Source organism: Algoriphagus persicinus (assembly GCF_035156415.1).
In the GTDB taxonomy this organism is placed as follows: domain Bacteria; phylum Bacteroidota; class Bacteroidia; order Cytophagales; family Cyclobacteriaceae; genus Algoriphagus; species Algoriphagus persicinus.
This window is the reverse complement of record NZ_JAYEEY010000001.1, coordinates 230,685-288,355: the sequence shown is the minus strand read 5'-3', so window position 1 is coordinate 288,355 and position 57,671 is coordinate 230,685. Positions and strand designations below refer to the sequence as shown.

Below are 57,671 nucleotides of genomic sequence, written 5' to 3'. Positions count from 1 at the left end.
GTATGTAGTCCCTGTCTTCTTCCTCCGGCAATGAATAGTTCCCCTGCCTGATTCATTGCACTCGCGTACGATTGCAAACTCGGTAAAGCAGCTTTTGCTCCATAGTTTTGCTCCACAAATTCAATGGTAAAAGGTAAAGCATTTGCTACTTCATTCGAGTCCAACGCTGCTTTCGACATTAAGACATCTGAATTGGCTTTATCCTCAGTTTTCTCAGAAGTAGCACAGCTAGAAAAAGTAATTGTGCTAATCCCTACAGCTATAAATAATACTAGATTTGATCTTTTCATGAGGTTGGAGGAGTAATAGGGTTGTCTTGCATATTCTTTACATAATATAAAACCGTCATGGTTCGCTCTGGAGACATATCTCTCGTCACAGGCATATACCTAGGGTCAGTGACCTCTCTACTCATGAAAAAAGGAATCGCTCCTGCATCAATCCCAAGTGGACCTGGAGGAGCCTGATATAAACCAAAAGGAGGGTTTAGTGCAAAAGTCTGAAAAGAATTATAATCGATCAGGTTGATCTTCTCTGTCATTCCCGGAAACAGCTTCACATAACCCGTGAATATCTCCTGGATTTCCGGCCAAGTAGGATTTTCATTGATTGGGTAAGCAGACCAAACCAGACAAGAGATCATGGCACTTTGGGAAATAGGCTCAGATACCAACTGATCCGGATCTGTGACGTTGATAAAATACAATTGACCGTCTAGCTGTGGAGTCCGTGAGCCTGGATCGGAGAGCACATTGATAATCACGGTGGCAAATCCATTCGCATCAGTCGGTGAAATAGCAGCTTCAATAGCTCCATCTGCTTGTGGAGTATTTCCTGGATTACTCGGTGGAACTGTAGCCCCAGGAGTATTGCCATGCACACTCACCACATCCACCTGTAATTGCTTCCCAACCAAAGGTTCCTGAAGCCTACTTACATAGACTCTCGTCGAAGATGTGGTACCTGGGAAACCTGACATACGGATTGGCCGAACCTCCACTTCTATATTCGTTTGCAAAATATTCTCTTGGAAAACCACTTGTGGGCCTATATCTGTTCTTGACATCGTAAAGCTAAGTGAACCAGCAAGAGCCTGAGTCAACAGTGCATCCGTCAACGGCATTTCAACAATATGAGAATAGAGATTATAGCAAAACTCAGAATAATCTACTCCGCCAAGGGACACCTTGGAATTATCCGCCAGCATAATATAAGCAGTCAAATTCCCCAAATCTACCGGAGATCCTCCAGCATTTTGCCGACAAATGCCATTTGCAAGATCTAGGATAAGAAGTTTTCGGGTTTGATCGATGACAAAAGGACAGGTGTTAAACATCGGCCAATTCCAAGGATCACTTTTGTCCTGAGTTCTACCAGCCAACATTCTAGCTCCTGGATTATATCGAGGTTCTGAGCCAATCACTGGCCCTAATGACCCTGTAATTCTACCGGTTTGGTAATTTACATCCTCAGGCACATTGCGATAACCATCGACTACAAACCGCATAGAGATCAGGTAATTTCCGTCTTCAAGAGTTGTGCGACTTTTTAGCAAAGCTAGAACAGGCGAAACAGAATCATCTGGCCAAGTAGCTTGCGGCACTCGAATGACAGACTGATAAACTCCACAGGCATTCATATCTCCACCAAAGCTATCCATCATATAGTCTGAGTCTTGCCAGCCGCGAGTCGCTAAAACTGCCACCCACCATAGTTGATTCAACACAGCTGAATCGACCAATCCGGTAAGACTCACACCATCAGAAATAGGGATACTGACCTGCATACCGTAAATGGTAGGCACACCTTGCTGATAAACATCGATATCGGCAATTTTCGCCGAAGAAGGCTTGTCTGTAGTGATAAAAGGAAGGTTTACCAGTGGATCAGATACTTCACCACTTGCTCCAATAGTGGAGACTAGAGAGCATTCCTGTAGCTGAAAGCGATGCAACCCATTCGGATTTTGCCAGGGAGATGGAACGGTATTTTCTACTTCATAATGGGTAGGGTCATTATTGACGGTGGATGGATCTGTAAAAAATCTACCGTAAAAATTGATCCTGGGATAGGATAAGTAACTCATAAAATTGGGCTTAAAATGAATATTAAATTTTATCACTCAACTGACCCAACCACTCAAAAAGTACGGGTCAAATTTTACTCTCTACAAAATACATTTCCACAAGCCCCTTGTTCTTAACTTCAATTTTTCCACGTGGGGAACAAGCGAACTTATCCTTGATCAACTCATAGGAAAAACCACTGATATTGACTTTGCCTGCCTGACCAGCTGTTTCCATTCTGGAGGCAATATTCACCGTGTCACCCCAGATATCATAAGCGAATTTCTTTAAACCAACTATTCCGGCTATCACAGGTCCGGTATGAATTCCAATCCGCATACTTATCGCGGGTTTTCCATCAGCAATTTTAAATTGTGCATGTGCATTAATAAAGTCGTTAATCTCAAAAGCTGCCAAAATGATATTTGCAGCATCAAATTCCTTCTGTAGATTCAATCCGCCAGCGCACATGTAACTATCTCCCACAGTCTTGATCTTTTCCACACCGTACTTATCCACAATCCTGTCAAACTCACAATAGAAGTAGTTCAATTCTGCCACCAGCTCCTCAGCAGAAAGCTTCTCGCATAGTCCCGAGAAATTTACAATGTCCGTAAACATGACGCTGACATTATTAAAGTGTCTCGCTTTGGAAGCTCCATGGTTTTTCAATTCATAGGCTATCTCAGGTGGCAGAATATTCAACAGCAAATGATCTGATTTTTCCTTTTCCTCATTGAGTTGCTTTGTTCGCAAATGGATTTTATCCTCCATGTTTTGATAGAGAAGGGCATTTTCAAGAGAAATGGCCATTTGACTGGAAAGAATATTGATCAGATTCAATCGCTCAGTAGTGAATGCTCCTTCTATCAGGCTATTTTCCAGATAGATGATTCCTGTGACTTCATTTTGCTTCATCAGCGGTACACACATGATAGACTTTAGCTTGTCATGCTGTATATAAGTATCCTTTGCAAAGCGTGGATCTTGCATAGCATTGTCCAGAATGACGTTTTGATTGTTTTTGACCACATAGTAAACGACTTCCTTTGCAATGGAGTCAAAGCCTTTTAAAGGAAGGTTTTCAAAAAGTTTCGGTTCAGGGTATTTGGTACATGATTCTGATTGCACAGTGAACCCATCCTCATTTCTCAGTAACAATACCATGCGCTGAGCTCCTGCATTTTCGATGATGATTCTCATCAAGATTGTCAGTAGATCTTTCAGTCGGATTTCCTTAGAAATTGCCTCAGACGATTTCATCACCGATTTTAAATCCAAATCCTGATTAGAAAACTTCTGCGTGGTACTTTTATCATCAGCTCGCTGACCAAATCTGAATTCTTTCTGCGAAAAATTACTTAAACTTCGCTTAGACGCCATCAAGTCAGCAATACCTTTTGCTCCCAACAAATCATAGCTATACTCCGCATCGCTCAAATGAATCGCTGCTATTTTCTTCTTATCCCCAATGAGATGGAGTTCAAATAATCTTCGGTTGGCCAAAGCCTGAATCTGGAGATATTCGTAATTTTCTGCTGCTTCCACCGCACGATAATAATGTTTTTGGGAGCCATCTATTGAGCCATTCACCTTCTCAAGCTCTCCTGCCAGCAGCTCATATTTATGTTCAAAATTACTGGGGCTATGGCGAGAATACTTTTTAAACTTATCCACAATTCCGCTCAAAGTCCGCTTCCATTTGAACCTATCCCTAGCTCGTGCAGAAGGCAGCAGTGCTGCCAGAATAAGCCCTTTGTAGAAATAATGCTCAGCTGTATGAAGCATTCCTGGGGAATCCTTCAAATACTGGTCAGAGATCAGAGACACTTTGTAAGCCGCTTCGTATTCCTCCCATAGATAGAGCGATTGCATCTTATTGATGTAATAAAAATGGGCAAAATGCCGGGAATTAAATCCTCCCAACTGTTGGATATATTGCTCTTCGTCAAAACTTTGATCGGAGAAAGAAAGGCTACTTACCGTCTGACCTTTGAGGTTTTTAATGGCTTGATTTACAGCAGCCATCGTAAGAATAGCCTCTTCCAGTTGAATTCTATTGAGAAAATCCAAATAGGCTGCGCTTGAATCCAAAATTGAATCAAATTGGACCCCTCGCATAAAATGACTTTGAATCATCGCGCAGCTCGCACAGCTCGCATGAAAGAGATCCCCAACTTCCAATCCACATTCGTAGGCATTTTGCCAATAAGTTTCCATTTCCAGCGCGGGCTTTCTCCAGGGAATAGCAAAATAGCCAGTCACAAAATTAGCTTCAGCCCTTGCCCCATAGCTGTGGTATTTTTCTACCAGTGCCAAAGTCAGCTGTCCGATTTTATACCCGGTAGTTCTAAAACCAAGTATCCCACTGTGAAAAACAGGCCCAAAACCCAAAAACCCAATAAACCCACCGTCTGTGTTTCCATGCTTTAGACAAAGATTCACCATGATGGCACATACTAAAACACAAAGCTCTGGACGAATCTGAAAAGCAGATTGTCCTGCCGCTGCCATCAACAAAATCGCCGTTTTGAGCTTTTCATCCTGCATTTCCGGCAGATTAATCAGGTCATCCACGTCGCGATTGCCAAGCAAGCTTTTATATTTCACAAATTCAATCGCCAAACTCGGAGGAGAAAAACTTGATGGAATTTTCACTCCCAATTCTGCCGTAACCTCTCTACAAGCTTTATATGCAGCTTCGAAATTTCGAATATTATTTAAGAACTGGATTTTTCGAATGGTGACTCTTGCCTTGTCAATTACATCATCGGTATAGCTTAAGGCTTTATCGAAAAACTCCTCTACCACTTCGTTATTTCCGACAAGATGCTCCGATTCTGCACGCTGCAAATTCAGATCACTAAGCATTTTCTTAGGTACAGTGAGGTTCTTTCCCTCTACCAACTCCATCGCGGTTCTAATATAAATCAACCCAGATTCATAGGCATTTGCATATTTGGAGCGGACACTAGCGGCAATATTCATCGAAACAACCTTTTTAAGAATTGCCTCATCGCTAATCAGACTTTGTGCAAAATTATAATGGTCTGTGACGGTATAGATGTGATCTGATTTCTCTATGTTACCGAGCTTAGCTGTGATACTCTTGGCGATAGCATATCGAACCTCTTTTTTCTCTTGATCTGGAAGCATTCCAAGTGCAGCCTGTTGGATTTTGTCATGCTGAAATCCATAATCATCATCACCGGACCGCTCTTTGGTTTTGATGTTTTCTATGATGCACAGCTTCTCGGCAAGCTTTAGCTGCATGTCCAGTTCCTCTTCACTGATATCGATTAATCCACTAAGAATCTCTATGGAGAACGTGTTACCTATACAAGAAGCATATTTAAGTGTCACTTGAACCTCAGCAGGAAGTCTGAAAAACAATTCAGCCATCAAGTCGATGACATTATCGCTGATTTTTACACGATATGCTTTTTCTGCACTATAGGTCCAGTGCTGAGTATTTTGAGATAAGTTTATTGCCCCGCTTTCATAAAGTGTGAGTAGGCACTGTCGGATAAAAAATGGGTTCCCAAGCGTTTTTCTGAAGATAATTTGAGCCAGTTCAGCACTTTTTCCTACAGAAATAGACAAGGAATCTGAGACTATTTCGGCCACCGAGTTCTGATCAAGAGGCTTTAAATCTATCAGACTGGTTGTTACATCATGGGACTTTAGCCTATCCAGCATCAACATCAAGGGATGAGATGGAGAAACCTCATTTTCGCGATAAGCGCAGATAATCAGCAGGTGTTTCAGACTTTGATCCTGAAGAGTGGTCTCCAGCCATCGCCTGGTCGTCGTATCCAGCCATTGCAAATCATCCAAGAATATGCACATCGGATGATCCTGGCTGGCAAATGAGCGGATGAAATTATTAAAAACCTGATTAAACCGATTTTTGGATTCGGTCATGGGTAAGCTTAGAACCTCAGGCTGAGAGCCTATCAAATGCTCCAAATCAGGCATGATATCGATGAGCAGCTGACCTGAATTCCCCACTGCTTTTATTACGTTGTTTTTCCAGTAGGTTCGTTGCTCTTCACCTCGAATCAAAATCTGATCAATCAGATCATTTAACGCCAATAAAAGAGAACTCAAAGGAGGATTCTTCTTGTATTGCTCAAATTTACCCGAAATGAAAAATCCTCCTGCTAGGTCTATATATTTTTGAAACTCACGTACAAAGCTTGATTTTCCTACACCCGAATACCCACTCACAAGGGCCAATTCAGCTTTCTGGTTTTTCGCCCGCTTGAAAATCTCATGCATTTGCGCCAAATCATCATCTCTTCCATAGATTTTTGAAGAGATCTGAAACTGATCCAAATGATCCTGAGTACCAAGTTTGAAATCAGAAACCTCATTGATATCCAAAAGTCTATCCAAACACTGTTGCAAATCATTCAATAATCCTGAACAGCCCTGGTATCTTTCCTCAGTATTCTTCTTCAATAGTTTGAGAATCAACTTTTCCAAAACCTCCGGAATATCATCACGGAATTTGCGAGGGGATTCTGGCAAAAGTGCCAAATGCGCATGCATCAACTCCACAGGATCAGTAGGCTTAAAAACAGGACGCCCAGTGATCATTTCATACAATACTGCTCCAATAGAATATAGATCCGTCCTATGATCAATTGGTCGGTTCATTCGGCCAGTTTGTTCAGGTGAAATATATTGAAGACCCAGTTCAAGAGCCTCACTGACATTAGAATAGTTCAAATCCCTACCCCGCTCAATGGCAAAATCAAAACCCCAAACTTTGATATCCCCATTACTATCGACAATGATATTAGCAGGGTTGATATTTTTGTGGATAATATTCTTACTGTGTAGGTAAAGTACTGCCTTGGTGATCCCAATTGATATTTTCAGGAACTTGATCAAGTCCATCCTGCCTTTCTTCACATATTCAGCAAGAGTTTCTCCTGTAACATCCTCGTTGACCAGAATCGGGAGATTCTCCAAATGCTCCATTCCAATAGGCTGTACAATATTGGGGTGCGAAAGCTTAGAAAGAATAGAGAATTCCTGCTTCATATGATTCAGATCTCGAAAAGTAGGATAGGCAGAACGAAAGGTCTGAATTGTTACAGATTTAGAATCTTTGACACGATGCGCTTTATATACGATGTATCTTGAATTCTCTCGAACCTTATCCAATATGTTAAATCTAAGATCAGACATTCAAAAAAAGTATGGTGAAGTTGAAAACAAGGTAGTTGGCAGATTTAATAAAAATGACTCTACAATTTACTAGATGTATCTTAGTAAAGTACAAAATTTTGGAAATTATTTTAAATACAACGTTGTGTCAAATCTGTATTTCATTACCCTTATAATGTTTTAAACGTCAATTTCAACGCTCAATATTGGTACCAACATACGGCTTTAAATTGCTTATAAGTTGGCTCAGTTCAAGCTCTGTAACATTAAATAAACAACCGTTCCAACTTTTCCCTGACTTTGGCTGTTCCTTTCGTAACTTTGCCAGCTATGACTTTGAGCACCTTATCCGCTAAAACAGACATCGATTCTCTCGATCCCAAAGAGTTTATTATCATCAAAAATGCCAGGGTGAACAACCTGAAAAGCCTCAGCGTCGCAATTCCCCGAAATAAATTTGTCGTAGTGACAGGACTTTCCGGTTCCGGAAAGTCTTCCCTGGCCTTCGATACGCTCTTTGCAGAAGGACAACGAATGTATGTGGAAAGCCTCAGTTCCTACGCCCGGCAGTTTCTGGGCAGAATGGAAAAGCCAGATGTGGAATACATCAAAGGCGTGGCACCTGCAATAGCAATCCAACAAAAAGTCAATACCAAAAACCCTCGCTCCACCGTAGGAACTACCACAGAAATCTATGATTATCTGAAGCTACTTTTCTCCCGGGTAGGAAAAACCATATCGCCGGTTTCCGGTAAGGAAGTTAAGCACCACACCGTCACAGACATCGTGGATTACGTCCAGTCTTTTGATGAGGGATCAAAAGTCATGATCTCCTGTCCGCTGCAAATGGAGCGTGGAAGAAAGATCAATCAGGAGCTGGAATTGCTTTTGCAAAAAGGCTACACTAGGATTTTGATCGATAATGAAGCCTATTTTGTGGAAGATATGCTTCAGGAGAAGAAGATCCCCAAAGGAAGTTATGAAATTCTGATCGACCGGGTAGCTGTGAATAAGGAAGACGAGGACAATCAGTTCCGAATTGCTGATTCTGTACAGACAGCACTCTTCGAAGGTCATGGAGATTGTAAAATCACCGTTCCGGGGATGGAGACCAAGAGTTTTTCTGATCGATTCGAACTTGATGGGATGCAATTCGAGATTCCTTCAGTAAACTTCTTCTCTTTCAACAATCCCTTTGGAGCCTGTAGAACTTGCGAAGGTTTTGGAAATGTGCTGGGAATTGATCCGGACTTGGTCATTCCTGAGAAAGACTTATCAGTGTATGAAGGAGCTATTGCTCCTTGGCGAGGAGAATCATCCCGCAGTTGGCTTGAGCCTCTTTTGAAAAAAGGAATTGAGTTTGATTTCCCGATCCACCGAACATATGAGGATCTGAATGAGAAGGAAAAAGCCCTTCTCTGGACAGGCAACAAGTATTTCAAAGGATTGGATGCATTTTTCAAGGATCTAGAAACCAAAACCCACAAGATCCAATATCGCGTAATGCTATCTCGATTTCGCCGACGCACCACCTGCCCCGATTGCAAGGGAACTCGCTTACGCAAAGATGCCTCTTACGTCAAAATCTCAGATAAATCCATTATCGATATTGTCTTGATGCCTATTGATGAGGCATTGCCATTTTTCAATACGCTTGAACTTCCTCCACATCAGGCGAAGATCGCGAATCGTCTCTTGAAAGAAGTCCAGAGTCGATTGGAATACATGGATCAAGTTGGCTTGGGGTATTTGACCTTGAATCGCTTGACTTCCTCACTTTCTGGGGGCGAATTTCAACGCATCAAACTTGCCACTTCTTTAGGATCTGCACTGGTAGGATCGATGTATATTTTGGATGAACCGAGCATTGGACTTCACCCTAGAGATACAGACCGTTTGGTGGATGTGTTGAAATCTCTTCGTGACATGGGCAACACGGTGATCGTAGTGGAGCATGAGGAAAAAGTGATGAAGGCCGCAGATCAAATCATCGATATCGGACCAGATGCCGGGGTAAATGGAGGAGAATTACTTTTCCAAGGAACTATTGAAGATCTTATGGCTTCAGCACAGACTTATACTGCAAAATACCTTCGTGGTGAAGAACAGATTTTCAAAAAAGATGGAAACCGAAAGTGGAAAGATTCCATCAGGGTAAAAGGTGCTAGGGAAAATAACCTAAAAAATATCTCCGTCAAATTCCCGCTTAATACACTTACAGTTGTTACCGGAGTTTCCGGCTCGGGCAAGTCCACCTTGATCAAAAAGGTACTGTATCCAGCCTTAGGAAAAATGCTGGGAACGGTCATAGATGAAAGTGGAAAATATGACAAAATCGAAGGTGATTACAAGGCCATTTCCCAAGTGGAATTTGTGGATCAAAATCCCATCGGCAAGTCTTCCCGCTCCAATCCTGTGACCTACGTGAAAGCGTATGATGCAATCAGAACATTATTCTCAGACCAAACTATCTCCAAGCAACGAGGCTACAAACCAGCATTTTTCTCCTTCAATGTGGACGGTGGACGCTGTGAAAACTGTGCCGGAGAAGGAATCACAACTGTAGAGATGCAGTTCATGGCAGATATTCACCTGACTTGTGAATCCTGCAAAGGCAAGCGATTTAAGAATGAGATCTTGGACGTCAAATACAAGGACAAGGACATATCAGATGTCCTGACTATGACTATTGACGAAGCGCTGGTGTTCTTCAAAGGAAAAACCCAGATCATAAATAAACTTCAGCCGCTTCAAGAAGTTGGTTTGGGTTACATAGGCATGGGTCAAAGCTCCAACACACTCTCAGGCGGGGAAGCACAGCGGGTGAAACTGGCATCTTTTCTGGGAAAAGGCGGCACGAAAGCTGGTGATCGCATTCTATTCATCTTCGATGAACCTACGACTGGACTTCACTTCCACGACATCAAGAAACTCCTCCACTCCATCAATGCGCTGATCGACCAGGGCCACTCTGTGATTATCATCGAGCATAATACTGAAGTGATCAAATCCGCTGATTGGGTGATTGATCTGGGACCGGAAGGCGGAAACAAAGGCGGTTACCTGACATTTGAAGGTACACCTGAGGATATGATGAAGGAAGAAGGGAATTATACGGCAAAGTATCTTAGGGAGGCTTTTGTTTAGGACTTTCTTGATTTCCTCGCAGATTGTCGCAGAAAAATAACGCTGATCGAAGGGGATTTCTTTTTGAATTTCATGATAAGTCTAAATGGTCAGTAGCGCAAGTCTGAACACTTTGCCAACTTGTTTTTCATCGAAAAGCATTCCAGTAAATCTAAAAATAAAGCCTTATTTTAGCTTGACCTCACTGAGACCATAAATTACAATGTCTAACGAAGATGTACGCTGGATACAACGCTTTGCTAATTTCAGAAAGGCGATGAATCATTTGGAAAATTCGCTTCAAATCCCTCACCCTGATATAGTCCAGAAAGCAGGGATTATTCACTTTTTTGAAATGAGTTTTGAATTAGCATGGAACATGGTAAAAGACTACCTGGAAGAGCAAGGTTTTGTGGATATCAAGTCACCAAGGAGTGCCCTAAAAAAAGCATTCGAAATGAATATTCTGGAAAATGGACACGCCTGGATGGATTTATTGCAGGATAGAAATCTGACTGCACATACTTACGATGAGCAAAAGGCTTCCGATATGGAGCAATTGATCAGCAATAAATATTTCCCTTTATTGAAAGCCTTGCTTCTCAGTTTCAAAGAAAAGCTAAATGAAAAATAAATTCGGACTTTTAGATACTGATGTAGAATCTATTATAAGGACACTGAGTAGTCAGTCCAGGGTAGAAAGTGCATACATCTTTGGAAGCCGTGCCAAGGGGAATTACAAAAATGGCAGTGATGTGGATATTGCTCTTAAAGGGGAAAAGTTGGATTTTAACACGGTTAGCCAAATCAGCTATTTGCTGAACGAAGAAACTAATATGCCCTATAAATTCGATGTGCTAAACTACCACTCTATCAAAGAGCCTACTCTTCTCAAGCATATCGATCAAGTCGGAATTGAGGTTTATAGACGAAGTAAGCAACTTGGATTGCGTGAATTGGGCAAAGTTTCTAAATCCATTTCAGAGGCATGAAGGAGGAAATAAAGGTGGTACCTGACCTTTGCCGAAACTCCTGAAGATAGGAATAGAGAAAAGGATAATTATACTGCGAAATCCTGGAGAGAGGCTTTTGTTTAACCTTTGAGGTTTTCAAAACCTCGAAGGTTTACTATATTCGAATTAGTTTTTGGGATCTTAGCTCAGTTGGTTTAGAGCGCTGCGTTGACAGAGCAGAGGTCATGGGTTCGAATCCCCTAGGTCCCACATTTTCTCTCCGGATTTTATAACTACTTACCAACTTTTTGCCCCAGAGAGTATAGCAAAGTTACATCACTAAGTAAAATCTTATTTTGTGGGAGTGTGTGCCTCCAAGCACAAGTCTAAAGACTCATGTCTTTAAATTGAATTAAAAAAAATATCAACCATGTGTTGATCCTGCGGAAAATTGAAAACCTCAACAATCTTATTATCCTCAATCTTCCACAGCAAACAAGACATCGCGTTCAGTACCACTGACCCACTTGAAGTGCTCCAATTTCTGTGACAATCAATTACATAATTGTCATTCACGCCCATTACAATCTGCTCGGCTTTGAAGCCAAATTGATTGAGCTTTTCCAAGTATTCCATTAGTTCCTTAATCCCATTTTTCGTCCCGCTAAATGGATGCTTTCCTGGAATGTGCCATTTGACTTCTGTAGACATTACCTGCTTCATCCCTTCAAAATCAGCGGTCGAATACGCGTAGAAAAAGCTTTCGATTAATTGAATGTTTGGGTGCTTTCCAGTCATCTTTTCTCAGTTAAGTTGAACAAAACTACCACAACAGAATGCTAGTTAACTTTAACTAGATTAAGATTTTTGAGCTTTCTTTCTCTTATCGATCTGATTGAAATATTCTGGAGAAATCCCTAAAAAGGAAGCAATTCTCTTCTGGGATAAACGGTCTTTGATCGCAGAATATTTCTGGCAAAACAACTCATAACGTTGTTCCGCAGGTTGTGACAATTGAGTGATAATACGATCATTGGCAGCAATACTTGAATTCTCACTTAGAATCCTAAAATAACTTGCGAATGGTGGAGAATTCGCCAATAATTCATCGAGAGAACTTTTTGATATTTCAAGCAAAATAGCATCTTCTAGAGCTTCAATTCGCATAATGGAAGGCGATCTAGTACTAAAACTTTTGAAATCGCCAACCCACCAGTCTTCATGAGGAAAATTCAGTGTATATACTTTTCCCGACTCGTCTAACACTGAACTTTGAAATAGACCCGAAACAACAAAGTTTTCGAAGCGGCAAATCTTACCCGGTTCAAGGAGATCGGTTTTCCTTCCTATTCTTTTAATGGAAAAGTAGTCGCTAATTACGGCCATTTCAGGATCTCCGATTTTGACATATTTTTCAATATGCAACCTGAATTTTTTAAAATACTTCTCTGATTCCTTATTCATAAAATCATTAACTCCTTCAATTTTAATTTCTTGAATACCATTTTTCACAATCAGGAAACAGCATTTCTATCAGTCCAAGTCTGCAGACTCAACCAGAATAATCCGAAGAAAGAAGTTTTAGAAAGTTTGCATTCGCAGTGATCAGCCGCGGATCACTGCGACTGAATACTGATCACTAACCTCAGTGTGGCACATGTCCTGAGACTCGAACCATTTACCTCTCCAAAAACTCCCTCAATCCCATCGCCTTTACCTTAGCCGACAGCGGAAAACCTTTTTCAATTCTGCAAATCACAAAACCATTTTCAGCTCCAGTATCTTCCATGGAGATCTGTAGGCCTTTGGTGAGTTTTGGGGATAGGGTGTTTTTGATTTCGATAGCAGTTTTGACCTGACCATTTTTTACCAAAAGCAGATCACATTCTGCTCCCTGATGCGTCCGGTAGAAATAATAATCATACTCCTGCCCGAAAGTTGCCGTAATCTGCTCAATCACGAAGCCTTCCCAAGAAGCACCAATTAACACCTGATTAATCAAGGAATCCATGGAAGTTACCCCCGTCAGCGAATGCAGCAAACCTGCATCCCGTATAAAGACTTTGGGAGATTTTACCAGGCGCTTTTTGATATTCTGATGAAATGGGGGCAGCACACGAACCATAAAAGAGCCCTCCAAGTATTCCAAAAACCGGTTTACCGTAGGACGTGTAATTCCCAATGCACGAGCAAAACTTTCTCCATTCCAGATCCCTCCCTGCGCATTTGCGAGCATGATCCAAAATCGCTCCACCAGCCTTGGATCGGTACTCAATCCTATCTGCGCCAAGTCTCTTTCCAGATACGTCTTGATAAAGTTCTGCCGCCACAACTGTGACTCTCTCTCACTTTTAGCCAAAAACGATAACGGAAATCCTCCACGAATCCAGAGCTTTTCCAACTCATCCGCAGCCACTTCTTCCCAGAAAAAAGGTGTCAGTTCCAAGTATCCAATTCTGCCAGCAAGTGAGTCGGCACTTTTGCGGTTCAAATCCGGTAATGCCGAGCCCAAAAGAATAAATCTACCCGGCTCACGCTGCTCATCGATCAGACTTCGCAATTCTGCAAAAAGCTCAGGCATCAATTGGATCTCATCGAGAATCACCGTCTTATCCACCTGTGCTTTCAGAAAGAGCTCCGCATCCACCAATTTAGCGCGGTCGGAGGCTTTTTCCAGATCTATGTAAATGCTGTCCTTGTCGAGTTTCAGGTTTTTGACGAGCGTAGTTTTCCCTACCTGTCTTGGTCCCAGGAGACCAACAGCTGGAAAAATCGAGAGATATTCCTGGAGTAGAGCGAATATTTTCCTTTCTTTTACCATGAAAACCGAAGGTATGATTTACGTATTTCATGGTAAACGTATCCAAATTATACTGAATAAAAAATAATTTTACCATGAAAATCGAAAGTTTAATTTACTATTTTCATGGTAAAATAAGGCAGTTCTAACGTAAATATCCTAACTGTCGCTTCCTACTTATTATCTGTTACTCGTTATTTTACATCGCCTACGCATTGATTGACATTGCTCCAAGAGCCTCCGTTAATGACATTTAGAACACCATTTTTATCCAAAATACTCTTCGCCTGTCCACTGCGGTTGCCACTCTGGCAAAAGACAACGATATTATTCTTGCCTTTGAATTTGGTCAATTGACTAACAATCTTATCCAAGGGGATATTTACCGCTCCTTTGACAGATCCAGAAGCAAATTCGCCGGCGGAACGAACATCTACCAGAAATGCTCCTCCTTCGATTACCTCTTTCAATTCACTGTTGTCTTTACTTCCGAAAATTGCTGATAAAAAACTCATAATATGATAGTTTAATTTTTAACTGTTTCATGTGTTTATAATTTGTTTTTTAAAGGCCACATGGAATCTCGCATGGTCAATAAACATCCCTCTGTGTGTCGCTTTCGTCATGCTCGATTTCATTTCCTTTTTCTGACCACTCTTTCATTCCTCCGGGGTAGTTTTTAATATTCTCGAATCCATTCTTTCTCAAGAGTGAATAAGCAATAGCTGCTCGGTCTCCACTTTGGCAATGAATTACTACCTGTTTGTCCTTACTGATTTTGTCCAGATTATCTGGCAAAGTCCCTACAAACACATGGTCTGCACCCCTTACATGACCGGCATCATATTCTGTCCTATTTCTCACATCGACTACCTGCACATTATCTTTTCCCACCAGAGATTTGAACTCTTCAATATCAATCACATCTGCAATCTGAAGCTCCACATCTACCTCTGTGACCTCATCAATGAATCCGTAGCTATTGTCAAGACCAATACGCATCAGTTTTCGTGTAAGCTCTTCCATCTGAGTTTCTGCAGCTACGAGAACAAACTGTTCTTGATAATTGAGCAACCAACCTGCCCAAGTAGAGAAGGAATTATTGCCTTGGATATTGATGCTGTTTGGCAAAAAGCCTTTTGCAAAATCCGCTTTATCTCTCGTATCAATTACTTTCAACCCATCCTTGTATGCAGATAGAAATTGATCTTTACCAAGCTTTGGATGCTTGGGCACTTCTACCAATAAAGGCCTATCCACCTTGTTCAGTTGCTTCATCATCGCAAAATACTTCGGTGGCTCTGGCTGTCCATCCAACAAATAAGCCACGAACCCCTCCTCATCGGAAGCATATTGGAATGCCCAATTTCTGATTTTCTCATAACCCACCGTTGTGCTAGGAACGGATCCTAGCGCTTTGCCACAGGCTGATCCTGCTCCATGTCCTGGCCAAACCTGAACGTACTCTGGAAGTTCTGCAAATCGCTGAACAGACTCATACATCTGTTTAGCTCCTTTTTCCTGAGTCCCTATTAAGCCAGCGGCCTTTTCAAGCAAATCCGGTCTTCCTACGTCTCCTACAAAGACAAAGTCACCCGTGAAAATCATAACTGGTTTGTCGGTGGCAGGATGATCTGTCAATAGAAAACTGATACTCTCAGGAGTGTGACCAGGAGTAAAAAGCACTTCTAAACTAAGGTTTCCGACTTTAATCGTATCGCCATGACGAAGGCCTTCATGATCAAATTCATATTGCCATTCCGTTGACCCTTCATCCGATAGATACATTTTCGCACCAGTCACCGAAGCCAGTTCTCTAGAACCACTCAGGAAATCTGCGTGAATATGTGTCTCAGCAATATGCGTAATCTTCATATTGTTTTGCTTGGCTATCTCCAAGTAAACATCCATGTCCCGCTGGGCATCAATTACTATTGCTACACCTTTTGCCTGGCAACCTATGAAGTAACTTGCTTGTGCCAGGGATTTATCATATACATGTTGGAAATACATCGCTATAATTATTGTGATTAAACTTCGATTTAATACTGCAAAGAACTGGCTTTTGATTTTGTCGTTCAGCAACTTTTGTCACATTGCACATTTACTTTCATTATGTTGGATTGGGATTTTCTAAAATGAATTGTACAACTGGGATTGGAGCAATCTGACACTTTTACTTTACCAAAGAGCGCTTTGATTTGCTTTATCCATCGTGGCGAATCCTACTCTATGTTCAAGCAGGATATGGAACTGGTGGAAAAAATTACACCTTGAAAAACTACGCTAGCAGATTTGCTTACTTAGACAATGGTGTAAATGCCAGGGTAAGAAGAATAGAAACTGTAGGTCGTGGCGAGATTGTTTACTTCGTAGATGATCCGATTTTTAGAGGTTTCTGGGAAGCAGGAAAACTCGTTTTGAGTAACGCGATCTTTATGGTCCGACAGTAAGATGGAGACAAGAGATTAGATTCAAGAACCTAGAAATTTAGTGAGATTTCTAGATATAAGTATCAAGACCGACTGCTGGATAGTGGTCGGTTTTTTTGTATTCCCATCCTATTTTTTCATTTTGAAACAATATTTATCCACTTAAATAATACTGCTAAGAGAATTGTCACCGAACTGTACTACTTAAGAAATACTGGAGTATATTTTGATCACAATCAAACCTTTACAATAAACCCCAAAACCATGAAAAACAATAGACGCGAGTTCTTTAAAAAAGTCGGTGTAGGAACTGCAGGACTGGGTTTGGCCGCTACAGTACCTTTTTCCTCCCATGCAAATCCATCTTCCAAACCAGCTGCCAGCGGAGACCAAATTCTTCAAATCGGAGATGATATTGCCATCGCTAATACGGATTCAGGCAAAGTCAGAGGTTTTATCCTCCATGATGTTTACACTTTTTTAGGTGTTCCCTACGGCGCAGATACTTCTGGCAAAAACCGATTTATGCCTCCCCAAAAACCAGCACCGTGGACTGAAGTGAAGCCAACCATTTGGTGGGGAAATACTGCTCCTCAGATAATGGACAACCGCTATTCAAATCCAGATTATTCCTTTGCCGATCACTGGAACTACGATGATGTAAGTGAAGATTGCCTCAAGTTGAATGTCTGGTCACCAGCTCTAGATGGTAAGAAGAGACCCGTATTAGTTTGGCTGCATGGCGGAGGCTTTACCAATGGAAATGGCATTGAGCAAGACGGGTATCATGGCGAAAATCTCAGCAAAAACGGAGATATGGTATTCGTCTCCATCAATCATAGACTTGGGCCGATTGGCTTCACGGATCTTTCCGGCGTAGGCGGATCCAAGTACGCTGCTTCTGGAAATGTCAGTCAACTGGATATCATCGCTTCTCTCGAATGGGTGCGGGATAACATCACGAATTTCGGAGGAGATCCCGGAAATGTCACCATCATGGGCCAGTCTGGCGGCGGGGCTAAAGTCACGGCAACGATGGCTATGCCCGCGGCAAAAGGTCTTGTACACAAAGGTGTCGCGCTCAGTGGATCCATGCTTCAGGCTTCTAATCAAGAATATTCGCGCACCTTGGGTGAATATGTAATGATAGAAGCAGGCTTGACTCCTGACACTGTGGATAAGTTGCAGGACTTGACTTGGAGAGAATACATAGACATCGCGAATAAAGCCATGGCAAAAATGCGCAAGGATCATCCGCTGCCCGGTTTCAGAGGGGGTTTTAGCCCAGTAGCTGATGGAGTAAATATCCCAGAAGGTGAGTTCTTCTCTGATCCAAACGGCTTGGCTTCGGACATTCCATTAATGATTTGTACTACTTTTCACGAGTGGAATCCCACAAGGACTTCACCGGAATTGGAAAAAATCGATTGGGCTGGAGTCGCTGAGAAACTGAATCCAAATTTTGGATCGGACACAGATAAAGTAATTACAGCTTACCGCAAAGACTTCCCAGATGCGTCTCCCGCTGATCTCTGGGCGATGATTTTGTCCAACAGAAAAGGCGCAATCAGTACTGCAAACGCAAAGTCCAAGCAAAAAGCCCCTGTTTACCTGGCTTGGTTCGGCTGGGAGCCAGATCTATATAGCGGTAGAATGAAGGCCTTTCACTGCATAGATATCTGCTTTTGGTTTGACAATACAGCCCGGATGTACACCCACACTGGTGGCGGTGATCGACCACGAATACTTTCCGAGAAAATGTCCGCTTCTCTCCTCTCCTTCATGAGAACAGGCAATCCAAATGCTGGTACTCTTCCAAAGTGGACGGCATACTCTCCTGAAAACGGCGAGACTATGATTTTGAAGGACACTCCTGTTTTAAAAAACAAGCCCGATGGTAATGGATTAGCTGCTTTGCCAGCTTAACTTCTCTTTTTCCTAAACCTGAAACGCAGAACTATATCAGTTCTGCGTTTACATTGTGCACATCTATATGTGCATTTTACAGCTTTTCTGCACAAATGAAAGAGCATGTTAATAATTGAAATCGCCTAAAATTTCACCAAATCACTCACCTGATTAATGCGGCTAGTCTTCTGATTTCAACTAAATTGGCGAAATAATCAATTCACTATGACTGACTTTAGAAATTACAGTGTTCCCTATGCGATTGATCCAGAATACACCAAAAGGGTAGCTTATTTCTCCATGGAATTTGCCGTACACCAACCTCTGAAAATCTACAGTGGGGGGCTGGGTTTCTTGTCAGGATCTCATTTGCGTAGCGCATTTGAATTGAAGCAAAACTTGATTGGTATCGGAATTTTGTGGAAATATGGCTACTACGATCAAAGTAGAAATCAGGACCAAACCATGAAAACGGAGTGGTATGAAAAGATCTACAGCTTTCTCGAAGACACGGGAATCAAATACCAAATCACTATCCACGGCAACCCCGTGTGGGTTAAGGCCTGGTATTTAGCGCCGCAAACTTTTGAAAGTGCACCGTTATTCCTTTTGAGTACGGACTTGCCTGAGAACGACTATTTAAGCCAAACCATCACCCACCGGCTTTACGATTCTGATACTGCTGCCAAAGTTGCCCAGTTTATATTGCTGGGAATTGGTGGAGCCAAATTGCTCGATGAATTGAATTTCAACCCAGAAGTCTATCACCTCAACGAAGCACATGGGGTAAGTTTGGTATTTCACCTGATGAGGAAATTTGGCTCTAAAGAGGAGGTGAGAAAGCGCTTAGTATTTACTACCCACACACCTGAAGAAGCCGGAAATGAAAAGCATGACATCTATCTCTGCGAGGAAATGGGCTACTTTGATGGTTTTTCTCTGAATGAAGTCAGGGACTTGACTGGAATGGAGGGAGATTTCTTCAACCACAGTTTGGCGGCGTTTAGGTTTGCCCGCAAAGCAAATGGAGTGAGCAGGTTACACGGAGAAGTGAGCCGACAAATGTGGAGCAAATACCCTGATATTCCGGAAATCACCTCGATTACCAATTCTCAGAATTATAAGTACTGGGCTGACAAGCAGCTCTATCAGTACCTGGAGGAAGGCAATGCCGAAAAGTTTGATGACAGAAAGAGGTTTTTGAAAAAACGGGCATTTGAACTTGTGGCTGATCAGACTGGGCAGGTACTTAATCCGGAAGTGCTGACGGTAGTTTGGGCGAGACGCTTTGCCGGATATAAGAGGCCAGACCTGATTACCCATGATTTGAAAAGATTCGAAGCACTACTCAATAATAATGACCAGCCTATTCAGGTAATTTGGGCAGGAAAGCCCTATCCTTCGGACTATGGAGCTATTTCCGTTTTCAACCAACTAGTGCATCTAAGCAAGAAATATGCAAGTGTAGCAGTGTGCGTTACCTATGAATTGTCGCTCAGCAAGCGACTAAAGCAAGCTGCAGATATTTGGCTAAATACTCCACGTGTTCCGCGAGAAGCAAGTGGCACTTCCGGAATGACCGCCTCCATGAATGGGGCAGTGAATTTCAGCACCTTTGACGGCTGGATTAGTGAATTTGCAGATCATGGCAAAAACAGCTTCATCGTTCCTACAGCTGACTATGAAAATTTGAGTATTTCGGATCAGGACAATTTTGACCTCCAAAACATGTATAACGTCTTAGAAAAGGAGATTATTCCTACTTATTACAGCGATAAAAATGCATGGAGAAAAATTCAGCAACAAGGAATGAAAGATGTGGAGGCACATTTCGAAAGTAACCGCATGGCGAAGGAATATTATGACATTATGTATAAAGGATAGCTTCCAAACTTTCCAATCTCCAAAAAGCCCAGCTCTTCCTGTTGCCTGGGCCTTTCTTCCTTTAAATGAGCATTTGTCACTTTAACTAAAAATGATTCTCTAATTTGGAAGAATCAAAATATAAACACATGAAACTAGAACATCTGGCAATTTGGGTCGATGACTTGGAACACATGAAAGACTGGTATTGCGAGTCTTTCTACATGTCCTCGGGTGATAAATATGAAAATCTCACCAAGGGATTTAGTTCCTATTTTCTTAGCTTTTCAACTGGAGCTAGAATCGAACTAATGAAGAAAAACAACATTCAGGAAGCTTCATTTCCAAGAGGACTGGTTTCGGGGCTTGCGCACTTCGCTATTTCCATAGGAACCAAAGAAAAAGTCCTCGCAAAGACAGAAGAACTTCGTACACAGGGATGTAAAATAATCGGTGAGCCTCGGACTACCGGAGATGGGTATTTTGAAAGTGTGATTGAAGACCCAGAAGGCAATTGGATTGAAATCACGAGTTAACTAATTCGCTCATTTTAAGAGATGCTATTACACTACCGAAGTTTGGGCCATCCTAATGTTAAAAATCCGAACCATCACATTAGCTCTTCCAGTACCAGTCCAAAGTTAACTTCTATAGAATCCCTCACTTTGATCGCTCCAAATAACTTCACGGGAGGATTGATTTCGAAATCTGTAAATGCTAATTTACGTTCCCCTGCCAAAAGAGCTTTTCCTCCATTTTTAGCTAGAAAAACGCAAGAAATGGGATAGATTTTAGATACTCCGGCAAGAGTGATTTCCACTTCTCCAAGGAGATTCTCCTGATTTATATTTTCTGAATCTTTGACCAGATTCAGAAAGCGCACACTGATCGTAGGATGATCCTCTATCTGGAGTGTTTCTCTAAAGTCATGAGTCATAATCGCATTGAAGCAATCAAAATTGATGGTCTTTAAAGTAATTACTCCGCTCCATTCGGATATATCCCTTTCTGGAAAGTATGTCTCCTTTAAAACCTCTCCACCTTGATACTTCTTCGATTCGCATCGAAAATCGGAGATATTAGTACTGCCTGCGATTTCGATGACACTACCTGAATCTATTTTCCAGGTTTTTACCTCGAAGACTTCCGTTGTAGTGTTCAGCGATGACCAGTAGGCTATGATAAGTAAAAGTAGTATCTGCATGTTTTGTATTGAAAAAGCCGAGTCGGATTAAAAAGCTAACCCGACTCGGCTACATTGTGTAGAAAGCTTAGAAACTGATGGCAGCTTCGATATTCACACCGTCGAATTTCGCGCCGTTATAAACGGAAGTGGCACCAAATCCGCCTTTATATTCCTGATTCATGTACTCCAGCTTGACAATCACATTCTTAGTCATAAACCATCCACCTCCTATATTAACTCTGCTTATTACAATTTCTGAAGAATCAGAGTCTTTGTTTTTACCCTTTACAGTATTGTATCTACCCCCCAGGTAAAATTGCTCGGTTCCTCCAAAGCGGTAAAGAAGCTCCCCTGAAAGTTGGGTAAAATTTCCATTGCCCTGCTCTTCAGAATTTCCTACAGATTCTAAAATCCCAAAGAACTCCAGCCCTTTGTATTTAATGAATGGATTCAATTGGAATGCAGTCATTTGCTTGAATCGAGGATTGAATCTTCCTTCAAAATCATTCCCTGATCCTTCCAATGGTTGCAAAATGCCATAATACCGTCCACCAGCTCTATCTCCTCCATATAACCAAGACCCAGTCGTGGTACCATTATTTAAGTACCAAGAACCTGTAAGTCTGAACCTGAAATCTTCATTGAGCTGCTTATCCACACCCAGTTTTCCGTAAAATGACACTTTGTTATCCGCATTATCATTCACGATTACATTTTGGTTCAGCTTACCATTCGAGAGGCCAAGTACCGCAATCAAACCGTCTTTTTGGACAGTCACTTCGCCAAATGCTTCAGTGGAAAATGAATCCGTGATATAGTTTCCTATAAATGGATTAAAGATTACCCGAGCATTGTCGGATCTTCGAAAGTGTGCGTCACCATAATTAAACTCATCCAAACCAAATGTAACCGTGGTATAATCCATGATCCCATCTAGGAACCCTTCTTGTATAAATCCCAGTCGGTCTATTTGAAGATAACCACCTTTTACCCATGATTCGTTATGATGCCTGGAAGACAAATATGTCCTTAAGTGCAATCTTAATCCATCTGCTAATTGAGTATTGATATTCAGGTTTGCGGAAGGCAAATTGAAGTTGGAACCCAGTTCTACCAGATTATTCAGTGAATTGGAGTGATCGATTGCTTGAAATTGCAACGAAAAATCACCGCCCACAAACACACGAACCTTATCAAAATCGCCTCCTTTTTCTTTAGGAGATTCAAAGACATTCAATCCCTCTTTACTGTTTTGGCGAAAATACTGGAGCTCTGTTTTTTCTTGAGCGATAGCAATGCTGGATGTCAGCACCACCCCTAGAAGGAAACAACTCCCTGCGGTTAAAGTAGATAATTTCATCTGATTATAATTTGTTTTTTAAAGGACAGATGGAATCTCGCATATATTATAATCATCACTCTGTGTGACGCTTGCGTCATGCTCGATTTCATATTGGCTTGGTTTAGATTAATTTTTTGGTGAAAAACTAGCTTCAAAAGCTAGGGTTAGTTCATCACCGGTTTTTATTGTCCCGAAGACTGCTGTAGGAGCATCGACTTTAAAATCACTGAATAGAATAGCATGACTACCTTTGAAAGAAATGGCATTGCCGCTCAACGAATACGATACCTCTAGAGGAATAATTTGTGAATTACCCGCAATAGTCAATTTGCCTTTGGCATTGACCTTAGTTCCAGTTACACCTGTGAACTCCATCAATTCAAATTTGATTACAGGGTTTTTCTCAGCTTTTAGCGCTTCAAAAGCGTTTTTATCCATTGATCCTTTGCCGCTTTTTAGACTTTTCACCGGCAGCTCAATTGTTAGAGAAGTGATTTTGGAAAGTTTGCCATTTTCTATATTTAGCTGAGTTGATCCTCTGATCCCCTCCTTGGCTACCATCTCCCAGTCATGTATGGTAGAAGTCCCGGCTACTGTGAATTGCTGGGTCCCGGTCAGATGGTAAGATTGCTGCCCAAAGCTCGGTAACCACAGCAGTAGCAGCATTGGCAGTATTAGACACTGGGTAAATAGATACCTCTTCATTTCAGACTTTTAGTTGGTTTGCACTGGTATTACTAAAACAAAAGTAGTATGCTATGTTAGTGGAAATGCTGAGAAGTATTGTAGTAGTAAATGATTAAAGTCATCCTTACACACATTTTTAGGTTGTACCATGGAGCCCCTAATCAAGGCAGTGGAGTATTTATCTCAGCGGATTTCGGATAGTGTTTTATACACTTCAGTCTCCGATATCTACACTTCAGTCAGTTATATTTTTTTCAGGAAGACCTAGCTCAGACTTTTGAATCAAATCTGAAACGAAATGACTCCAAGGCTGCTCTTATTTATCACATGTGTTCTTATGCAAACCCAGGCATTTTCGCAAGCTACTATCCAAGGAAAAGTGCTCGACGAAAAGGGACTGCCCCTGCCCGGAATAAATATCCAGATCAAAGGGAGCTACGATGGAGCCACAAGCGATGAAGATGGAAGCTATCAATTTGAAACCGCTGAAATAGGTACTCAACTATTGGTTTTTAAGTTTCTTGGATTCAAAACACAGGAACTTGCAGTCAACATTGAGTCTGGTTCTAATGATATTCCACTAATTAAATTAGTCGAAGAAATCACCCAAATGAACTCCGTGACGATCTCAGCTGGAGCCATGGAAGCTTCTGATGAGAAAAAAGCGGTAGTCTTGAGACCACTGGATATAGTCACCACATCAGGAGCAATGGGAGATATTGCTGGGGCATTGCAGACTCTTCCCGGTACAAGCACGGTTGGAAACGACGGTCGTTTGTTTGTTCGCGGTGGCGATGCCAGCGAAGTGGGAATCTACATTGATGGTCTTCGGGTGGGCAATGCATATGGAAGCTCCACGGCAAATGTGCCCACCAGAACGCGCTTCAATCCGAATATTTTCAAAGGTACATTTTTCAGCACCGGTGGGTATTCTGCGGAATATGGTCAGGCTCTTTCATCAGCCCTGTCTCTGAATTCCAAAGACCAATCCTTAAGAACTCAGGGTGATCTCTCGCTCATGTCCGTGGGAGGTGGATATGCCCAAACACTAGCCAATGAAACCCAAAGTATTTCTCTTACCGCTAATTACTTTGACTTAAAGCCTTACCAAAAACTCATCAGACAAGATTTCGAGTGGGAAAGAGCTCCTTATGGATGGGATGTGGAACTGTCAGCTAAGCAACAGCTAAAGAAAGGTGGGCTTGTAAAAGTGCTTGCCCGAACTGAGGCTGGAGGAATGGAACTTTGGCAGCCTCAACCTGGGGAAAAAGGCCAAGGAACCTTGGTAAAGCTGAATAACAGCTACTCGTATGCTCAGAGCAATTGGAGGAATGCCTATGAAAACGGCTGGACCCTGTTTGGAGGCGTGTCAGTTTCTTCAAATACAGATGACTTGCTCATAGATTCCACTCCGATTGAAAGAAAAAACTTACTTTTCCATACCAAATTCACCGGGATCAAAGATTTTTCGGATCGGATTTCTATGAAAGTGGGTATAGAATATTTTATCCACAATTACTCAGAAAGACTCCAAAATGAAGATCAGGAAAGGTCATTTGGAGAAAAAGAAACTTACCTCTTCACTGAGTGGGACTGGTATCTGAGCAAGAAATTAGTGTTAAGAGGGGGGCTACGTGCAGGAAATAGCCAGTTGGCAAGCCAGACTTGGTTAGATCCAAGAATTTCATTGGCCTATCAAGTGTCAGAATTTGGTCAAGTTTCTCTTGCTTCTGGCAGGTTTCATCAATTGCCCATCGAAAACCTTCGTGTGATTGACACAAAAATCGGAAACTCTGAATCAAGTCACCTGATTTTAAACTACTTGTACCAAAAAGAGGGCCTCATGTTCAGAGCCGAGACTTTCTACAAAAGCTATGATGACTTACTTAGATTTGAAGGAAGCCTCTCCAATCCTACACAGCTTCAGAATACCGGAACTGGCTATGCCCGAGGAATAGACTTTTTCCTCAGGGATCGCAAAAGTATCAAAAACACGGACTATTGGATTTCTTACAGCTTCGTGGATAGTAAGCGCTCCTATAATCAGTATGAGGACAAAGTTCAGCCGGATTTTGCTCCAAAACATAATTTCTCTCTGGTAATAAAACATTTCATCCCGGCGCTCAACTCCCAGCTCGGAACTACTTTCTCCTTCAATGATGGATACAGCTATACCAATCCAAATGAACCGGGAGCAATGAATTCCAAAACCCCAAGCTACCAAAGCTTAAGCTTCTCCTGGAGCTACCTGCCCAAGCCAAACCTCATTATTCATCTAGCATGCACCAATGTATTAGGAAGAGATAATGTATTTACCTATTCCTATGCTGCTGATCCCAATGAAGATGGAGTTTTTGAATCTCTTCCCATTGGCCAACCAGCCCCGAGATTCCTATTCTTAGGGATTTTCCTGACGCTATCAAAAGATAAAACTGCAAATAATTTAAACAATCTATAAGCTCCAAAACCATGAAAAAGACAACCTTAAGCTTCGCCTTGACTTTAATGTTAATCACTTTTGCGCAAGCAAGTGACCCGGCTTTCATAGCTGCTATGCAGAAGCAACTAGCAGCAAAGAAAACTATTGAAACCTATGAGCAATCACAAACTATAACCAATGGATTTTTGAGAATTGCTGATGCTACGGAAGCAGAATGGCTTCCTTACTACTACGCAGCCTTACTAAAAACTGAAGCAGCTTTCCGCTTCGACATAAACAAGGATAAAAGCCTAGACGAAGCACTCGAGCTCGTGGAAAAGGCGAGCAAAATTGCCCCTGGAAATTCTGAAATCACTGCCTTGAATGGGTACATTTTAATGGGAAAAATCAGTTTGGATCCTGCCGGACGGGGACAAACTATGAGTCCTCAGGCTATGCAGCTTTTTGGGAAAGCCATTAATCTTGACCGTGAAAATCCCAGAGCTGTTTCCCTGATGTCACAAATGGAACTGGGTATGTCTCAATTCTTTGGCACTGGACCAGAAAAAGCCTGCGGAATGGCGAGGATGAGTCTAGAACTTTATACAAAAGAAGAAGCCAAAATCTCAGATGAGTATATTCTTCCTACTTGGGGGAAAACACAAGCTGAACAGGTCGCTTCTACGTGTGATTGATTCTGGACACAGTTGGCGATTCCTTTCTTTCCACTACGAGAGACAGGAATTGCCTCTTTTTAATTAATTTCCCACAATGCCCGAATTGAAAACTCCCGTGACCTGCGCTAAAGAAAATGGAATTTGGAATACTTTCCCAAGTTTCGTCATGATCAATTTGGGGATAGTGACGGTATTGATGCTATTCTTTTGTCCGAAATGCTTTCTTAGCTGGGAAGGAATCCAAAGTATGTTTCCGGATTTCCTTTTTTCGCTGGCCATCACCGTAGCTATGAGCTTTGGTGGCAATGCCGTAGAGACATTCTACGACAAGCGAATTTCTTGGATCCACCATCCAGTAAAGCGGCTCATGCTTACCAGTGTGACCTACCTCAGCTATGCATTCATAGTGTCATTTTGTTTAGTGTTCCTTTATTCATGGATTAGAGGAAATTTCACTATTGATAATATTCCCGTAGCTATACTTTTGAACTATTCGCTGATGCCCATGGGAATTGCGCTGGGGTTCATGGCCCTATTTACTACACGCTCATGGCTGCTGGAATGGAGAAAATCAGCGCTGGAAGCAGAGATTCTGCGAAACGAAAAACTGTCTAGTCAATACCAATCACTACGAGACCAATTAAACCCACACTTCTTATTCAACTCTTTAAACGTACTGTCGGGATTGGTATATGAAGACGCTGACCGATCCGCTGCATTTATCCAGAAATTGTCAAAAATCTACCGCTACGTTTTGGAAGTTCAGAAGGAAGAATTGGTGGATCTAGATAGGGAAATTTCTTTTGCTAAGAACTACCTAGAGCTCCAGAAAATCCGATTTGAAGAAAGTCTTCAATTTAAAATTGAAATAACTGAACAAACTGGATCTCTGCCTCCTTTATCTCTCCAACTATTGCTTGAAAATGCGATAAAACACAATATAGCAAGCGAAGAAGATCCGCTAGTTATCCACATCTATAGAAGAGACAATAACTTATGGGTTAGCAATACATATCAGCCGAAATCTAGTCAAACTGAGCCTTCCACGGGCGTAGGTTTGAATAATATAAAAATGAGGTATCAACTGGTTTCTAATACGACTATAGCTGTCATTGAAACCGAGAATGAGTTTATTGTCAGCTTACCCATTTTATATTTATCCACATGAAATCGAGCATGACCCAGAGCGACACACAGAGGTATGATTATAATGCATGCGAAGATTCCATATGGCCTTTAAAAATCAAATTATAATCATATGAAAATATTAATCATAGAAGACGAAAAACCTGCGGCAAAATTACTCAAAACTCAAATAGAACATCATTTTGAAGATGCACAACTATTCGGGAATTTGGACAGTATCTCAAAATCAATTGCATGGTTCCAACAAAATTCTGCCCCAGATTTAATCTTTTGTGATATACAACTCGCCGATGGAATAAGCTTTGAGATTTTTGAAAAAATAAAGTTATCTACCCCCATTATTTTCACCACGGCTTTTGATCAGTATGCTATCAAGGCATTTCAGGTAAACGCTATTGACTACCTGCTTAAGCCTATAGATCCTGAAGATCTTGCACGAGCTGTGGATAAGTTTAAGTCAAATCAGATAAGGTCAACCATTGAACTGGATGTACTGAAAAGCTTACTTGCTCCCACTAAAACCAGCTTCAAATCCAGATTTTTAGTACGCTTTGGAGAGAAAATTCAAAGTATTTCTACATCGGATGTTTCCTTTTTCAACAGCGAAGAACGAGTCACTTTTATACAAACCTATAAAGGGAAAAGGTATGTGCTCGAAAGTACCTTGGAGCAAACAGAATCTCAGGTTAACCCCGCCAATTTTTTTCGTCTCAATCGAAAATACCTGTGCAGTATGGAAGCTATAGATGGGATATTTTCTTATTCAAATAGTCGCTTAAAAGTGACACTGAAAAATTGCGCCGATCAGAATATCCTAATAAGTCGTGAAAAAGTAAGTGATTTCAAAAAATGGTTAGACCATTGATTTAGAGAAACCTAAATTTTATGAAAATCTGAGATTGAAAAAACTAGATGAATTAGGATGGTTAGGTTTAAGACAAATCCAGTCTCTAACTGAGACCTTTGTGGAACTTGGCACACTTAGCGGTTAAAATTTTTACCATAAAAAAAGAGGCTATCTCATAAGTAGGGACAACCTCTTTTTACTCTTAGTTCGATTTCCTCTCCAGAATCAGCGAAGAAATATGTATTCCCTCACGAGTTGGGAAGAATCTTTGATCAGTTTTATCCATTTATTATAATTGAAAACCACTGTACTCTTCGGCTGATAAGGCCTGTAGTGAAGTATGCGTGCAGGTAGGGATGCAGCCTAATTTGTATTTTACGCACATTCTGGATAGTAGCCGTTCGACCTAATTTTTGTTCTCACTAATCAGCCACTTTTTTCTAGGTGCGATGGATTTGAAAGAAAATCATTCGATTTTAAGACTTTATTTAAAATTAATCTAATTAACGTTTGGCTCATTCGATCTGGATATTATATTTGCACCTACTTATAATCAATCTAAATAAAAAAGAATTCAGTATGAAGGCCAAATATTTGCCACTAATTGCTCTTGTGGTCACCTTTTTCTCATGCATAGAGGATAATTCAGACGAAATAGCCGATTTAAGTACTCCAGACACCTATACTTTCAAGAGAGACGGCATATCTACGGTGTCCTACCAAGGTCAAACGGACAGGCTCAATATGCTTTCAGAAATGAAATCCTACTTGACTAAAGGTGACAATGGTACTGCGATCTCTGCACAAACGTTATTGGACATGTATGCCAATGCCAATGAGCCTTTTGAGAGTGGGGAACTTAATGCTGCCACCAGCAAGCAGTTGGAAAACAAGACCAGCCCTGCCGATGTCGAATTTTTTAAGGGTATCATGGTGGATGCAGCCGATGTAAGTGCAGAGGTAGCCATCAACGGTACGGAAGCTAGTGAAGGAGTAGCTGGTAAAATCGAAAGAGGAACCTCCGGCAAATTCATCAATATCAACGAAAAGGGCTGGGAATTCACCCAATTTATTGAAAAAGGTTTAATGGGCTCTGTTTTCTATCATCAAATCTTCAATGCCTATCTCTCAGATTCCAAAATCGGTGAAGGTGTTAATAATGAAAATCTCGTCGAAGGAAAAAATTACACTACCCTGGAACATCACTGGGATGAAGCATTTGGGTATTGGGGTGTGCCTGTGGATTTCCCAAAAGGTACTCCAGCACTTCCAGATAGCTACAAAAGATTTTGGGCAAATTACACTAATGGAAGAGATGCAATGCTCAATGTCAATCAGCCGATGATGGATGCCTATATCTTGGGTAGAACAGCCATTGTAGCCAACAATCATACGGTTAAAAATGAACAAATAGTAACTATTATTGACCTGCATGAACTTGTATCAGCCGCTACAGCAATCCATTATATTAATGATTCCATGAATGCATTGAGCACTGGAGATTCCGGTAATTTCTTTCATTCCCTTTCCGAGGGCTATGCCTTTGTAGCCGCTTTAAAGCACAGTCCGCGCAAAAAAATAACCCAAGCAAATATTGATGATATCTTGAAGGTGGACTTTGGTGTGGACGGAGACTTCTGGACCGTGACAATGGCAGGGCTTCAAAGTGCCAAAGATAAATTGACATCAGCATATCCCGAACTTAAAGAAATAGAAGATGTACTTTAAAAAGGCACATTACTTATTTTCTATTTTGATGGTAACAGGCATTATTTGCCTGTTACCATCTTGCGTTGAGGAGCCATTGGATAAGAAGATTACTGTGGACCGTCAACCTCTCCTAGTGAGTTTGACTGACCGTGTGATTCTCCCAGGTTATGAAAAATTACATCAACAAGTCACTGGTTTGCAACAAACCGCAGCAGCGTTCACGGAGAACCCCAATCCAATAACCCTAGAAGCAACAAGATCCTCATTTTCCGCCACATATCTTTCCTGGCAATCCGTAGCTTTCTTTGAGTTCGGGCCTGCTTTTGAACAAACGTTACGCGCTGAAATGAACACTTTTCCCACAGATAATTTTTCAATAGAAAATAACGTGGAATCTGGGGAATTTAGCCTGACAGGTTTCAGTACTCTAAACAGAAGAGGGCTTCCCGCAATGGACTATTTCCTGTATGGCATTGGCGAAAATGACGAGGCAACTCTAGAGAAATATACATCTGATATTTATGCCCAAAACAGAAAAGATTATCTCTTGGCCATCACAGATATCATGGTAGCCAAAGTAGATGAAGTCTATCAGGGTTGGCTTTCTTCCGGCAACAACTATAGAGCCGAATTCATAAGTAAAGATGGTACAGATGTGGGATCCTCCATAGGACAAATGGTGAATAGCCTCTCTCAATACCTGGAGCAGTTTACCCGCGATGCCAGAATAGGTATTCCTTTGGGAAAAAGATCACAAGGCACCATCATTGCCCGCAATGTAGAAGCTTATTATAGTGGTCTTTCTGTTTCATTGGCTGTTAAAAATGTGGCTGGCATCCGAAACTTCTATTTGGGAACAGACGGTCAATCGAATGGCATTGGTTTCTATCACTTTCTTCAGGATCTAAAGGCCGGCAATGATGGTATGTTGGCAGAGCGCATACTGGATCAATTAGATTTGGCACTCTCCCAAACAGAAGCAATGCCTTCGCCCCTTTCCGAAGCTATGGATCAAAATTCCTCACTGGTGGATGCCGCTCATACGGAATTGCAAAAGTTGGTGATCATCATAAAAACCGAAATGCCTTCTGCCCTAGGCGTACTGATTACGTACCAGGACAATGACGGTGATTAAATTTATTGTGAAAACTGATCTGTCTAAAATAATAAACCAGCCCAAATCCATCGCGCCCTTAGTTCACTTTAGGGTGCTTTTTGGGTTTATTATGCTGATCAGCATCCTTCGATTTGTGTGGAATGGTTGGATAGAGACACAATACCTGCAACCTCAGTTTCACTTTACTTATTACGGTTTTGGTTGGGTGAAGCCAGTGGATGCACTTGGCATGTATCTGTTGTTTGGCTTGATGGCCCTTTCCGCTATAGGAATAATGATAGGCCTTTTTTATCGCTTGTCTGCCTTGCTTTTTTTCCTTTCTTTCACTTATGTAGAACTTATTGATGTAACCAATTACCTCAACCACTATTATTTTGTCAGTCTAATGGCTTTGTTATTGGTTTTCATTCCGGCCAATCGAGACTTTTCTCTGGATGTATGGACCAATCCCACCAAGCAGGTGGCTACAATTCCCAATGGGTTTATACTCATCATTCAGCTTGTTTTGGGCTTAGTTTATTTCTATGCAGGCATTGCCAAACTGAATCCGGATTGGCTGTTGGAGGCGCTTCCTTTACGAATTTGGCTACCTCCCCATACCAGCCTTCCCCTAATTGGTGCATTGATGGATGAACTATGGGTAGCCTATGCTTTCAGCTGGTTTGGGGCAATTTATGACCTAAGCATTCCTTTTTTGCTCTTTTACCGAAAAACAAGGCTATTTGCCTTTATTGCCGTGGTAGTTTTCCATATTTCTACCTGGCTGCTTTTTCCCATTGGCATGTTCCCATTTATCATGATTCTGTCCACCACCATCTTTTTTTCGGCACAGTTCCATAATCAAATATTATCCCAAGTCAAAAGGATATTCTCCAATACCTTCAGTACCATACCTCACAAAAGGAACCACTACCATCCAGTTTACTTGAAAGGGATATGGGGGTTTTTTACCCTTTTTATGTTTATCCAGCTCCTGCTTCCTTGGAGGTTTGCATTGTACCCGGGCAATTTGTTTTGGACTGAGCAAGGATATCGCTTCTCATGGAGAGTAATGTTAATGGAAAAAGCTGGGTATGCCATTTTCCATGTAAAAGACCCACAAACTGGTAAGGAATGGGAAGAATATGCGCGGGATTACCTTACTCCAATGCAGGAAAAGCAAATGTCCACCCAACCGGATATGATCCTCCAATTTGTTCATTATCTGGAGGAACAAATGGGAGAAATCGGATTTCCTGAAGTAGAAATAAGGGCAGAAGTCTATGTGACCTTAAATGGAAGCCCAAATAAATTATTGCTAGACCCTAATATTGACCTTTCCCTAGAAAATGAAAGTTTTCGTCCAAAGTCATGGGTATTACCTTATTTGAAATAGATGAAATCGAGCATGACTCAAGGGTCACACACTGGGATGATTATAAGACCTGTGAGATTCTCCCGATCCGCCGCGGCGGACGGGACGGGCTATGTGGCCTTTGAAAATCAATTATAAACACATGAAAACGCAATTACTAACTCTTCTCCTTATTAGTCTCCTAACTTTTCAGGTGCAAGCGCAGGTTAACTTACATGGGGTGGTAGAATCAGCTGGCGAGACTATTCAGGGAGCTCAAGTCTATTTGGCGGGGACTTCGTTCAAAACCTTGTCAGAAATGGATGGGAAATACCGGTTAGATTCTGTTCCGGTAGGGAGCTATACTCTGGTTGTTTTCTACATGGGCAAAAATACTATCTTCCAAAAGATCAGTCTGTCGGATAATCATAAAACCCATCAAATTAACTTCCAAATGGAAGAAATAAACGGGGACTTAGAGCAAATCACGGTAATTGGCCAAAAAGAAGGATCCAACGGTGTGCGTAGGCTTAATGCGGTTGAAGGAACTGCTATCTATGAAGCCAAAAAAAATGAGGTCATAGTACTGGGTAATATCACGGCCAATCTTGCTACCAACAATAGTCGGCAGGTTTATGCCAAAGTGCCTGGACTCAATGTTTATGAAAGTGATGGAGCTGGCCTGCAATTAGGTATTGGAGCCAGAGGCCTAGACCCTAATAGAACTTCTCACTTCAACGTTCGACAAAATGGATATGACATCAGTGCGGATGCCTTGGGATATCCGGAAAGTTATTATACTCCTGCGACGGAAGCCATAGAACGTATAGAGGTGGTGCGAGGTGCAGCTTCTCTACAATATGGAACACAGTTCGGTGGGCTGGTAAACTTTGTCATGAAGGAAGGTCCAAGAGACAAAAAGGCGGAAGTAACCCTGAGAAACTCGATAGGTTCTTACGGCTTTTTAAACACCTTCACTAGTGTCGGAGGAACAAATGATAAATGGAATTACTATACATTTTTCCAATATAAAAAAGGAAATGGATGGAGGGAAAATACTCATTTTGACTCTAAAATGGCCTATGCTTCCCTCGCTTTTTCGCCCAGTGAGCGGTTTAAGCTCACTTTCCAATTCACCTTCATGGATTATCTGGCTCAGCAGCCTGGAGGGCTTACGGATGCTCTTTTTGAACAAGATCCCAGACAATCTATCCGAAAGCGCAATTGGTTCCAGGTCAACTGGAACCTACTGGGCAATCATATTGACTATAAAATCTCAGACAAGCTTAAGCTGAACATCCGGACCTTTGCCCTAATCGGCAGCAGAGATGCATTAGGCAACCTCGGCAGAATAGACCGTGCCGATGATATGCAGGAAAGGAACCTATTTGTAGATGACTTTAAAAATTTCGGCTCAGAAGCCAGGTTGTTATATAATTTCCAACTACTTGGCCAATCTCATGCCTTTCTCATCGGAACCAGGTATTATCAAGGAATGACTGACAGAAAACAAGGATTGGGCTCTGATAATAGTGATGCGGATTTTAGGTTTCTTCACCCAGACAAGCTGGAAGATGTGGACTTTAATTTTCCAGGAAGAAATATTTCAGTCTTTGCCGAAAATATCTTTAACCTAAACGATAAATTCAGTGTCACTCCAGGAGTACGATTGGAGAATATTCATACCGCTTCAAACGGTTATTATAGTAATATCGTATTAACACTAGATTCGGAAACAGGCTTTGCCAAGGACTCTACTTACCTGATTCAGGAAGAAAGAGAAAGTGATCGTACATTTGTTTTTGCCGGGCTGGGATTAAGCTATAAAATGACTCCTTCTATTGAGCTTTATGCAAACTTTTCCCAGAATTACCGCTCCATAAACTTCAATGATATTAGGGTCAGCAATCCTAATCTGGTGGTGGATGAGAACATTCAGGATGAACGAGGTTATAATTTTGATCTGGGAATCCGTGGAAAAAATAGCTTATTGTTCAACTACGATGTCAGCCTTTTCTATCTGCGATATGATGATCGTATAGGAGCAATTTTGAAAACAGACCCTGAAAACTTTAGAATTTATCGTTTCAGAACCAACATCGCAGATGCTCGAAGTATGGGGGTAGAAGCATTTGGGGAAGTGGATATTTTCAGAATAATAGAGCTTAATGAAAAGTATAAATTAAATGTTTTCACCAATCTATCTGTCATTCATGCCCGCTATCTTAAATCAGAAGAAAATACCATAGCAGGCAATAAAGTTGAACTGGCGCCACCCCTAAGTATTCGTTCAGGAATATCACTGGGAATTGATCGCTTTAAAATGACTTACCAATATTCTTATGTTCAAGAGCATTTTACAGATGCTTCCAACGCCCTAAAAACTGCTTCTGCCGTAGAAGGAATCATCCCTACTTATCAAGTGATGGATTTGTCCCTCAGTTACGATTATAAAAATGTCAAATTGGAAAGCAGTGTCAATAACCTGTCTAACAATTCTTATTTTACCCGAAGAGCTACCGGGTATCCTGGGCCGGGCATTATTCCAGCAGAAGGAAGGACATTCTTCCTCACGCTACAATTGAAGTTTTAAATTTTAAGAGAAAAAGTAAATACTTTTTAGAAATGAAGGGCTACCATTATCCTAGGTGGTGGTATTAGATAATGACTTCTGCAATAATTTTTTGAAGTCATCACGCCTAATCCGCTTAGATTACATGAAATCGAGCATGACTAAAGCATCACACAGAGGGATGATTATCAGCCTTGCGAGATTCTCCCGATCCGCCGCGGCGGACCGGACGGGCTATGTGGTCTTTGAAAAACAATTATAAACACATAAAAAGGATATTATTTCAATATTGATTACATCAGGCTTTTAAGGATTTGCTCAAGTGGACTAGCCAAAAAAAAGCGCAAAAAAAGCGAGACTATTCAGTCTCGCCTTTTATTTGTAGTTCTATTTCCTCTCCAGATTCATCTAAGAATCTGAATTCCGTCACAGGTAGGGAAGAATCTTTGATCAGTTTTATCCACTTATTATACTTGAAAAACCACTTTACTCTTCGGCTGATAAGGCCTGTAGTGAAGTATGCGTGCAGGTAGGGATGCAGCCCAATTTGTATTTTACTTACATTCTGGATAGTAGCAATATGATTCACGTCTTTTTCCAGCTTATCGGCTATCAAAATTGAAGCCTGGATTTTGCCGGTGCCGTTGCAAGCTGGGCAGGTCTCTTTGGTCACAATATTGACCTCAGGCCTTACTCGCTGTCTGGTGATCTGCATGAGTCCAAATTTGCTCAATGGCAGAACAGTATGCTTAGACCTGTCAAACTTTAGCTCGCTATTCATCGCTTCGTAGATAGCCTTCTTATTCTCGGCCTTCTTCATGTCGATAAAATCGATCACGATGATCCCTCCCATATCCCGGAGGCGTAGCTGTCTACCAATTTCTTTAGCGGCGACCAGATTGGTTTTCAATGCCGTTGATTCCTGGTCACTTTCCTGGTTGGACTTGTTACCACTATTCACGTCAATGACGTGCAGGGCTTCTGTATGCTCGATGATCACATACCCTCCTTGCGGAAGGCTGACCGTCTGCCCAAACAGGCTTTTAATCTGCTTTTCTATTCCAAAACTTTCAAATAGCTTGGCTTTACCGTTGTAAAGCTTGACAATTTTTTCTTTTTCAGGAGCTATATTCCTGATGTAGGATCTGATCTGATCGTAAGTTGATTCTTCCTCTACGGTGATTGCGTCGAATGATTCATTGAGCAGGTCTCTCACTAGTGAGGAAGCCATACTCATCTCTCCGATAATTTTGTCGCGACTCTTGGCTTTCATCAATTTGGCCATGCCTTCTTCCCAACTGCTGAGAAGATTGCGAAGGTCTTTATCTAAGTCACTAACGGACTGACCTTCTGCCACTGTACGGATAATTACTCCGAAATTGGCTGGCTTAATAGAATTGATGAGTCTCAAGAGACGTCTTCTTTCCTCGTTGCTGCGGATCTTCTTGGATACGTTGACCGAATCCGAAAAAGGCACCAGCACGAGGTAGCGACCTGGCAGAGAGAGCTCACAGGATAGTCGAGGCCCCTTCGTAGAGATGGGTTCTTTGACGACCTGAACTAAAATCTGTTGATTTTTCGACAGTGGACTGGAGATTTTCCCAATCTTGTCGATTTCAGGATCGTTTTCAAAACCCTTCAAATTGTAATTGCCGTAGTTGTTGTTGCGCACCATTTTGGTGAACTTCGTCAGGCTGTTGAAATTTGCCCCGAGGTCTTGGTAATGAAGAAAGGCGTCTTTCTCATACCCAACGTCAATGAAAGCTGCATTGAGCCCATTGACGATTTTGCGGACCGTACCGAGATAAATATCTCCAACTTTAAACTGATTGTCCATTCCTTCGGAATGCAACTCAACCAGACTCTTGTCTTGAAGGAGGGCAATACGACTTCCGTTTTGAGCAGAATCGATTAACAATTCCGTACTCAAAATTTCGTCTTATTATTATGTAAATGAACGTGTACTCACATGACAATAAGAAGAAGTGTATTACTTCTTCTTATGTCTGTTTTTTCTTAGTCTCTTTTTACGCTTGTGCGTAGCGATCTTATGTCTTTTTCTTTTCTTTCCGCAAGGCATAGTCTTTGGATTTAGTAGTGATACAAATAAATTATAGCTTGTCGAGATAGCCTTCGATACTTCCAAGGATCATTTCATCATCGGTCATCGCTTTTACTTTCTCAAACTGGGCTTTCGCTTTGTTTTTTTGCTTGGCTTCGAAATAGCTTACTGCCAGGTAAAACTGCCCCTGAAGGTTGTCCGGGTGATACTGGACTAATTCTTCGAATCGCTCAGTGGCACGCTTGTACTGACCTGATTGCATAGATAGTACGCCCATGTTGAATAGTCCATCCTCATTTTGTGGATCCTGCTCCAAGATTTCTCTTAGCATCGTGATTCCCTGCATTGGGTTGGACGAGGACACATGAGTCATCGCTACCTTGGTTTTCAAATCCAATCGGGCGGGATCGTTATCCAACACCTGGTTTAAATACTTTCGGGTCTGTTCGGCAGTGTAAGTTACTTTCTCCGGATCTAGCGAAAAGCTGAATGCTTCATAAAAAGCATTTCCTGCTTTTTCTGCCAGAACTAGGTCTGACTGCTGATCGGCAGCCAAACTAAGATAATATCCTGCACTATCGTACTTCCCAAGTTCCTGATAGATCGCAGCAAGTTCTTCTGTGGAAGTTTTCACTTCCTCTTTGGAAGAATTTTCGGCGATCTGAACTTTCAGTGTATTTATCTGAAGTCTCTGATCTGGACTTAGCTCAGTCTCATGCATCGCTACCGGATCAGTGGATGGAGTAGCGGCAGATGAATCTTCCTGAGAAACTCCATCTGCTTTACTTTCATTATCCACGACCACACTAGGAAGAGCATACAATACTCCGACTGCTACCACTCCTATTGCGATAAGTATGAGCTGAGATCTTTTCATGTCAAAAGCTCTCTAGACTTAGTCCTGAGGCGCTAATTCTTTGATTTTTTTACTGTTTTTGATCTTCTCTACAAACACCTTTGACGGCTTGAAAGCCGGAATATAGTGCTCGTCGATGACGATCGCTGTGTTTTTGGAGATGTTTCGGGCGATTTTTTTAGCTCTCTTCTTATTGATGAAGCTACCAAATCCTCTCACGTAGATGTTGTCTCCTTCGGACATTGAATCCTTCACTACTTTGAAGAACGCCTCAATGGCTTGTGTAACATCATCCTTTTGGATACCTGTCTTGTCCGAAATCTTAGTGATTACTTCTGCTTTAGTCACTGTAATATTAATTTAGAAATTACGAAATAAGCTTAACAACCTATTAACCAAGTGTTTTTGGGACTGCAAATGTACGAGAACCATTGCAATTAAAAAACATATTCACAAAAATTAGCGTGATTTGTATGATAGACAATAATTAACTATGAGTCACAAAACCACTGAATATCAGGCTTTTTCATATCAAATACTAACTTGGTACAGAGAAAATCCTAGAGATTTACCTTGGAGAAGAACGCGGGATCCATACAAAATTTGGCTATCTGAGATCATTCTTCAGCAGACTCGGGTGGCACAGGGTTTACCTTATTATTATGCTTTTGTGAAGACTTATCCTACCGTCAAAGAGCTTGCATTGGCACCAGAAGAGGAGGTTCTTCGCTTGTGGCAGGGATTAGGATATTACAGCCGGGCGAGAAATCTTCATGCTTGTGCAAAAAGTATCTGGTTAGAAAGGAATGGAGAGTTTCCAAAGACGTACGAAGAACTCATCAAGCTAAAAGGAGTAGGAAGCTACACCGCATCTGCAATAGCAAGTTTCGCCTATGGCGAAGTGAAAGCAGTAGTAGACGGCAATGTTTTTCGAGTGCTTGCACGATATTTTGGAATTGAGACCGACATTGCTAGCACTAAGGCAAAGAAAGAATTTGAAACACTAGCAAACCAAATTATTCCAAAAGACCAGCCTGGGGAATTCAATCAAGCCATGATGGATTTTGGTGCACGTCTTTGCACTCCAAAAAAACCGGGCTGCGAAGTCTGCCCTGTCCAAAACTCCTGTTTTGCTTTGAAGCATACTATGGTGTCTGAACTCCCTGTGAAGATCAACAAGGTGAAAATAAAGGAGCGCCATTTCCATTATTTCGTAATTAAGTGCGGAAGTAAATGGGTATGGAAAAAGCGCACCTCAGGTGATATCTGGGAAGGCCTTTTTGATTTCCCCATAGAAGAATCTAGCATAGATACTCGATCCCCATCAATTGATATCCCCAATGCTAGGAAAGAACAAATTCAGCCTTTTCCCAAAAAATACAGACACATTCTCTCACATCAACGGCTTTCTGCTGTTTTCTCTGGAGTAGAAATAGAAGAAGAAAATATGGATAAGCTTGAAACCTGGTGCGAAAAAGAAGGTTTTATGCTAGTAGCTGAGGACAAAATTGAATACCTAGCTAAGCCAAAGTTGATAGTAAATTTTTTGAACGATCAAGGGATTTGAGTACCTTCAAGTTCGTTAATTTTTTCAACCTTAACTTATACTAAATATGGCAGGAGTAAATAAAGTAATCCTATTAGGTAATCTTGGAGCAGATCCCGAAGTGAAATATCTTGAAGGGGACAAAGCAGTAGCAAATCTCAGACTCGCAACTACCGAGTCGTACAAAGACAGAAGTGGCAACCGCGTGGATCAAACGGAATGGCACGACCTTGAAATGTGGGATGGTCAAGCCAAAATTGCCGAACAATACTTAAAAAAAGGCAGTCAGATCTACGTAGAAGGCAAAATCAAAACGGACAAGTGGCAAGATGAGCAAGGTCAAAATCGCTATCGAACTAAGATCAGGGTAATCAGTTTTACCATGCTTGGCGGTAAGCCAGACAGCCAGGAAGACACAGGCGCCCCGCAGCAATCCACTCAACATAGACCCACAACGTCTTCTCCTCCTTCCCCGCCTAAAGCACAGGAAATGGTCTCAGATACAGAAGATGATGACCTCCCATTTTAATAATCTATTCCCCTGGAAGCTATTTTCAGGGGAATTTTTTAATTTTGCATTACCCTTTGCGGTTTAATACATGGACGATCCCTACCCGAGTTACCATTTACTCGCTCAGATTAGCTCACCTTCGGTAAGTTATCTGGTACTAAATGGTTTGCTTTTTATACTATTATTGATAGGCTCTGCCTTAGTTTCTGGTTCAGAGGTAGCTTTTTTTTCCTTATCCAATGAAGACTTAGGAAACATCGAAGAGGAAAATACGCCACGAGGCAAAAAAGTAATCCGCTTAGTAGAAGCTCCTAAGAACCTCCTAAGCACCATTCTTATTCTTAATAATCTCATCAATATTGGAATAGTGACGCTTACCACCTTTGTAGCATGGACCGTATTTGGGAAAAATGCCACTGGTATAATCATTATTCTAGTTCAAACAATCGGTGTGACCTTCTCAATCGTGTTTTTTGGTGAGATCGTCCCAAAAGTCTATGCCAACAAGGCCAAGGTGGAATTCAGTCTTATAATGGCTCCAAGCATCAGCTTTTTCTCTACCATCCTAAAACCTATTTCCATGTTTTTGATGGCTTTTAGCAATCTGCTGGAGAAGAGAATCGAGAAGAAGGGATATTCTCTTTCTGTAAATGAGCTAAATCAAGCGTTGGAATTGACTACCGAAGATGCTCCAAATGAAGAGCGGGAGATTCTGCGTGGCATAGTAAATTTCGGTACACTCACCGTGAAGCAAGTCATGCAAAGCCGTATGGATCTCACCGCTGTGGACATGGAAATAGATTTCCACGAGTTGATGGACAAAATCAACAAAAGCGGCTATTCTAGAATTCCAGTTTATGCCGAGACCATAGATAATATTCAGGGCATACTGTATATCAAAGACCTTCTTCCCTACATCGAGCGGGATGAAGATTTTGCCTGGAACGAACTCATACGCAAGAGTTTCTTTGTGCCTGAAAACAAAAAAGTCGATACCTTATTGAAGGACTTCCAGCTAAAAAGAGTCCACATGGCAATTGTGGTGGATGAATATGGAGGAACTTCAGGATTGGTTACTTTAGAAGATTTGATTGAAGAGATCATCGGAGAGATCAACGACGAGTTTGACGATCATGATGACATCTTCTTCCAAGAGCTTGACCCGGCTACTTTTATCTTTGAAGGCAAGGTCTCCCTGAACGATTTCTGCAAAAAGCTAGATTTAGACTCCCAGCTATTTGAAGATGTGAAGGGAGAAAGTGAATCACTTGGAGGCTTGCTGTTGGAGCTTAATTCCAAGCTGCCTAAGAATGGTACCAAGATCAAATTTGAAGATTTCGAGTTCACTATCTTGGCAGTGGATGCCCGGAAAATCAAAAAAGTGAAGGTGCATATCAATTCCTTAGACAAAGAAACACTTGGCCCACATACTGACTGAGAAACAATTAATTACAATATTCTTAGTTTATCTGGTTTTTCAGAATAATATTCTTCTCTTATCCCAGCGGGTACTGATTGGTCGAGTCCATGCTAATATTCACAAAAAATAATTTTATTTTTTCCTGAAGTATTTTTGAGAATCCTGAAAAAAAAGAATTCTCACTTTTTTCTTCCAAATCAGCTGAAAAAGCACCCTATTTCCTCAATTACTGCTATAATTTTTATCTAGTGGCTCAGTTTTTCATACCAAAAAGTTAATTGCCAAAAAATCAAAAAAGTCAAAATCCATAAATAATAAGGCACTAAAGCAGCCGTTTTGTTGCCGAAATTTTAATAGGACAATTTTTTTCTGTAATTTTTGGAAATTTTGAACCTAATAAATTCTATAAAAATGCAAGAAGGTTTGTATCGATCGGAGTTTGAGCATGACTCCTGCGGTATAGGTGCGGTTGTCGATCTGAGTGCAGTTCCCTCACATGAGACGATTAGCGATGCCTTATATATGCTAAGCAATATGGAGCACCGAGGCGGTCGTGGATCTGATCCTAAGACTGGGGATGGCGCTGGCATATTAATTCAGGTACCACATCAGTTCCTCAAGGATATCACTGTGCGTACAGAGATCTCGCTTCCCGAAGCTGGATCCTATGGTGTGGGCATGACTTTCTTCCCTAAGAATAAACAGTTATTCCACCGGTCAAAAGAGCTACTCAATCAATTGATTGAAGAATTGGACTTTGAATTAATCGGCTATAGATCTGTGCCTGTGGACGAAACCGTGCCTGGCTCAGGAGCGCTAGAAGTGATGCCCAATATTGAGCAACTATTTGTCAGACATAAAAAAGGACTCACTGGTATTGAATTGGAGCGTAAACTCTATGTATTGAGAAACTACTCCACCTCAGAAATCAACACCAAGATTCCGGGGGTAAATCAGTCTTTCTATTTCGCAAGCTTAAGCAGCCAGACACTTATTTATAAAGGTCAGCTACGAACTGATCAGGTTTTGGCTTTTTACAAAGACCTTCAAAATCCGAGGATAGGATCTGCTTTCGCCATAGTTCACTCTAGATTCTCCACCAACACATTTCCAAACTGGAGACTCGCTCAGCCATTCCGCTTCCTTTCTCACAATGGAGAGATCAATACCATCAAGGGAAATCTGAATAAGATGAAGTCGAAGGAAAACCTCATGAAGTCGAAGTATTTCACAGATGAGGAGCTTTCCAGATTGATGCCCATCACCGATAAACAAAAGTCGGATTCCGCGAATCTTGATGCGATGGTGGAACTACTCACATTGAGTGGCAGGTCATTGCCACACGCCATGATGATGCTGGTGCCAGAAGCATGGCAAGATAACGAAGTCATGGATCGCGACAGAAAATCATTCTATAAATTCCATGCATCACTAGTTGAGCCATGGGATGGTCCTGCTGCTTTGCTATTTACCGATGGAAAATCTGTAGGGGCTACCCTAGATAGAAACGGACTTCGTCCATTGAGATACTTTATCACAAAGGATAATAGACTTATTCTTTCCTCTGAAGCTGGCGCATTGCCAATTCGAGAAGCTACCATTATCGAAAAAGGTAGAATCAGTCCGGGTAGAATGATTTGGGCTGATTTAGAAAAAGGCCGCGTAGTGTTTGATGAGGAAGTAAAAGGAGAAATTTGCGGTAAGCAGCCATACGAGCAGTGGGTTGCAGATCAGCGCATCAAGCTTCGCCTTGAAGATGATCCTAAATCACTGACGCATCCTTATACTACTGAGAATATCAAAAAACAGCAAACCATATTTGGATATACTTCGGAAGAACTGAAGGTGGTATTGAAACCTATGGGAGATACTGCCTATGAAGCGATAGGCTCCATGGGAGCAGATACACCTCTAGCTGTGCTATCCAAGGAAAGCCAGCATATTTCCAATTACTTTAAGCAGTTATTTGCACAAGTAAGTAATCCACCGATTGATCCCATACGGGAGCGATTAGTAATGTCCCTTTTCACCCGCCTGGGTGTGGGACAAAACATATTGGAAGAAAGCCCAAAACATACACGTCAAATCCATATTTCCCAACCAGTTCTGCTAAATGCAGATTTGCAAAAGGTTAAAAATATGGAAGGACAGGGCTATAGATGCGCTACTCTTGCAAGCCTTTTCCTAGCAGACCACAAGTCGGGAAGACTAACTGAAGCACTCATCAAGCTGTGTAACGAGGCGGAAAAAGCGATCCATGAAGGGAAAAATGTGATCATTATTTCTGACCGAAACAGCACGGAAGAATATGCACCAATCCCCTCTCTATTGGCAATCGGGGCTGTGCACCATCATTTGGTAAAAAAGAAAATCAGAACCAGTGCCGGCTTAGTCCTGGAGTCCGGAGATATTCGTGAAACACATCATTTCGCAACTGCAATTGGTTACGGAGCATCGGCGATCAATCCTTACATGGCATTGGAGTCACTGCTACACATGCATGAAACAGGTGAAATAAAAAATCCCAAAAACCAAAAGAAACTATTCTCAAATTATCAAGCCGCAATAGGAAAAGGACTGCTGAAAGTCCTTTCCAAAATGGGTATCAGTACGCTACAGTCGTACCAAAGTGCACAGATTTTCGAAGCGATAGGATTAGGGCCAGAAGTAATCGAAAGATGCTTCAAGGGCACCATCTCTAGAATCTCCGGTATTTCCTTTGACGAATTGGCAGAGGAAGTGTTAATTCGCCATAGAGCTGCTTACGAGACAGAATCACCGATACTAGAGCAAGGAGGTATTTATCAGTGGAAGAGAAGAGGTGAAAAACACTTGTTCAATCCTGAAACAATTCATCTACTTCAGAAATCTACACGGCTCAATGACTTTGGACTGTACAGAAAATTCGCTTCCAAAATCAACGAACAAAGCAAAGACGCTTTGACTCTAAGAGGCTTATTTGAATTCAAAAAGCGAATCACCGTCCCAATCGATGAAGTGGAACCGGCATCTTCCATTATGAGGAGATTTGCTACAGGAGCCATGTCTTTTGGATCAATTTCTCACGAAGCACATTCTACTTTGGCGATAGCCATGAATAGAATAGGTGCAAAGAGTAACTCAGGAGAAGGAGGAGAGGATGAGATCAGGTTTGCCAAAAAAGAAAATGGAGACTGGGAGCGCTCAGCGATCAAGCAAGTAGCCTCAGGTAGATTCGGAGTGACTAGTAATTATCTCACAAATGCAGCCGAGCTTCAAATCAAAATGGCTCAAGGTGCCAAGCCTGGAGAAGGAGGACAGCTTCCAGGACATAAAGTAGATGATTGGATAGGTAGAGTTAGACATTCCACTCCTGGAGTTGGATTGATCTCTCCTCCTCCCCACCACGATATATATTCCATTGAAGATTTAGCTCAGCTGATTTTCGATTTGAAAAATGCAAACAGAAAGGCAAGAATCAATGTAAAGCTTGTATCTCAAGCAGGAGTAGGTACAGTAGCAGCCGGTGTGGCAAAAGCCATGGCGGATGTAATCCTAATCTCAGGTGCCGACGGAGGCACTGGGGCATCTCCATTGAGTTCCATTCGTCATGCGGGCTTGCCTTGGGAGCTTGGACTGTCCGAAGCGCATCAAACTTTGGTGAAGAACAACCTTCGTAGCCGTGTGGTACTTCAGACCGATGGACAACTAAGAACTGGCCGTGATCTGGCGATTGCCACACTTTTGGGTGCTGAGGAATGGGGGATATCCACTGCTGCGCTTGTTGTAGAAGGATGTATTATGATGAGAAAATGCCATCTGAATACTTGTCCAGTGGGTGTTGCGACTCAAAATCCTGATTTGAGAAAGCTGTTTACAGGCAGTCCAGATCATGTGGTAAATTACTTCCAATTCCTTGTTCAAGATCTAAGAGAAATCATGGCGTCCCTAGGATTCCGTACGGTAGATGAAATGGTAGGACAAAGCAACGTTCTTCAATCTACGGGTCACTTGAATCACTGGAAGTGGGATAAAGTGGACTTGAGTCCTATTTTCCACAAGGTGGAAGTTCCAGATCACGTAGGCATTCACAAGCAAATCGATCAGGAGTTTGAGCTGAAAAGAGTGTTGGATCGCCAATTGATCAAAGCGGCGCATCCCTCTTTAGAGCAAGGTATGCCATCATCAGGCAGCTTCCAGATCAAAAATACCGATAGATCTGTGGGAGCGATGCTTTCCAATGAGATTTCCAAAATCTATGGTAGCCCAGGATTGCCTGAAGACACAATCAATTTCAAATTCACAGGTTCGGCAGGTCAGACATTCGGTGGATTCCTTACCAAAGGGGTCAACTTTGAACTAGAAGGGGAAGCTAACGATTACTTTGGGAAAGGTCTCTCCGGAGGAAAATTGATCGTGTACCCGAGCAGAAATGCCAAATTCGTTCCTGAAGAAAATATTATTATAGGTAACGTCGCATTCTATGGAGCCACTTCTGGAGTAGCATACATCAATGGAAAAGGTGGCGAGAGATTCTGCGTACGAAACTCAGGAGTACAGACCGTCGTGGAAGGAATCGGCGATCACGGATGTGAATACATGACGGGTGGATTAGTAGTCAATCTTGGAGAAATCGGAAGAAACTTTGCTGCAGGAATGAGTGGTGGCATAGCATACATTCTCAAGGAATACATCACAGACATCAATCCAGAATTGGTAGATATTGATATTCTGGGAGATGAGGATTTCAATACGATCAAGACATTTCTCAAAAGACATGTAAAATTGACCAAGTCAGGCTTGGGAACTAAATTTCTTGAAGATTGGGACAAAACCAAAGAGAAATTCATTAAGGTAATTCCGAGAGATTACAAGGCAGTTTTAGAGAAAAGAGCATTAGAACAATCAAAATCATTGGCGTAAAATGGGAGCAAAAGAAGGATTTATTCAATTCAAAAGAGAAACTCCGGTTACCCGTGACGCGAAAGCTAGAATAGGTGACTTCAAGGAAATATATAAGCCATTTTCAGGCGAAAAATTAAATAATCAGGCAGCTCGATGCATGGATTGCGGTGTACCATTTTGTCATAATGGATGTCCTCTGGGTAATGTAATTCCAGATTTCAATGATGCTGTTTACAATAACGAATGGGATCAAGCGATCAAAATATTAAGAAGCACAAACAATTTCCCGGAATTCACCGGGAGAATTTGTCCTGCACCATGTGAGGCTAGCTGCGTATTAGGTATCAATAAAGATCCAGTTGCGATAGAATTGATTGAGAAAAAAATTGCAGAAAAAGCCTATGAACTAGGGCTTATCAAAGTAAATCCTCCAAAAATGCGGACAGGCAAGCATGTGGCCGTGATTGGCTCAGGACCTGCCGGTCTAGCCGCTGCAGATCAGCTTAATCAGGCAGGTCATGAGGTGACGCTTTTCGAAAAGGATTCCAAACCCGGAGGCTTGCTTAGATTTGGGATCCCAGATTTCAAGCTAGAAAAATGGGTGATTGATCGCCGCATCGATTTTATGAAGCAAGAAGGAGTGATATTCTCTTGCGACACAGAAGTTGGCTTCAATATCAAAGCAGAAAACATCCTCAAAAACTTCGATGCTGTTGTACTTTCTACAGGAGCAGGACAACCTAGAGCCTTGAACATCAAAGGTTCAGAAGCAACAGGGGTTCATTTTGCGATGGAATTCTTAGGTCAACAGAACAAGGTAGTGTCTGGCGAGATCAAAGAAAATCCAATCTCAGCAAAAGGAAAACATGTCATTGTAATCGGTGGTGGTGATACAGGAAGTGATTGCATCGGAACATCCAACAGACATGGAGCCGCGTCCATCACCCAACTCGAGCTCCTGCCTAAGCCTCCTCAACAGCGAAACTCCCTGAATCCATGGCCAGAATGGCCTATGACTCTGAGAACTTCCAGTTCACATGAAGAAGGTGCAGAGCGTGTATTCTCTATACTGACCAAAGAATTTGTAGTGAACAAGAATGGTGAAGTGACGGGATTGACCTTGGTCGACCTGGAATGGGTTCATAAAGATGGGCGAATGGTCTTTGAAGAAATTGCCGACACCGAACGCACGGTTCCGTGTGATTTGGCTTTCTTGGCTATTGGCTACACCGGTCCAGCCCAAAATGGATTACTAGAATCATTTGGAGCTAAAACTATGGAGAACACGCTTCCAAAGTCTAAAAATTACCAAAGTACTAACTCAAAAGTGTTCCTGGCCGGAGATATGCGCAGAGGCCAATCTTTGGTCGTATGGGCTATTTCCGAAGGTAGAGAAGCTGCTGTGAAAGTAGATGAGTTTCTGATGGGTGAGTCTAGCCTACCACAGAAAGACGAATCTTTCTTCCAAGTGGAAGAAAAAATAGTAGAGTAAGCGAAGACTAGAAAGCCCTTTCAAAAAAGCAACTCAACAGAAAGCCTTCCGAATTTGGAAGGCTTTCTGTTTTTAATTACCACCAGACTTTCTTCCCTTTCGAGGATCTCGTTCGACCTGAGCATTTGGCCTTCCTCTTTGGCGATCTTTCATTCTTTCCCCCTTGATTTCAGTCCACTTAGCTCTTTGCTCTTCTGTCAAAATAGCCTGAATTTTAGCATCTTGTTCATTCATTTCTGCTCTTTTAGCAGCCATCTCTGCCTTATGGGCTTCTATTTTAGCTTTTCTCTCTGCCATTTCTGCCTCATTTTTTTTAGCATACTCCAGATTGATATCTAAGATTTGCTTCTTTTGAGCATCCGTTAAAGCAAGCTTCTCAGCCATTCGCTCCGTGCTTTTTTGAGCTCTTTCTTCAGCACTTGGTCTTTCTCCTTCTTTTCTCTGGGCAATTGTGCTCAAGCTGATCATTACCATCATGCCTGTAGCGAAAATCCATTTGTTCATGGTGTCCGTTGTTTAGTTACAAGAATTAGACACTACCTGACCCTATCAGTTTAATCAACTACAAAAGAGTTTTTGTTAACAAATCTAAAGAGCCTATTTCTCCTCCGTCAGTTCCTTCCGCTCACTAGGTCTTACTACCTTAGGTTTGATCAGTAGTCTCAGGCTAGGATCAAAACTTAGGTAGTTCCAGGACCAATCCAGAAAAATAAAGACTTTATTTTTGACACCAAGAATTGCCATCAAGTGAACAAATAGCCACGTGAGCCAGGCTAAGACCCCCTGAAACTTAATAAATGGTAAGTCAACCACGGCAAGCTTTCTACCTACAGTAGCCATAGATCCTAAGTCCTTATAGTTGAAAACCTTCTTGTCTTTACCTTCTTCTATTTTGTGTAGATTGTGGGCAAGGCAAACTGCCTGTTGAATTGCTACTTGCGCAACTTGTGGATGCCCTTTAGGGTAAGCGTCCTGAATCATCAGACTGATGTCTCCAAGTGCATAAACACTAGGGCATCCTTTAATTTCTGAATAGTCATCCACGAAAATTCTTCCGTTTGGTGCATAATTATCAGGCTCAAGCCCTCCTATCCTATTTGGCTTAATTCCGGCAGCCCAAAGCAAGGTCTGAGTCTGAATTACCTCCTTATCTGCTAGTATTACCTCATTGCCATTGTAATCTTTTACCATGGTCTTTAGCATCACTTCCACACCAAGATCCTGAAGGTATTTCAATGCGCTTTCCTTAGACTCTTTGGACATGGAACTTAGCAATTCTGAACCAGCCTCGATGAGCACAATCTTCATGTTCTGAAAATTAAGCTCTGGGTAATCCTTCGGCAGCACATTATTTCTCAAATCTGCCATTGCGCCAGCTAGCTCCACTCCTGTAGGGCCTCCTCCCACGATTACCACATTCATCAAAGATTTGCGATCTTCCACTTTCTCTATATTAATGGCACGCTCGTAATTGGAAATTATCCTATTCCGAATATAAAGTGCCTCCGAAACAGTTTTCATGGGAGAGGCAGATTCTTCAATGCTTTTGGATCCAAAATAATTGGTATCTGCACCCATAGCAAGCACTAGGTAGGTGTAATCAAGGTAGCCCATATCCGTATAGATCCGTTTGATTTTTGGATCAAAATGATCCACTTGAGCCATTCGGAAAGTGACATTTTTAGAGTCATGGAATATTTTGCGAAGCGGAAAAGAAATGGCACTTGGCTCCAGCCCAGCTGTGGCTACTTGATAAAAGAGCGGTTGAAACTGATGATAATTATGTTTATCCAATAAAATCACCTGAAACTGCTTATCCATTAACTTCATAGCGAGTTTTAAACCTCCAAAGCCAGCTCCGGCGATTACTACTTTTGGTAAATCTGATTTAGGAATATTTGGCAGCGGTTGAGATAGAAAATCCGACATTGTAAAAATATTTTTAGTGCTTACGATTTACCAGCTATTTGAAGCAGATTACTGATGGGAAATTACCAAATCTTTGCATAGAACTAGTCATTTTTCAGCCTAAACGAAAAGAATTGCTAATTTTACCATGTTAATATTTACAACCATGGGAAGAGCATTTGAATTCAGAAAAGAGAGAAAATTCAAGCGTTGGGACAAAATGTCCAAAGTTTTTACGCGTCTAGGAAAAGAAATCGTAATGGCTGTAAAATCAGGTGGTCCTGATCCCGCTTCAAATCCCAGACTTCGCACCATAATCCAGAACGCAAAGGGTGCCCAAATGCCCAAGGACAGAATAGAAGCAGCGATCAAGCGTGCCTCTAATAAGGACGAGAAAGACTACGAGGAAGTAGTTTACGAAGGGTATGGTCCCTTTGGTATAGCCGTGGTACTGGAGACCTCTACGGACAACATCAATAGAACTGTCGCCAATGTAAGGAGCTATTTCTCCAAAGCAGGAGGATCATTGGGAACTTCAGGCTCTGTAGTCTTTATGTTTGATAGAAAGGCAGTATTCCGCTTCATCAAGGGAGAATTCGACCTAGAAGAACTGGAGTTTGAATTGATTGATTTCGGATTAGTTGATATCGATGAGAATGAAGGCGAAATTTTCGTTTACACCGAGTTTGAGGACTTCGGCACGATGCAAAAAGTACTTGAAGAAAAAAATATAGACCTGATCAGCGCCGATTTTCAGCGCTTCCCATCTACACTTACCGAGCTCGATGAAGAGCAGGAAGAGATTATCCATAAGATGATCGAGAAAATGGAAGAAGATGATGATGTAAACCAAATTTTCACAAACATGGCCTAGGTAACCCCTAGGTCTTTTTATGCTATGAATTTCCCCAAAAGAGAAAATTTTCAGGCTACAGAAAAGCCCCTAGTAATTGTTGGAAGTAAAAATCCTGTTAAAATTGCTTGCACTGACTCTGCATTTACAGAAGCTTTTTCCAGTGGTTTTGTAGTGAATGGTATCACTGCCGCTTCCCAGGTTTCTGATCAACCAAAAGGAGAGGAAGAAACCTACTTAGGGGCCAGAAACCGTGTGATCAATGCTAAAACTAGCTTCCCAGAAGCAGATTATTGGGTAGGAATAGAAGGCGGTATTGGAGAAGACGTACGAGGAATGTATGCTTTTGCTTGGATCTATATCGAAAACAGATCCGGCCTTCATGGCATATCAAAAACAGGTTCATTTTACCTTCCTGAAGCAATAGCCAAATTGATTCATTCGGGAATGGAGCTTGGGGCAGCAAATGACACATTTTTTGCGCAAGAAAATTCTAAACAAAATGGGGGAGCTGTAGGAATTCTTACGCGTGGGGCAGTTTCAAGGCAAACCTATTATAATCAGGCAATTGTCCTTGCGTTGATTCCCTTTCTCAATAAGGCTTTATTTTAAACAAATAAATTTGTTCAATTTTTTTGCTAAAGTCTCATCTAATCGAAAAAAAATTGATTATCATTGAATAATTGAAATTAAAACCTTTGATTTATCCAAATGGATCGGAATATTACAATTATCCTTAGGATATCAATAACAGTAAAAGTTGCTTAAATCACCCTTTCCATTAAGTAGCTATAGACCTCTCTTTCGAGAGGTCTATTTTTTTAAATTCTTTAGGAAATTATCCAATGCTACCCTCCAATTCTGGTCAGCATCCCATTCTGGACCAATATAAAGTTCTTCCCGTACGAGGAGTTTGATGTAATATTTAACCACAATCCGAGAAGCCGACTCATCAGTTTTCGGCTCAAGCCCCATACTTCTCATCAAATCGGCTTCTCTACCTTCCACTTTCATCAGCAGAAATTGCACTCTGTCACGAATCAATTCCTGCTCAGACTTTGCCTCTGTAAGCCAAGCTATCTGATAGGGGTATTCTTGCTTCAGTACCTGCTCGATTCCAGCTTTCTGAGCAGCCTGCTCCGCCATTATAGCGTCAGAAGACTTCCCATACCTATCGTATGTAAAATTGCTAAGCAGGCCTGTTTGCGCAGATGAGCCTTCCATCGGAATGCCCAATTTGAATACATCAAGATTAAGAGGGTTTGTGGCAAGAAATTTCTGGCTTGAGGAAGATTGGGTGGTGCTGATAGTCAGGAACTCCGGCACATCCAATACTAGGAGATTATGTGAAGGCTGATTCTCTCCTATCCGTCCAAACTCGCGAGTGGCAGCTCCAATATCAGCTGCACTTACTCCAAATAAGGCTGAAGTAGTTATGATTTTCCCGTCGCCTGAGAAGGGGCCTACATGAATACTCATCTGATTATTTTGCCTTGTGACTAAAATAATATTTTTCACCAACCGCTGCTGAAAAGTCTTAGCATAATCTTCCTGAACCGCTTCGGACAGCGCTACTTTCTCCAATTCAAAATAAGCTACCGGATCAGCCCCAGCCCGGACAAGTGAATGATGCACGCTATCTGCCACTTCCGTCCAAGTCATCACTGGCCTGGCACTGGGATCAGTAGAGACAAACACCACTGATTTGCCATCAAAAAATGACTGAGGTAGGCTGCCTTGGGCTGATACCAACTCAAGTTTTACTAAAAGAATAAAAATAAGTAGGATATAATATTTCATGAATTCAGAGGTGTGATCCATTAAGCTTATTAATTTTACCAATATACATAACGCAAAATACTTTCCTTGATGCAACTCACAATCAAAAATGCTCTAAGTTGTTTATTCTTCTTATTGATTTTTCAAGTAAATGGGCAAAGTATTGCTAGCAAAAGTCTCCTTGAAAATATTAAGTATTTGTCATCTGATGAGCTAAATGGCCGAAAAACAGGCAGTGAAGGAAATGCTATGGCACGTGCTTTCATTTTGGATCAATTCAAGAGTATAGGACTTGAAACTCAATATTCTGATTTTCAGCAGCACTTTAGTTTTGAAAATAGGAGAGAGAACAAGAGCTATAAAGATGCAGTAAATGTAGTAGGATTTGTAGCTGGAAGTGAATCGAGAAAATTGATTGTATTTACAGCACACTATGACCACATAGGTGTAGGTAGAGCAGATACCGAAGGGGATACCATCTACAACGGAGCAGACGATAATGCCTCAGGAATAGCTGCAATGATAGAACTAGCAAAGTATTTTAAGAAAAACCGACCCCAGCATTCTATGATGTTCGCCGCCTTAGATGGCGAGGAGTTGGGACTACAAGGAGCAAAAGCATTACTAAAAGACTTCCCATTTCCCTTGGAGCAAATCGTCCTAAATATAAATATGGATATGATTTCCAGAAATGAACAAGGCGAATTATATGCCTCTGGCACCTACTACTATCCTAGCTTTAAGTCAATAATTGAAAAAGTAACCATAGGATCTACCCCAAAATTGCTATTTGGACATGATGAACCAAACACTGGCAGAGATAACTGGACCCAATCATCCGATCAAGGTGCCTTCTTCGATGTACAGGTTCCCCATATTTATTTCGGTGTAGAAGATCATGTCGATTATCACAAGCCAAGTGATTCTTTTGAAAATATTGATGAGCAATTTTATATCCATGCGGTCAATCTTATCTTGAAGTGTACCTTAGCATTGGATGCAGAATTGCCCAAAGAGTAAGGCTTACTCTTTTCATTGATTCACATCTTACTTACATTAGATTTTAAAGCACGCTACTCACGCGAAATTTTGGCTAAACCAGACTTTATCACCAGGCTCTTGATATGGAGGCTCAGACACATGAGCAACCAGACCTTTATCCTTATCCTCAGCGGAATAATAGGAATACTATCTGGCCTAGCGGCAGTAATACTGAAACAAAGCGTACATACTATCCAGCATTTTCTTACAGAAGGATTTTATAAAGAGTATGCTAATTTTCTATACATAATTTATCCCCTGATAGGTATTTCTGCTGCATATCTTTTGGGTAAATTCATTTTCAAAGATGGGGGTGGCCACGGAATTCCAGATATTCTTTTTACTATTTCCAAGAAACATAGTCTCATCGCTAGAGTAAAGACCTATAGCCGTGTATTTACCTCAGCCATCACAGTAGGTTTTGGTGGCTCAGTTGGCCTTGAGGCTCCTATGTTGGTAACTGGATCGGCTATTGGATCAAATGTAGGCTCCCTAGTACATCTCAATGCAAAAAAGAGAACGTTGTTGATAGGCTGCGGTGCCGCAGCCGCCATATCTTCCATATTTGGTGCGCCTATTGGCGGAGTGATTTTCGTCATTGAAGTAATTCTGATGGAAATAAGTACGGCAAGCTTTATTCCGCTGCTGATTGCATCTGTGACAGGTTCCCTGACCTCAATGATCCTGATCGGAAAAGACTCAGTATTTAATTTCAAACTGACCGATACCTTTCAGGCTTCACATATGCCTTATTACTTACTGTTGGGTATTTCATGTGGCTTAGTTTCATTGTATTTCAGTCACGCTGTGAGAAAAACAGAATCTCTGATGGAAGGCTTAGAAAGCCAAGCATTAAGAATACTATATGGGGGAGCTATATTGGGAATCATGGTTTTCTTCCTGCCTCCAATCTATGGTGAAGGGTATGACACGCTCAATACATTAATAGAAGGAAACTCGAGTCAATTACTTGAAAAAAGCCCTTTCTTCTCGATTATTGAGAATCCTTATTTGATCATCATTTTCCTCGCATTTATAATCCTAGTGAAGCCCATTGCATCAGCAGTTACTCTTGGTGCAGGAGGCAGTGGAGGTATATTTGCACCTTCGCTCTACGTAGGGGGAATTTTAGGCTTTCTATTCGCATATTCCAGCAATCTTTTTGATTTTACAATCCCCCTTCCACTTGCTCACTTTACCTTAGTAGCCATGTGTGGTGTAATGGCCGGAGCTCAGCATGCACCACTTTCGGCCATATTCCTAATAGCAGAAATCACCGGAGGCTACGAGCTATTCATTCCTCTGATGTTTGTCTCTGCTATCTCCTATGTGACGAAAACAGCCTACCAGAAAGACAGTATCTATATGATACAACTGAAGGAAAAAGGAAGACATCTTCCAGAATCTAAAGATCAGGAGCTCTTGGAACTCATCTCAATTACCAATGTGATTGAACGAGACTTATTACCAATCCATCCTGATTCGAAATTGAAAGATCTAATAAGTCTGGTGAAAATATCTAAGCGCAATATTTTCCCCGTAGTAGATGAACATATGGCTTTGCGCGGGATAGTAACCTTGGACGATATCCGTGACATCATGTTTGATCGAGCAATGCAGGACAGTATTCTTATTAAAGAGCTAATGCATAGTCCTCCCGAAATCCTATTGGCTACTGAGAATATGCAAAAAGCCATGGAAAAATTTGAGCATTCCGGAGCGTGGAACCTCCCTGTAATCGAAGATGGCAGGTATTTGGGCTTTGTATCCAAGTCAAGAATCTTCAACGCATACCGAAAACACCTGATCAAACAAAGGCAGGATTAATCGAATTAAGAAGAAAATTTGGAAGGAGAATTTATCCACCTTTTTTCACAACCTTTTTTAGTGCTTTTTTTAAGTTAGGCTTCTTTATCCACAAAATCACCTTTAAAATTCACCCCGTAAATAGCTGTTATACTGATGATTAGCAACTTAGTGTTTATAAGTGTGGATAAATTATCTAAAATGTGGATAAAAAACACTTGTATTTTTTAAACTGCAAATGGAGCCACTAAACAAAGATTTTGTAAATGTTAATTCACCAACTAACTCGTCGAAATGCAAGTTTTAAATTGCCCGATATCGTTCAGTTCTAAAAGAAAATTTTGTGTGCCCAGTTTTGAAAATCAATTTGGGTAAATTAAAAGCTTACGAAAATTAAATTTTAAGCGATCTTCTTATTTTAGCATCAAATAATCCAATTTTAACAGCACAAATCCAACCACTAAATACCCATACCAATTGGCGCGAGATTGTTCATCTGTCTGAGAATCCAAGCCTGCCTCCCTAGGATATAGGAAGTTGGCTTGGCTGCTGACCATCTTCTAGGATTTGGGAGTACGGCAGCAATCATGGCTGCCTGATTGCGATTGAGCTTGGAGGCAGGCTTTGTATAAAAGGCTTGAGAAGCCGCCTCTATTCCATAGATTCCATCACCCATTTCTATCACATTTAGGTAAACCTCCATGATACGCTCTTTCGACCAGATCAACTCCACCAACACAGTGAAATATGCCTCAAATCCCTTTCTTATATAACTTCTGGATGGCCATAAAAAGACATTCTTAACGGTCTGCTGAGTAATCGTACTTGCTCCTTTTATCCTTTTCCCCTTTTTATTGTTTTCCCATGCCTTTTCCATCGCTTCCATGTCAAACCCATTATGATCCAGGAATTTCTGGTCTTCCGAAGCAAAAACTGCCTGCGGCGCATTCTTCGAAATTTCACTGATTGGAACCCAGTCTTTTCGAAGTCGGACTTCTTTCTCAGAATCAAACGCCTGCTCAAAAAACCGAATCACCATTAAAGGAGTAATTGGCACTGGAACAAAACGGTAGATAACTGTCATGCCCACAGAAATGATAAAAAACCACAGGATTGTTTTCCAAATCAATCGCAAAAACCAACTAAAACCCTTCATAATAGACTGTTATACTGTGGCATTTATCTGTACAAATTGATAGAAAAAGACAGCATTCTCCTCGTTAGAAATAGAATCAAGATCTTTCTCCATTGCCAAGATATCATCTTCAGAAACCAATCCTGCGTCTCGCAAACCTGGCCCGGCACTTTTCATCAAACCCTTCCAATACTGTACGATCTTACTAAGTTCCTCAGGGTCTCGTTGATCCAGATGAAATCCTCCATGAAATAAGTTAATTTCTTTGTACCCAGTTCTCATTAAAAGATTCCCCAAATTCGCACCAATGTCAGGATTACCCCCCAAAGATATCTGAAGATCATTATAATCCTTGTAGTATTTTGTCAACCCTCGCAGTGGAGGGTAAAAGTAAAAACTGGAATTGAAAACCTCGGTAAACCACAGTTTCGCATTTGGAAATAGAAAAGGCTTAATCCTTTCCAATACCCGGTATGCTTCAGGAATATGCTCCAATGCCCAGCAAATAAAAACCGAATCAAAGCTGTCATCAAAATCAAGCTGAGTCGCGTTTTGACATACATAACTCACTCTATCTCCGGCAAAAGCTAAGTTCTGTTTTGCTCGGTCAAGTTGGGTTTGGGAATTATCGACACAGGTGATCTTCAGCTCAGGAAATAGTCTTAGCAAAGTCTCCGTCTGTGCACCCACGCCCGAACCGATTTCAAGTAGCTTTTTACATCCTGAGAAATCTATACGAGAATAAATAAGTGAACCCAACACCCCAGCCTGATCCATCAGTCTCTGTTGCTCTTCGGGAATGAATCCGTGTAAGTATGCTGCCATTTGCTAGCGAAAATATCAATAAAAGAATGAAAGCTCCAAGAAGTGCTCTCATCAGGGATTAGACTTCTTTTTTAAGATTACTGGTTCAGAAAATTTAGATGCCACACTCTCCATGAAATATTTAAGTTTTTCGTAGTGCTCTGCAGGAATCAACGGAATTTTGACTTCAACTCTTGCCGTTATTTTCAACA

General features: G+C 41.5%; 44 protein-coding genes and 1 tRNA gene (2 of these 45 cut by a window edge). 25 read left to right on the top strand and 20 right to left on the bottom strand.

Translation table 11 applies throughout. The annotated features are described in order from the left end of the window. The 3 genes from U3A58_RS01250 to U3A58_RS01240 form a co-directional block, all read right to left on the bottom strand. Positions 1-290: the beginning of a hypothetical protein gene (locus U3A58_RS01250; RefSeq protein WP_323821550.1), read on the bottom strand. The gene continues 1,273 nt to the left of window position 1, outside the view; the window shows 290 of its 1,563 coding nt (coding positions 1-290); its start codon is at positions 288-290; the stop codon falls past the left edge of the window. Further along, positions 287-2,086, bottom strand: a complete 1,800-nt coding sequence (locus U3A58_RS01245) for a hypothetical protein (protein ID WP_323821549.1) — start codon at positions 2,084-2,086, stop codon at positions 287-289. The genes U3A58_RS01250 and U3A58_RS01245 overlap by 4 nt, the downstream gene beginning before the upstream one ends. A gap of 67 nt (positions 2,087-2,153) precedes the next feature. Beyond that, positions 2,154-7,265: an adenylate/guanylate cyclase domain-containing protein gene (locus tag U3A58_RS01240; protein WP_323821548.1), complete on the bottom strand. Its 5,112-nt coding sequence runs from the start codon at positions 7,263-7,265 to the stop codon at positions 2,154-2,156. Positions 7,266-7,574: 309 nt separating this feature from the next. Between U3A58_RS01240 and uvrA the strand changes: the two genes are divergently transcribed. From uvrA to U3A58_RS01220, 4 genes are all read left to right on the top strand, one after another. After that, positions 7,575-10,391, top strand: coding sequence for an excinuclease ABC subunit UvrA (gene uvrA / locus U3A58_RS01235; protein WP_323821547.1), 2,817 nt, complete (start codon positions 7,575-7,577; stop codon positions 10,389-10,391). A 202-nt stretch (positions 10,392-10,593) separates the two neighbouring features. Next, positions 10,594-11,004 (top strand): nucleotidyltransferase substrate binding protein, encoded by a 411-nt coding sequence (locus tag U3A58_RS01230; protein ID WP_323821546.1) that lies wholly within the window; start codon positions 10,594-10,596, stop codon positions 11,002-11,004. Continuing rightward, positions 10,994-11,362 (top strand): nucleotidyltransferase domain-containing protein, encoded by a 369-nt coding sequence (locus U3A58_RS01225; protein WP_323821545.1) that lies wholly within the window; start codon positions 10,994-10,996, stop codon positions 11,360-11,362. Before U3A58_RS01230 ends, U3A58_RS01225 begins: the two co-directional genes overlap by 11 nt. Before the next feature lie 156 nt (positions 11,363-11,518). Further along, positions 11,519-11,593, top strand: a tRNA-Val gene (locus U3A58_RS01220). Positions 11,594-11,725: 132 nt separating this feature from the next. Here U3A58_RS01220 and U3A58_RS01215 read toward each other — a convergent pair. The 5 genes from U3A58_RS01215 to U3A58_RS01195 form a co-directional block, all read right to left on the bottom strand. Then, positions 11,726-12,121: a nuclear transport factor 2 family protein gene (locus U3A58_RS01215; protein WP_323821544.1), complete on the bottom strand. Its 396-nt coding sequence runs from the start codon at positions 12,119-12,121 to the stop codon at positions 11,726-11,728. Positions 12,122-12,181: 60 nt separating this feature from the next. Then, complete coding sequence (locus U3A58_RS01210; protein WP_323821543.1) at positions 12,182-12,835, bottom strand: Crp/Fnr family transcriptional regulator; 654 nt, start codon at positions 12,833-12,835, stop codon at positions 12,182-12,184. Between the two features lie 166 nt (positions 12,836-13,001). Then, entirely contained in the window at positions 13,002-14,144 is a 1,143-nt protein-coding gene (locus U3A58_RS01205) for an ATP-binding protein (RefSeq protein ID WP_323821542.1), read from the bottom strand. 173 nt (positions 14,145-14,317) lie between these two features. Then, complete coding sequence (locus U3A58_RS01200) at positions 14,318-14,638, bottom strand: rhodanese-like domain-containing protein (RefSeq protein WP_323821541.1); 321 nt, start codon at positions 14,636-14,638, stop codon at positions 14,318-14,320. A 76-nt stretch (positions 14,639-14,714) separates the two neighbouring features. Continuing rightward, positions 14,715-16,136, bottom strand: coding sequence for an MBL fold metallo-hydrolase (locus U3A58_RS01195; protein ID WP_323821540.1), 1,422 nt, complete (start codon positions 16,134-16,136; stop codon positions 14,715-14,717). A gap of 188 nt (positions 16,137-16,324) precedes the next feature. Here U3A58_RS01195 and U3A58_RS01190 point away from each other — a divergent pair, with 188 nt between their 5' ends. From U3A58_RS01190 to U3A58_RS01175, 4 genes are all read left to right on the top strand, one after another. Continuing rightward, positions 16,325-16,576, top strand: coding sequence for a hypothetical protein (locus U3A58_RS01190; protein WP_323821539.1), 252 nt, complete (start codon positions 16,325-16,327; stop codon positions 16,574-16,576). Positions 16,577-16,819: 243 nt separating this feature from the next. Beyond that, the gene (locus tag U3A58_RS01185) at positions 16,820-18,481 is read left to right on the top strand and encodes a carboxylesterase/lipase family protein (protein ID WP_323821538.1); all 1,662 of its coding nucleotides are present in this window, start codon (positions 16,820-16,822) and stop codon (positions 18,479-18,481) included. Between the two features lie 207 nt (positions 18,482-18,688). Beyond that, complete coding sequence (gene glgP / locus U3A58_RS01180; protein ID WP_323821537.1) at positions 18,689-20,347, top strand: alpha-glucan family phosphorylase; 1,659 nt, start codon at positions 18,689-18,691, stop codon at positions 20,345-20,347. A 128-nt stretch (positions 20,348-20,475) separates the two neighbouring features. Next, a complete protein-coding gene (locus U3A58_RS01175) occupies positions 20,476-20,862 on the top strand; it encodes a VOC family protein (RefSeq protein ID WP_323821536.1) in 387 nt (128 codons plus the stop codon). Between the two features lie 74 nt (positions 20,863-20,936). Here the strand turns inward: U3A58_RS01175 and U3A58_RS01170 are convergent, their stop codons facing one another. The 3 genes from U3A58_RS01170 to U3A58_RS01160 form a co-directional block, all read right to left on the bottom strand. Beyond that, the gene (locus tag U3A58_RS01170) at positions 20,937-21,530 is read right to left on the bottom strand and encodes a hypothetical protein (RefSeq protein ID WP_323821535.1); all 594 of its coding nucleotides are present in this window, start codon (positions 21,528-21,530) and stop codon (positions 20,937-20,939) included. 67 nt (positions 21,531-21,597) lie between these two features. Next, positions 21,598-22,872 carry a hypothetical protein gene (locus U3A58_RS01165; protein ID WP_323821534.1) on the bottom strand — a complete coding sequence of 425 codons (1,275 nt, stop codon included), beginning with the start codon at positions 22,870-22,872 and terminating at the stop codon, positions 21,598-21,600. Positions 22,873-22,980: 108 nt separating this feature from the next. Further along, positions 22,981-23,520: a YceI family protein gene (locus U3A58_RS01160; RefSeq protein WP_323821533.1), complete on the bottom strand. Its 540-nt coding sequence runs from the start codon at positions 23,518-23,520 to the stop codon at positions 22,981-22,983. A 358-nt stretch (positions 23,521-23,878) separates the two neighbouring features. On the opposite strand from U3A58_RS01160, the gene U3A58_RS01155 reads away from it, so the two are divergent. The 8 genes from U3A58_RS01155 (at position 23,879) to U3A58_RS01115 (ending at position 35,383) form a co-directional block, all read left to right on the top strand. Continuing rightward, the gene (locus tag U3A58_RS01155) at positions 23,879-25,999 is read left to right on the top strand and encodes a TonB-dependent receptor (protein ID WP_323821532.1); all 2,121 of its coding nucleotides are present in this window, start codon (positions 23,879-23,881) and stop codon (positions 25,997-25,999) included. An 11-nt stretch (positions 26,000-26,010) separates the two neighbouring features. Further along, entirely contained in the window at positions 26,011-26,655 is a 645-nt protein-coding gene (locus U3A58_RS01150; protein ID WP_323821531.1) for a tetratricopeptide repeat protein, read from the top strand. 76 nt (positions 26,656-26,731) lie between these two features. After that, on the top strand, positions 26,732-27,805 hold the full coding sequence (locus U3A58_RS01145) for a sensor histidine kinase (RefSeq protein WP_323821530.1): 1,074 nt from the start codon (positions 26,732-26,734) through the stop codon (positions 27,803-27,805). Between the two features lie 90 nt (positions 27,806-27,895). Continuing rightward, entirely contained in the window at positions 27,896-28,648 is a 753-nt protein-coding gene (locus tag U3A58_RS01140; protein ID WP_323821529.1) for a LytR/AlgR family response regulator transcription factor, read from the top strand. 561 nt (positions 28,649-29,209) lie between these two features. Further along, entirely contained in the window at positions 29,210-30,358 is a 1,149-nt protein-coding gene (locus tag U3A58_RS01130) for a DUF4856 domain-containing protein (RefSeq protein WP_323821528.1), read from the top strand. Next, positions 30,348-31,475, top strand: a complete 1,128-nt coding sequence (locus tag U3A58_RS01125) for an imelysin family protein (protein ID WP_323821527.1) — start codon at positions 30,348-30,350, stop codon at positions 31,473-31,475. The genes U3A58_RS01130 and U3A58_RS01125 overlap by 11 nt, the downstream gene beginning before the upstream one ends. 91 nt (positions 31,476-31,566) lie before the next feature. Then, complete coding sequence (locus tag U3A58_RS01120) at positions 31,567-32,832, top strand: HTTM domain-containing protein (RefSeq protein ID WP_416377269.1); 1,266 nt, start codon at positions 31,567-31,569, stop codon at positions 32,830-32,832. A gap of 121 nt (positions 32,833-32,953) precedes the next feature. Further along, positions 32,954-35,383, top strand: coding sequence for a TonB-dependent receptor (locus U3A58_RS01115; RefSeq protein ID WP_323821525.1), 2,430 nt, complete (start codon positions 32,954-32,956; stop codon positions 35,381-35,383). Positions 35,384-35,720: 337 nt separating this feature from the next. On the opposite strand, the gene U3A58_RS01110 is transcribed toward U3A58_RS01115, so the two are convergent. The 3 genes from U3A58_RS01110 to U3A58_RS01100 form a co-directional block, all read right to left on the bottom strand. Next, a complete protein-coding gene (locus U3A58_RS01110; RefSeq protein WP_323821524.1) occupies positions 35,721-37,292 on the bottom strand; it encodes an Rne/Rng family ribonuclease in 1,572 nt (523 codons plus the stop codon). 181 nt (positions 37,293-37,473) lie between these two features. After that, entirely contained in the window at positions 37,474-38,301 is an 828-nt protein-coding gene (locus U3A58_RS01105) for a tetratricopeptide repeat protein (RefSeq protein WP_323821523.1), read from the bottom strand. Positions 38,302-38,319: 18 nt separating this feature from the next. Next, complete coding sequence (locus U3A58_RS01100) at positions 38,320-38,628, bottom strand: HU family DNA-binding protein (protein ID WP_091696410.1); 309 nt, start codon at positions 38,626-38,628, stop codon at positions 38,320-38,322. A gap of 145 nt (positions 38,629-38,773) precedes the next feature. On the opposite strand from U3A58_RS01100, the gene mutY reads away from it, so the two are divergent. The 5 genes from mutY to U3A58_RS01075 all read left to right on the top strand — a co-directional run bounded on the left by mutY (position 38,774) and on the right by U3A58_RS01075 (position 48,133). Then, complete coding sequence (gene mutY / locus U3A58_RS01095; protein WP_323821522.1) at positions 38,774-39,847, top strand: A/G-specific adenine glycosylase; 1,074 nt, start codon at positions 38,774-38,776, stop codon at positions 39,845-39,847. A 46-nt stretch (positions 39,848-39,893) separates the two neighbouring features. Continuing rightward, entirely contained in the window at positions 39,894-40,355 is a 462-nt protein-coding gene (locus tag U3A58_RS01090) for a single-stranded DNA-binding protein (RefSeq protein ID WP_323821521.1), read from the top strand. Positions 40,356-40,425: 70 nt separating this feature from the next. Continuing rightward, on the top strand, positions 40,426-41,775 hold the full coding sequence (gene gldE / locus U3A58_RS01085) for a gliding motility-associated protein GldE (RefSeq protein ID WP_323821520.1): 1,350 nt from the start codon (positions 40,426-40,428) through the stop codon (positions 41,773-41,775). 393 nt (positions 41,776-42,168) lie between these two features. Further along, the gene (gene gltB / locus U3A58_RS01080; protein ID WP_323821519.1) at positions 42,169-46,659 is read left to right on the top strand and encodes a glutamate synthase large subunit; all 4,491 of its coding nucleotides are present in this window, start codon (positions 42,169-42,171) and stop codon (positions 46,657-46,659) included. Between the two features lies 1 nt (position 46,660). After that, positions 46,661-48,133 carry a glutamate synthase subunit beta gene (locus U3A58_RS01075; protein WP_323821518.1) on the top strand — a complete coding sequence of 491 codons (1,473 nt, stop codon included), beginning with the start codon at positions 46,661-46,663 and terminating at the stop codon, positions 48,131-48,133. 72 nt (positions 48,134-48,205) lie between these two features. Here the strand turns inward: U3A58_RS01075 and U3A58_RS01070 are convergent, their stop codons facing one another. Further along, positions 48,206-48,637, bottom strand: coding sequence for a DUF4890 domain-containing protein (locus U3A58_RS01070; RefSeq protein WP_323821517.1), 432 nt, complete (start codon positions 48,635-48,637; stop codon positions 48,206-48,208). A 93-nt stretch (positions 48,638-48,730) separates the two neighbouring features. Then, entirely contained in the window at positions 48,731-50,062 is a 1,332-nt protein-coding gene (locus U3A58_RS01065) for an NAD(P)/FAD-dependent oxidoreductase (protein WP_323821516.1), read from the bottom strand. A gap of 145 nt (positions 50,063-50,207) precedes the next feature. On the opposite strand from U3A58_RS01065, the gene U3A58_RS01060 reads away from it, so the two are divergent. Continuing rightward, complete coding sequence (locus U3A58_RS01060; RefSeq protein ID WP_323821641.1) at positions 50,208-50,915, top strand: YebC/PmpR family DNA-binding transcriptional regulator; 708 nt, start codon at positions 50,208-50,210, stop codon at positions 50,913-50,915. Between the two features lie 24 nt (positions 50,916-50,939). Further along, entirely contained in the window at positions 50,940-51,506 is a 567-nt protein-coding gene (gene yjjX, locus U3A58_RS01055) for an inosine/xanthosine triphosphatase (protein ID WP_323821515.1), read from the top strand. A gap of 201 nt (positions 51,507-51,707) precedes the next feature. Here yjjX and U3A58_RS01050 read toward each other — a convergent pair whose 3' ends face one another. Then, on the bottom strand, positions 51,708-52,715 hold the full coding sequence (locus tag U3A58_RS01050; RefSeq protein WP_323821514.1) for an NTPase: 1,008 nt from the start codon (positions 52,713-52,715) through the stop codon (positions 51,708-51,710). A gap of 48 nt (positions 52,716-52,763) precedes the next feature. Between U3A58_RS01050 and U3A58_RS01045 the strand changes: the two genes are divergently transcribed. Both U3A58_RS01045 and U3A58_RS01040 read left to right on the top strand, forming a co-directional pair. Next, positions 52,764-53,693, top strand: coding sequence for a M28 family peptidase (locus U3A58_RS01045; RefSeq protein WP_323821513.1), 930 nt, complete (start codon positions 52,764-52,766; stop codon positions 53,691-53,693). Between the two features lie 120 nt (positions 53,694-53,813). After that, complete coding sequence (locus tag U3A58_RS01040) at positions 53,814-55,541, top strand: chloride channel protein (RefSeq protein ID WP_323821512.1); 1,728 nt, start codon at positions 53,814-53,816, stop codon at positions 55,539-55,541. A 439-nt stretch (positions 55,542-55,980) separates the two neighbouring features. On the opposite strand, the gene mtgA is transcribed toward U3A58_RS01040, so the two are convergent. The 3 genes in view from mtgA to U3A58_RS01025 are tightly spaced (at most 51 nt apart) and all read right to left on the bottom strand, a layout consistent with a single transcriptional unit that may run on beyond the window. Then, positions 55,981-56,676: a monofunctional biosynthetic peptidoglycan transglycosylase gene (mtgA, locus tag U3A58_RS01035; RefSeq protein WP_323821511.1), complete on the bottom strand. Its 696-nt coding sequence runs from the start codon at positions 56,674-56,676 to the stop codon at positions 55,981-55,983. 9 nt (positions 56,677-56,685) lie between these two features. After that, a complete protein-coding gene (locus U3A58_RS01030; RefSeq protein ID WP_323821510.1) occupies positions 56,686-57,480 on the bottom strand; it encodes a class I SAM-dependent methyltransferase in 795 nt (264 codons plus the stop codon). Positions 57,481-57,531: 51 nt separating this feature from the next. Further along, positions 57,532-57,671: the final stretch of a DUF3857 domain-containing protein gene (locus U3A58_RS01025; RefSeq protein WP_323821509.1), read on the bottom strand. Its footprint extends 1,789 nt past the window's final position; 140 of the gene's 1,929 nt are visible here — the last part of the coding sequence; the start codon falls outside the window, past its right edge; the stop codon is at positions 57,532-57,534.

Excerpts from the sequence above, each read along its gene's own strand:
- U3A58_RS01070 (WP_323821517.1), bottom strand. The coding sequence starts at position 48,637 with ATGAACAAATGGATTTTCGCTACAGGCATGATGGTAATGATCAGCTTG.
- U3A58_RS01050 (WP_323821514.1), bottom strand. The coding sequence starts at position 52,715 with ATGGATCACACCTCTGAATTCATGAAATATTATATCCTACTTATTTTT.
- U3A58_RS01165 (WP_323821534.1), bottom strand. The coding sequence starts at position 22,872 with ATGAAATTATCTACTTTAACCGCAGGGAGTTGTTTCCTTCTAGGGGTG.
- U3A58_RS01075 (WP_323821518.1), top strand. The coding sequence starts at position 46,661 with ATGGGAGCAAAAGAAGGATTTATTCAATTCAAAAGAGAAACTCCGGTT.
- U3A58_RS01245 (WP_323821549.1), bottom strand. The coding sequence starts at position 2,086 with ATGAGTTACTTATCCTATCCCAGGATCAATTTTTACGGTAGATTTTTT.
- U3A58_RS01230 (WP_323821546.1), top strand. The coding sequence starts at position 10,594 with ATGTCTAACGAAGATGTACGCTGGATACAACGCTTTGCTAATTTCAGA.
- U3A58_RS01160 (WP_323821533.1), bottom strand. The coding sequence starts at position 23,520 with ATGCTGCTACTGCTGTGGTTACCGAGCTTTGGGCAGCAATCTTACCAT.
- U3A58_RS01140 (WP_323821529.1), top strand. The coding sequence starts at position 27,896 with ATGAAAATATTAATCATAGAAGACGAAAAACCTGCGGCAAAATTACTC.
- U3A58_RS01185 (WP_323821538.1), top strand. The coding sequence starts at position 16,820 with ATGAAAAACAATAGACGCGAGTTCTTTAAAAAAGTCGGTGTAGGAACT.
- U3A58_RS01130 (WP_323821528.1), top strand. The coding sequence starts at position 29,210 with ATGAAGGCCAAATATTTGCCACTAATTGCTCTTGTGGTCACCTTTTTC.
- gldE (WP_323821520.1), top strand. The coding sequence starts at position 40,426 with ATGGACGATCCCTACCCGAGTTACCATTTACTCGCTCAGATTAGCTCA.
- U3A58_RS01120 (WP_416377269.1), top strand. The coding sequence starts at position 31,567 with ATGCTGATCAGCATCCTTCGATTTGTGTGGAATGGTTGGATAGAGACA.
- U3A58_RS01175 (WP_323821536.1), top strand. The coding sequence starts at position 20,476 with ATGAAACTAGAACATCTGGCAATTTGGGTCGATGACTTGGAACACATG.
- U3A58_RS01200 (WP_323821541.1), bottom strand. The coding sequence starts at position 14,638 with ATGAGTTTTTTATCAGCAATTTTCGGAAGTAAAGACAACAGTGAATTG.
- U3A58_RS01155 (WP_323821532.1), top strand. The coding sequence starts at position 23,879 with ATGCAAACCCAGGCATTTTCGCAAGCTACTATCCAAGGAAAAGTGCTC.
- U3A58_RS01040 (WP_323821512.1), top strand. The coding sequence starts at position 53,814 with ATGAGCAACCAGACCTTTATCCTTATCCTCAGCGGAATAATAGGAATA.
- mutY (WP_323821522.1), top strand. The coding sequence starts at position 38,774 with ATGAGTCACAAAACCACTGAATATCAGGCTTTTTCATATCAAATACTA.
- U3A58_RS01105 (WP_323821523.1), bottom strand. The coding sequence starts at position 38,301 with ATGAAAAGATCTCAGCTCATACTTATCGCAATAGGAGTGGTAGCAGTC.
- U3A58_RS01170 (WP_323821535.1), bottom strand. The coding sequence starts at position 21,530 with ATGCAGATACTACTTTTACTTATCATAGCCTACTGGTCATCGCTGAAC.
- U3A58_RS01145 (WP_323821530.1), top strand. The coding sequence starts at position 26,732 with ATGCCCGAATTGAAAACTCCCGTGACCTGCGCTAAAGAAAATGGAATT.
- U3A58_RS01205 (WP_323821542.1), bottom strand. The coding sequence starts at position 14,144 with ATGGTAAAAGAAAGGAAAATATTCGCTCTACTCCAGGAATATCTCTCG.
- uvrA (WP_323821547.1), top strand. The coding sequence starts at position 7,575 with ATGACTTTGAGCACCTTATCCGCTAAAACAGACATCGATTCTCTCGAT.
- U3A58_RS01090 (WP_323821521.1), top strand. The coding sequence starts at position 39,894 with ATGGCAGGAGTAAATAAAGTAATCCTATTAGGTAATCTTGGAGCAGAT.
- glgP (WP_323821537.1), top strand. The coding sequence starts at position 18,689 with ATGACTGACTTTAGAAATTACAGTGTTCCCTATGCGATTGATCCAGAA.
- U3A58_RS01030 (WP_323821510.1), bottom strand. The coding sequence starts at position 57,480 with ATGGCAGCATACTTACACGGATTCATTCCCGAAGAGCAACAGAGACTG.
- U3A58_RS01115 (WP_323821525.1), top strand. The coding sequence starts at position 32,954 with ATGAAAACGCAATTACTAACTCTTCTCCTTATTAGTCTCCTAACTTTT.
- U3A58_RS01060 (WP_323821641.1), top strand. The coding sequence starts at position 50,208 with ATGGGAAGAGCATTTGAATTCAGAAAAGAGAGAAAATTCAAGCGTTGG.
- U3A58_RS01065 (WP_323821516.1), bottom strand. The coding sequence starts at position 50,062 with ATGTCGGATTTTCTATCTCAACCGCTGCCAAATATTCCTAAATCAGAT.
- U3A58_RS01150 (WP_323821531.1), top strand. The coding sequence starts at position 26,011 with ATGAAAAAGACAACCTTAAGCTTCGCCTTGACTTTAATGTTAATCACT.
- U3A58_RS01240 (WP_323821548.1), bottom strand. The coding sequence starts at position 7,265 with ATGTCTGATCTTAGATTTAACATATTGGATAAGGTTCGAGAGAATTCA.
- U3A58_RS01215 (WP_323821544.1), bottom strand. The coding sequence starts at position 12,121 with ATGACTGGAAAGCACCCAAACATTCAATTAATCGAAAGCTTTTTCTAC.
- U3A58_RS01045 (WP_323821513.1), top strand. The coding sequence starts at position 52,764 with ATGCAACTCACAATCAAAAATGCTCTAAGTTGTTTATTCTTCTTATTG.
- yjjX (WP_323821515.1), top strand. The coding sequence starts at position 50,940 with ATGAATTTCCCCAAAAGAGAAAATTTTCAGGCTACAGAAAAGCCCCTA.
- U3A58_RS01225 (WP_323821545.1), top strand. The coding sequence starts at position 10,994 with ATGAAAAATAAATTCGGACTTTTAGATACTGATGTAGAATCTATTATA.
- U3A58_RS01125 (WP_323821527.1), top strand. The coding sequence starts at position 30,348 with ATGTACTTTAAAAAGGCACATTACTTATTTTCTATTTTGATGGTAACA.
- mtgA (WP_323821511.1), bottom strand. The coding sequence starts at position 56,676 with ATGAAGGGTTTTAGTTGGTTTTTGCGATTGATTTGGAAAACAATCCTG.
- gltB (WP_323821519.1), top strand. The coding sequence starts at position 42,169 with ATGCAAGAAGGTTTGTATCGATCGGAGTTTGAGCATGACTCCTGCGGT.
- U3A58_RS01195 (WP_323821540.1), bottom strand. The coding sequence starts at position 16,136 with ATGTATTTCCAACATGTATATGATAAATCCCTGGCACAAGCAAGTTAC.